This window comes from Longimicrobiales bacterium, from assembly GCA_028823235.1.
Lineage (GTDB): Bacteria > Gemmatimonadota > Gemmatimonadetes > Longimicrobiales > Gaopeijiaceae > UBA2589.
The window spans coordinates 115,344-173,014 of sequence record JAPKBW010000006.1; the positions used below are offsets into that span (position 1 = coordinate 115,344).

The window sequence follows — 57,671 nt, forward strand, 5'->3', positions numbered from 1 at the left end:
TCTCTTCGCGACCTGTCTTGCCGACCAGTTCTACGCTGAGGCCTGTGCGGACACGGTGCGGCTGCTTCGACAGCTTGGAGTCATAGTCGACTTCCCTGAAGGCCAGACGTGTTGTGGTCAGCCTTCGCACAATTCAGGGCATCGCTACGATGCCATAAGCATGGTACGGCACACCATCGACGTGTTCAAGGATGCCGAATATATAGTACTTCCATCAGGAAGTTGCACTGGGATGATCCGTAGACACTATGGTCAACTGGCCGGAGACAAGGGCCAACAGCTGTCTGAACGGACGTACGAGCTCTCCCAGTTCCTGGTGGAAGTACTCGGAGTCGAGTCCCTCGGCTCAGGCCTGCAAGGCCAGACCCTGGCGTACCACCATGGCTGCCACGCACTCCGGGAACTCGGGGTCGAGAATGAGCCCTTGAACCTGCTTCGAGGGGCGGGGGCAGAGGTCGTGGATTGGGAGGCGGACCGCGAATGCTGTGGCTTCGGCGGTCTGTTCAGCGCCAAGATGCCAGAAGTCTCAGCGGCCATGGCGGACCACAAACTCGAGACGCTCCCGGACGTCGACGCAGTTACCTCAGCCGACGGCGGCTGTCTCATGCAGATGAGCGGGCGAGCACAACACAAGCGCACCGGGCCACCGTTCGTACATCTCGCTAGTCTTCTTTGGCGAGGTGTCCAGTGACACAGTCAACTCCCAGCGACTATCGCGAGGCCTCTGCGCGTAGTCTGCGTGACACACCATCCGTACGCACGTCCGTGGGGTCGGCCACCCGGGCCTTCGACGCTCACCGAGTGAGTGCGTTCTCTGAAGTCGAGTACGATCGATGGAAGGACTGGGCGCGTGATACGAAGACACACGCGCTGACCCACCTCGATACCTACCTCGCACAGGCATCTGCACAACTCGAAGCCCGGGGCGTGCACGTCCACTGGGCAGAGACCGCGGAGGACGCCCTCTCGGTCCTGGACGAAGTCGTCGAACGTCACGGGATCAAGTCTGCGGTGAAGGGAAAGAGCATGCTCACAGAGGAGTTGGAGGTGAACGCACACCTCGAGACGCTTGGTGTACGGCCCATCGAAACCGACCTCGGCGAGTACATCATCCAACTGCTCGGCGAGCCCCCCAGTCATATCGTCGGACCTGCGATCCATAAGAGCCTCGACGACTGCCGAGCACTTTTCCACGATCGGCTTGGTACACCCCTCGACGCCGATCCGGACACCCTCGCAGCCGCCGCCCGAGACGCGCTGCGGGCCGAGTTTCTCGCAGCCGGCCTCGGCATCTCAGGAGGAAACTTCCTCGCTGCCGACACCGGCACCATCGCGCTCATCGAGAACGAGGGAAATATCCGACTGGCCACGTCCGTTCCAGACGTCCACGTGGCCTTCGTTGGTATCGAGAAGATCGTCCCGCGGTTCGAGGACCTAGCGGGATTCCTGCAGATCACCGCCCGATCAGCGACAGGCCAGGCGATCGGGCTCTTTGTCTCACTGATTCAGGGACCCCGCACACCATCTGAAATCGACGGACCAAAGGAGGTCCACGTGGTCCTCGTCGATAACGGCCGTACCCGCCTCCTCGCGGACGACACCGCCTGGGAGGCTCTCCGATGTGTCCGTTGTGGCGCGTGTCTCAACATCTGTCCCGTGTACAGGCAGACAGGTGGTCACGCATACGGATGGACCTACTCAGGTCCGCTGGGTGCGATCATCTCTCCCGGAATGCTCGGCCTCGAGAAGGCGATGCCACTCCCCCATGCGTCGAGCCTCTGTGGGGCGTGTGTCGACGTATGCCCCGTCCGAATCCCGATTCCCGACATCCTCCTTCACTGGCGGGAGAAGGCAGTCGACGCGGGGCTGGCACCTACCGGAGAGACGTTCGGTTCAAAGGCTTACGCCGGGCTGGCCGAGCGCCCCGCATCGTTTGCTGCGGCCAACGCTGCGTTGAGGTGGACTCCCTGGCGGGCAGCAGGACGGGCCCTGCCAATTCTCAAAGGATGGATGCAAGAGCGATCAGCGCCCACGCCCAGCAAGAAGAGCTTTCGGCAGATGTGGAAGGAGGGTATCGAGTGAGCACCAAAAGAGATGCGATTCTCGCCCGGATCCGCGACGCAAACTCCGGACGTACGCCAACAGATCACCCTGGTGACTTTGGCGGCTGGCGCGGCGACGCCGGTCCGGCCACCCCGCTCCAGGCCTTCGTCTCTGGTTTTGAGGGCGTCGGGGGCGAAGTCGTTTTCGTCGACAGCGAAGTGAAGGCCTCGCAGTGGTTGGCGGACTTCGCCAAGCCGTTCACATCCGTGACCATCGGTGAGGGCGTTTCCAGCGCACTTCGTCCGGATCTCCCGATCGCGCTTCCCCGTAACGCACCTCTTGCGATTTCACAGGCCCGAGGTGCGATCGCTGAAACTGGCTCCCTTGTCATGGACGCGCGTGACGGCCGACGCACTCAGCTTCTCACCCCCACGCACGTCGTAGTGCTGTCGCCAGAGAATATCTGGGAGACTGTGAGAGGAGCCCTCCTCACGCTCGCCGACGATCTGCCCGCGGCGATCGGACTCCACTCCGGACCCTCGAAGTCAGCAGACATCGGTCAGGTAATGGTCAAGGGGGTCCACGGACCGGGGCGCATCTTGGCACTCATTATCGGATGCGCGCCGGAGAAACCATGAGCTGTCTTCATTGCTTGAGCATCGCAGTCAGCGATGTCTCCGAGCGGGTATCCCACGCCCAGAGCTTCGTCGTCGGACCATGATAAGTCTGCGTACCCTGCTGGTGGGGATAGCCGCGAGCGTACTAGTCGCCTGCTCTGGGGACGAAGCGCCTTCGGGCGAAGGCTTACAACAAGCGATCCTGCTCGACCCCACCCATTCCGAGTGGTCCGCGCCGGCGCCCGACACATTCCTTGCGACGTTCCAGACAAGTCGTGGCCCCTTTGTCATCGAAGTGATCCGCGCCTGGGCGCCGATCGGTGCTGATCGCTTCTACAATCTGATCCGGCACGGGTACTACGACGACGCGCGATTTCATCGAGCCATACTTGGCTTCATCACGCAGTGGGGCGTGGCCGGTGATCCAGGCGTAACCGCTGTCTGGTACGATCGTGGTATGCCCGACGATCCTGGTATCGCTTCGAACGAGCGCGGTACGATCGCGTTCGCATTTACCGAACCCGGAACTAGGTCTACCCAGGTATACATCTCGATGGCAGACAACTCGAGGCTTGATGTGCAGGGCTTTGCCCCGTTCGGCCACGTAGTCGAGGGCATGGCATCCGTTGTGGACTCCCTCTACTCGGGGTACGGTGAGACGTCCGGTGGCGGCGTACGACAGGGTGAGCAACACCACTTGATCGCTGAAGGTAATGAGTATCTGGACAGCTCGTTTCCGCTACTAGACCGGCTTCTGCGCGTCGCTATCATCCACCGATGACCTTCGTCGAACGACGATCGAGTCCGTAAACTCGGCGCGGATCTTCTTCCCCTCACGGGGGAGAGAACGAGGTCTCCGCTACGGGGATGACAACGACCGAGACGGTGCACGGGCTACTTCTTTCGTCTAGTGATTCAGTGGCGGCGTGACGCTCCGTGCTGGTAACACGGAGAAGTATCCGTTCCCCGGAGCGTTCGAAGATATCGCGGGAGAAGAGGAGCTCTCTCTCAACCACCCGACAGAGCTCTTACTATGAGAATGGCAGTAGCGGAAGAGACGCTGCGGGGGCCCCGGACGTCCTGCCCCTGCCGAAGTCGGACGCCTAGTTCACTCGACGTTCGCGTCCCTCCCAGTACCGCTCCCTTAGTCGAAATTTTTGCAGCTTTCCGGTCGCGGTTCGAGGAAGCGCTTCGACAAATTCTATGTCGGTCGGGCACTTGAAGCCGGCGAGGTGTTCGCGGCAGAAGGCAATCAACTCAGTCGCATCCGACGTATCGCCCTCGCGACGTACTACCAAGGCAATCGGTGTCTCACCCCACTTCTCGCTGGGGACGCCGATGACCGCGCACTCGAGCACGCTCGGATGCCGGTAGAGGACGTCCTCGATCTCAGGAGAGCTGACGTTTTCGCCTCCGGAAATGATCACGTCCTTCTTTCGATCAACGATGTGCACACATCGGGTCTCGTCCCAGACACCGAGGTCTCCGGTATGAAAATAGTCATCATAGACCGCGACCGCCGTCTGATCAGGCTGCTCGTAGTATCCGCTGAAGACCACATTCGATCGGGCGCAGATTTCGCCCACAGTCTCACCGTCCTGAGGCACAGGCTTCCCTACGTCATCGAGCACTAAAAGCTCCACGCCGATGCCGGGCACGCCCGCATGGGCGCGCCTCGCGTAGTCCGCGACAGGTGTGTTGTGGTCGGGGTGTGACACGGTGAGCAATGGTGCGGTTTCCGTGAGCCCGTAGATCTGGAGAAAGCTCCACCCAAGCTCCTCTTCGAGGCGCTCGATGAACGCGGCGGGTGGAGGGGCGCCGGCGAGCACAAAGCGTGGCTTGGTCGTGATCTGATGTCGTTCTTTGTCGGGGTACTCCAGAATCCTCTGGAGCACGGTGGGCGCCATGCACGCGAAGGTCACGCCTTCCTGCTCGATGAGTGAGTAGATCGTCTCGCCATCGACGGCTCGGAGAATAACGTGCGTCCCACCCATCCCCGTGACAGCATACACGCCACCCCAGCCATTGCAGTGGAACATCGGCAACGTCCACAGTTCGACATCATCATGATGAATGCCGAGGTGCGCGATCATGTTATATGCGTTGAGGTAGCAATTCCGATGCGTGAGCATCACGCCCTTCGGCCGTGCGGTCGTCCCAGACGTGTAGTTGATGGAGACCACGTCGTTCTCATCGACCGGTGGTGACGGCTCGGCGGGTCGCGTCTCCTCAGCGGACGCGATCAGCTCATTCCAGTCGGTCCACCCGGCCGGGGGCGCCGGCTCGTCGGACGCAGAGATGAAGTGTCGCACCTTACTGAGCCCGTCCCTTACTGCGTCCACAACAGCCGTGTACTCCTGATCGACCATCATGACCTTAACGCCGGCATGATCGAGGATGTACTGATGTTCCGGACCAGTCAGGCGGTAGTTGAGCGGGACGAGAATCGCTCCGATCTGGCTTACCGCATAAAAGCTTTCGAGAAAAAAGTGCGAATTCGGGGAGAGGATGCAGACGCGGTCCTCTCTCTCGACGCCAAGCCCCAGCAACGCGTTCGAGAGCCGATTCACCCGAAGTGTGAGTTCGGCGTACGTCAGGCGGACTTCACCGTCCACCACCGCACATTTCGTGGGGTATACCTGTGTGGCGCGCCGGAGGAAGTCGTCGATCAAGAGGGGTACATGCATGGTGCTCTCCGAGCGTCGTCAGAACCGCATCCGTCCGGACCACAGTCTAGGGGCGAATTATGCACGACAGCCAGTAGCGACTCGGATGAGCGGACCTCATGTTCACAATGCGCCGCATGCTTTCCACGCCCCCTACCCTGAGAACTGTAGATGCCTGACCACAAACCCAGACAGTTAAAGCGGGTCCTCCGCGTCCGTGACGGCCTGGCAGTCACTGTGGGAATCGTCATCGGCGCGGGGATTCTGGGGACGCCCGGTCTCATCGCCGGTTATCTCGGGAACCCACTGATCATCCTTGGCATGTGGTTCTTCGGAGGTGTGGTCGCAGGCCTCAGCACGCTCGTACTCGCCGAGATGGCGGCGGCGCTCCCGGAGGCGGGGGGCAAGTACGTGTACGCGCGCCACGCCTGGGGAGACACGATGGGCTTCGTGGCCGGCTGGTCCGAGATCTTCGTGACGCGTGGTTTCAGCGGTGCGTCCAAAGCCGTCCTGATCGCGACGTACCTCTTTTTGCTCGCGCGCCCCGGATCGACGGAGGCGCCGGCCGGGCCCTGGGTCGGCCTGGTCGCTCTGGCCGTCGTGCTAGCCTACTTCTTGCTCCACACCCGCGGGCTCAAGGCGAGTACAACATTTCAGAACGTGATGACTGCACTCAAGGTGCTCATCGTTCTGGCCATCGCGGGCGTGGGCATCGCGGGTGGAGCGGCAGCCGAAACCACAGCACCGCTAATCAGCGGCGAAACGGGCGCAGGGCTACTCGGCTACGCGCTGGCCTACCAGTCGATCTCGTTCGCCTACTACGGCTGGGAAGATGCGGCGAAGATGTCCGAGGAGGTCATCGATCCAGGGACGGCGCTGCCAAAGATTCTTCTTGGTGGTGCGATGGCCGTCATGGTCATGTACCTGCTGATGAACGTCTCCTTTCTCTCCGCACTCACCCCCGGACAGATGGCGGCTTCCGAGCTGGTGGCCCGTGACGCGACCGCAGCAGTCTTCGGCGACACCGCCGGCGTCGTCGTCCTGGTCGCGAGCCTCCTCATCCTCATCAGCAGCGCCAACGTCAACTTTCTCGGGCTACCCCGCGTTGCCTTCGGCCTCGCTCGCGAAGGCCTCGCTCCCCGTGCGCTCGGTGAGGTGGACGCTCGCGGTACACCGAGGAACGCGCTTTACATGATCGCCATCTGGATTGGTCTGCTCGCGGTGACAGGAGAATTTGAACGACTGATTCGCTTCATGATGACGACCGCCATCACCGTCGATACGATGGTCCTGCTCGGCTACTTCAAGCTCCGCGCTGACCGCCCGGATTTGGAACGACCGTTCCGTATGCCCGGGCACCCGATTCTACCGGCCATCACGGTCGCTCTCTACATCGCCATCCTTGGGATCCTCATCTACACCCAGCCGGAGCTCGCTCTCGGTGCAGGAGCTATGCTGGCGGCGATGTTCGTCGCCGGGGTAATTACGACGAGGCGGAACGCCGCGAAAGAACCGACTGGATGATCCAGCCGCCAAACCCTTAGCCGACGTGAACCGTCCCACGCAGACAATCCGGACGCTGGTCAACGCGGGAGTGACTCACGTGATCGGGATTCCTGACAACACATCAGGGCCTCTCTTTCCGGAGGTGCGACGTCACCCAACGCTGACGCTGATCACGGTGACTCGGGAGGGTGAGGCATTCGCGATCGCCGCTGGCCTCTGGCTTGGCGGGGCGTCGCCTCTCGTCGTCATTCAGAACACGGGGCTCCTGGAGTCAGGGGACAGTATCCGAGGGACAGCCGTCCGGATGGCGGCGCCTGTTCCGATTCTGATTACCGGGCGCGGCTACGCCAAGATGCTCACAGCTGGAGTCACGCCGGATGACCCCAAGACTAGTGAACTGCTCACACGAGCCGACGTCGACTCAACCGCCCTCCTCACCGAACCTACGCTCGAGGCGTGGGGCATTCCGTTCGACCTCTGTGGCGGAGAGGACGATCCGACTATCGCGCTCGCTCGCACCGTAGAGCAGGCGCAAAGCGAGCAGCGCCCAGTCGCGCTCGTACTTACGCGGCCCCTGACATGACGCGGTCGTTGATAAGTCACCAATGTTGACCACAGCCCAACTCCTCCATCCACTGGCTTCACACCGAACAAACGAGGTCGTGGTCACGACCATGAGCGCGGTGCGCCCGTGGGGCCTCTTGTCAGATAGCGACCTGGACTTCGCGTCAGCTGACAGCGCGATGGGACACGCAGCGGACCTCGCGTTGGGAGTAGCGCTGGCGAGACCTGAGAGGAAAGTCATCTGTCTGAACGGCGACGGCAGTATGCTCATGTCTCTCGGCACGTTGGCCACAGCTGTGGAAGCCGGGGCACGCAACTACGTCCTGATAGTCTCGGACAACGGAGCGTATGAGATCACCGGCAATCAGGCCGTCGCGGCGGCCGGCCGGCTAGATCACGCAGCGCTCGCGGACGCTTCAGGGTTTCGCAGCGTATTCGCGTTTGACGACGCGCGCGCCTGGGCCGAGGCCGTGCCCGCCGTCCTTTCGGCGGAGGGACCGACGTTCGTACACGTAAGCCTAGAAGCGGGTACTGAAGGTCCGATTGGAAGGACATCAGTCGAGCCTGCACGGTATCTCCGGCATTCACTCGCGGACTGGTCCCGTATCCTGAGGGCCGCGCTGGTCAGCTGACCGCGCCGCGTGATCGATTTAACGAAACCCCCAGGTCCCGACTCAGACTTGCACGAAGGAGCAAGCATATCTCGTTCCGAGCACTCCGGTGCGCTGGGAGCTTCACGATGAATCGAACCACAGCCTTAGCAATAGCCTTGAGCGCACTGACACTGATCAGTGCCACAGATATCTTGGCTCAGGGTGAGACCAAGTCCGAACGAGGGCGGCGCGGCATGCGCCTGTTCGCGAACACAGAAGCCGTCATGTCCATGCGTGAGCATCTCGAGCTCACCGAGGATCAGATAGCGCAGCTGGACGTCATCCGCGCGGATGACGTCACACGGCAGAACGCGACGAGGGCGGAGCTGGGAGAAATGCGCTCTCAGCTCCAGGCAGGTCAGATCCGGCGAAGTGAGATGATGGCTTTCATAGAGAACCGCCGTGACGCAGCGATGACCCCGGCCGGTGACCTCGGAGCCCGCATTCAGGGTGTCCTGACCGAAACGCAACTGAGATCACTCGAAGAAACCCGTGCGCGTAGACAGGCGGGGGGCCAGGGCCGCGCAGGTGTGAGAGGTGGTCGCAGCAGGGCCCGCGGAGCGCGGGGTGCCAGAGGTGGTCGCAGCGGAGCACGCGGGGGGCGTGGTGCTAGGGGCGGGCGGGGAGGCGACTTCGGCGCCGCTCGGAGCCAGCGCCGTGCACCGACTCCCAGATAGAGCCGAGATGCCCCGACACAGAACGCTCCAAATCAGGGAGCACTCACGGAATCCCGCTGACGTCCGCGCACCTCGTCACGGGCCCGACGCCCCATCCGGCCAAGCTCGGGCGGAGCATTTTCCTGTTTAGTTGTTCTCCCTGAGCCACTTCCGTAGGTCGCCCAAGTCATACTGACCATTAGCGTTGCCCACTTCATCGAGATATGCGGCTTCACCTGGGGTGATACCCGCTCGATCCGACTGCAGGAACTGCTGGAACAGATCGGGGACCTTCACAGTCCATTCCCCGGTCACGCTCACCGAAATGGTGACCTCATTCGAGACGTTCCCTCCTGAGTCTCGAACCGCAAACGAATACTCGAACGACCCTGCCTCTCTAAGCGATCCGGCCAGGAAGAGCTCATCACCCTTGGCCACGAACACAAATCCATCGGGCAGATCACCTACACCCTGATACGGACCCCTGCCACCGGCGATCCGAACGCCCGCGTAGAAGGTCTTGATCTCGGTGACTTCAAAATTATCAGTGGGCTCGATCAGTCGTGGGGTCTTGCCGGTCGAGATCACGAGTCGCGCCCGATCTCCCACGACGGCCACCTCGTGCACCTGGACCGTGGACCAGCTGTTGTTGGCCAGGCGCAGGGCGGGAGCCGTCTCGGCGTTCAGTGGATTGCTGACCCCACCGACGCCCCAGGCGTCGCCAATCTCGCCTCGGCTGCCACCCTCGGTGGCCATGAGCAACAGGCTTCCGTTGTTGTCCTGTTCAAGCATCGTGAGAAAGTACGGATCGCCCGTCGAAGGGTTGGGGCGTCTCTCCGCGTTCGTGTCGTTCTTATAGAGCAAGACGCCCGTGCCCGGGAGTTGGTAATCGAATCCGATCAGGTCCCGAAACTCCGCGATCAGGAACTCATCACCCGCATCGTCGAGCTGGAAGCGAAGCACCTCGCCCGACGTCTCGATCGGAAACAGCTCGATCTCCTCGTTCCAGACCTCGCCGACCTCGATGTAGTCCGTCCATCCAAGAAACTCTTTGGAGTAGCCGAGCATATGTGTCGGTCCGAATGGCTCCCGGTCATCCGTAACTGGACCGCAGCCCCACGAGCCCGCAGCCATCAATGCCCAGCACCCCATCACCCAACGCCGCCCGTACGGTCCGGCACTGAAGTCGATCCAGTGGTACCAGTCAGGCAGCCCTAGGGCATGGCCGAACTCGTGGGTGATCACGCTGGCGTCTTGGACGCTCTCACCCTCGCAGTCCGACGCACTCTGGGTGATGTAGTCAAGCACCAGAATCAGCTCGCCGTTGATTCCCAAGTCATCTGTCTCGAATGGATCGCCGGACGACGTTCTAACACCGGACCGATGCGGCCAGATGGCCGGGCCTCCGCACGACGCGGCGATCTCGAGGAACTCGATCGTAATGACATCCACAAAACCATCGTCGTCGCCACTGTTCGCTAGGCCATCGGGGCCATCATTGTCGTAGACGGCAAAGTCGATACTTGGGTCCAACTCGGTCAGTGCCTCGACGATGTACTGACCAACCCGCGCGTCCGCCCCGAGGCTCTGCTCGGTTCCGACCACCTGAGCCATCGTGAGGGTGCTCCGGGCCCATCCATAGACATCGCCCGTCACGGTGAGCGCATCACCGGACATTTCCAGATATGACTCGGTAATCGTTCCGCGCTCCGAGGGCCCGTCGAAAAGAGACGCCTGCACCATCTCGCGTGTAATGTGCGGCTGAGCTGGCGAATCACTGAAGAGAGCAAGCACTACAGGCAGCCGGACTTCGCCGAACGATGACGTTCGGTCCGGAGTGACTCGATTGAAGAGAGCGCGCTCGAATTCATAGAGGTCAGGCGTCTGTTGAATCGACTGAAAATACGACTCTGGAAGTTGGATCCCCCTGCGTGCCGCGGCAGCCTCGATGTCCTGAGCGTCCACCAGATGCGGTGAGCCAACGAGACAGATCAGAGACAGGCCAAGGAGCACCGCACTCGAAGCACGCACCGACGGAAGCGCGCTCATCGGCTATACGCCAGGCTATAGGGGCGGACGTCTGCGCGAAGTGCGTCATCGGGCCCGGCGACCTGTGACACGACCCACGCAGGCAGGTCAGTGGTGTCCGTCACCGCTACTTGGAATGCGAGGTCGCCGCCCACTTGGTTGATCAGTACCAACTGGGTTCCTTCGACGCTCGTCTCCGCATACGCCTCGGTGTTCCCAAGGCCCGTGATCTCCCCAACACCATCGCCGAAAAGAGATACCAGGGCAGCGCCCTCGGCGCCGTTCGGGCCGACCAGTGTCGCTGTCATTGTCCCAGGGCTCGAAACCGGAGCTTGATCGGAACACCCGGCCGTAAACAAAAGGACGGCAAAGAACATGAGTCGCATCGTGCGCATCAGTGGAAATCCTGGGTGTCAGCCGATTCAAATCTTCTCTGAAAGCTACGCCGAGATGGACTGAACTGTTTCCGCTCCGGCTCCGTCAGGAGATCGGACGTTCCGTCGGCTGCATCTTCACGGCCCACATTCCAGAGTTAATGTCGGCAAAGAAAATATTGCCCTTCCACGGCATCACACCCCAGGCAGCAGCAGCGTTCGGTATGTATCCCTGGGGATCGTACGCCTTGAACACGGAAAGCTCCCGGCCCTGTGTGTAGAGATTCCCCATCAGGTCGCCGGAGATGTCCACCATCCGAATGCCGCCTTCATAGTACGCCTGGTACAGGATGTCATCCTCGACCCACATGTTGTGGGTGCCGTACTCACTCGCCTCGTATCGCGCGAGCTGAACGGGGTTCATCGGATCACTGAAGTCGACGATCTGCACGTACCCCGACGTCGATCGCGGATACCCTCCCTTGCCGGTCTCCGGATCATACTGCTGTCGGTGGTCAGGGCCCGTCCCTTCCCATGCCAGCCCCTCTCGCTGTACGCGCTCATCACCGACGATCAACAGGAGGCGGCCCGTCGACTCTTGGTAGTAGGGGAAAACCGCATGGGTCGATCCGGTCGTCAGCGGGAAGGACGTCACGAAAGTTGGATTCTCGATTGAGCCCCCGTAAGCACCATTTCCGACATCGACGACCACGACGCCCGTCTCCCATTCGGCCGAGTAGGCGAGTCCATCATGAACCCATATGTCGTGAGCGCGTGAATCGGGATGGTTGTACTCGCTCACGTAGCGTGGGTTCTCCAAGTCGGCCATGTCGAGGATGACATACTTGTCACCGCCCGCGAGCACGAAGAGATAGTCATTCGTCGCGTACATGTTGTGCACGCCACCGGTCACACCATTGCCCTCGAAGGTCGATGCGATAGTGGGATGGGCCGGGTTCGCCAGATCGAGAATCACGATCCCGTTGCGGCGGTTCGAGGCACCTTCCCGTGAGATTACGCCATATCGCCCGTCAGGGGACGCCTTCACGTCGTTCGTGGTCCGGGCGTCAACCTGAATTGAGTCGGTCTTAAAGATGTTCGATGGGTTGGTCACATCCCACACCATCGAGATTCCGTCACCGTACTTCGAGCCCGTCAGGCCGTAGTCTCTTCCGTCCACACCTTCCCAGATCCACAGGTCGGTGGTGAACACACGCGACTCGCGGCCCTGCCCCACGATCTCGAGCTTACGGACAGCCTGTCGAGATATGACCCGATAAGAGTACTCGGCCCGTGCGCCGCCAGTCGACGCGACAGCGGTGAAGACACCGGGCACATCCGCGACAATCCGACCATCCACGATTTGAGCGGGACCGGCCGGCGCCACGATCGAGTCGTCAGGTTGATATAGGTAGCTCCAGGTAATCGGTGCGTCCTCGATCGGCTCGCCGTTGTTTGAAAAAGCCATCGCAGAGAAGGACTGAACGTCACCTGTGCGAACCTGCGCCTCACCGCCAGACAGCTCGAGGTGAGCGACGGAAGATGCGACTGCTGCGTGGGCGATCGTGGCGCGAACTCCTTCAACCGAACCCGTGATCGTGACCGACCCCGCACCGACCGCGCGCACGTTCCCGAACGCATCCACGGTCGCTACCGAAGGGTCCGATGACTCCCACTGGACTGCCGGGTACGGCCGCTGAGAGCCATCGGCGTGGAAGGCAGTCGCCCGATGCGCGATGCGTGCACCCACCAGGAGACGCCCGTTGCCTGCGCTGACCTGAACCCGTTCCACTGCGGGCCAACCAACAACCACGGGCACCTGCAAAGTGACGGGATCGCTACCGTCCTCCGGAACACTCGACACAAAGATCTGATACTCGCCGGCGGCGAGCGCGGTGACGATTCCATTTGAGATCTGAACACCGCCACGGGCGCCACTCACCCTCAGGGGGGCGGGCACTGGTTGACCCATGGCGTCAAAAGCCGTGATTGTCAGCGACGCGGTAGCCCCAGCAGTCAGCTCCAAGCGCTCTGGCTCAGAACTAAGACGGGTTACGGTCTGAGCCATCGCCGGTTGGGCGACAAAAAAGGCAAATCCGAGCGCAAGCAGTCTTTTCATGGTCCCCTCAACAACAGCGAGCGGCCCGCGCGCGCGGGCCTTCAGGCTTTTGTGTTAACCGGCATCTATTCCTGCCGCAATGCGTTCCTAGCGTCAGTCCGGGTGACCCGCAGTGCCAGAACGAGGATGGCTCCCCGACAGGTCGGGCAGGCACAAGCTGAGCGCCGGCCGCATAAGACAGGAGTGGTGCGTAACGCGCCCACAGCTGTTCCTTGCTCGGTATGGATGTCTGGGTAGGTCCGCTCGAGATCAGTGGCAAGGCCATCCAACGTGACGGCGGACTGATGATGAGTGACGCTGCCGGCGCGACCAAGATGCTCGGTCGTCTGTCCCGCTCAGCGTCGTGAGGGACAGCCACAAGCCTACGGGAGCTGGTCGGCGACCGCCGTTGTAATGGGGTGGTCCTGCGCCGGTGACCGTCTTACCCCGCCGTTCACACGGTTCGTTCTGCCGAAACCGTGGGGATCCTCACTCCTGCAGTCCGCCCATATGCGATAAGTCACTACACCGACCGGGGCTCCGCTGAGATCGTCGCACTCCGCTCCGAACGAGATTTCACGCAAACGTGGCAGGCCGGAGGGGTCTACGTAAGGCGCATTATAATATTCCGTAAGTGGGAGTAAGTGGCGCCTCTCATCACAAAATAAGCCCAGCCGGAATAGAATGCGCATTCTATATCTATTGCTACACTTCCAATGCCCCCTTACAGCTGGAACAGCAGCACTTTCACGACGCTGGCTGCGGGCGAAGTCACTCCCAGGTCCTGGACGCGCATCCGAGGTCTTCTACCCATCCCCTCAACCCACCCATTAGGCCCGACTGGCGGGCGGGCCTGCCCATCGAGCGGGTCCCGCGGTTCTTTGCAACTTGCAAACCGCGAGCTCGTGGGCGATGTGCGCCCACGACTCGGGCCTGAGTCCCGGCACCCAGGCTCACGGTGCCACCGGTGACTTCATCCACGGCCTTGGCGACCTCCATTTGAGGCTGAGGTCGCTTGCCCTCGGGGCCGAGGACGGAGGCCCGCGCGCTAGCGCCCTTAGGCGGCCTAGGCATCGCTGAAAAATCCCCAAGATTCAGGCGTCTCAGCGCCCTCCTCGTCCGGTTGACCCCTCTAGTTTACATGTCTAGCTTTCGGCTCCTGAAACAAAGAATCATTCTTGATAAGCGGCGCCTCCGGGCTCCGCTTCATTTGTCTCCGAGGTACGGATGAGCGACGCACCGATACTCAGTGTAGAGGGCCTCGAGGCCCAAGTAGCCGAAGGTGAGCTCGGGATTCTCAAGGGCGTGAACCTCAAGATCGGAAAGGGTGAGATCCATGCGATCATGGGGCCCAACGGGTCTGGCAAGAGCACGCTCGCCAAAGTGATCGCGGGGCATCCCAGCTACGAGGTCACCAGCGGGAAGGTGACGTTCCGCGGAGAAGACCTGTTGGAGCTTGAAGTCGACGAACGCTCGCAGGCCGGAGTTTTCCTAGCCTTCCAGTATCCACTGGAAATCCCGGGCGTCTCGATCGCGAACTTCCTCCGTACCGCAGTGCAGGCTCATCTCCCAGAGGGTGAAGAGCTCGACATCTTCGATTATGCGGACATGCTCACCGAGCGCATGGAGATGCTGGAGATGGATCTCTCCTTTGCCGAGCGTCATGTAAACGACGGGTTCAGCGGCGGGGAGAAGAAGCGCAATGAGATCCTTCAGATGGCCATGCTAAAGCCCAAGCTCGCCGTCATGGATGAGACGGATTCCGGTCTCGACATCGATGCGCTCAAGATCGTCGCGAACGGCGTGAACAAGCTGGTCGAAGAAGATCCCGAGATGTCGGTACTGCTCATCACGCACTACCAGCGCCTTCTCGACTACATCAAGCCGGACTACGTCCACGTCATGGTGGACGGTCGGATCGTACAATCCGGTGGCCCCGAAGTCGCACTGGAACTCGAGGCCGACGGCTACAAGGAGTACGAGGACGCCGAAGCAGCAGCCAACGCCGCCGGATCTTGATCCGCGCAGCTGACCTGGACTAGAGGACCCTCCCGATGCCTAGCAACGATACGATCCAGGACCTCAATCTCGACGAATATAAGTACGACTTCGTCACAGAGAGCGAGCCCGTTTTCCGCGCCCAAAAAGGGCTGTCTGAAGAAGTCGTCCGTCAGATCTCCGCGCACAAGGATGAGCCGGCGTGGATGCTCGAATTCCGGCTCAACGCTCTGAAGGTTTATGAGTCTAAGCCGATGCCCAAGTGGGGCGGCGACCTAGACGACCTCGAGAACGTGCTCGACGAGATCTACTTCTACGTGCGCCCGCAGGATCAGATGGAGAGCTCGTGGGACGACGTACCTGACAAGATCAAGGACACATTCGAGAAGCTCGGCATCCCCGAGGCAGAGCGTGAAGTCCTCGCCGGTGTGGGCGCTCAGTACGAGTCCGAGATGGTCTACCACTCGCTGCGTGAAGAGTGGTCCAAGCAGGGCGTCATCTTCGATTCGATTGAAGACGGCCTGAAGAACCACCCAGAGCTCTTCCGGGAGCACTTCGGCACAATCATTCCGACCGGAGACAACAAGTTCTCGGCCATGAACGGAGCGGTCTGGTCCGGTGGATCCTTCGTGTACATCCCGAAGGGCGTATCACTCGACACACCGCTGCAGGCCTACTTCCGCGTGAACCAGGAGCGGATGGGCCAGTTCGAGCGTACGCTCATCATCGTCGATGAGGGCGCGCAGGCTCACTACATTGAGGGGTGCACCGCCCCGGTCTACTCGACCGAGTCGTTCCACTCCGGCGTCATCGAAATCATCGTGAAGGACAACGCCCGGTTCCGATACACCACGATCCAGAACTGGTCGAACAACATGTACAACCTGGTCACTCAGCGTGCGGTCGTAGGCGCTGGCGGCAACATGGAGTGGCTCGACGGGAACCTAGGGTCGAAGCTGACCATGAAGTATCCGTCCTGCTATCTCATGGGCGAGGGTGCCCACGGTGAGATTCTCTCTATCGCCTACTCGGGTGACGGGCAGCATCAGGATACCGGCGGTAAGGTCGTTCACGCGGCCCCGCACACAACGTCTTCCATCGTGTCGAAGTCGATTTCAAAAGGGACCGGACGCTCGACGTACCGTGGGCTCCTCAAGGTTCACAAGGGAGCGCACCACGCCCGCTCGAACGTCGAGTGCGATGCGCTACTGATCGACGACACGTCGAGGACCGACACCTACCCATACATCGAGATCGAGGAGAACGACGCGAACGTCGGTCATGAGGCCTCTGTCTCGAAGATCGGCGAGGAGCAGCTCTTCTATCTGAAGAGCCGGGGCATCGCCGAGGACGAGGCGATGGCCATGATCGTGCGCGGCTTCATTGAGCCGATCGCAAAGGAACTCCCGCTCGAGTACGCGGTTGAGCTGAACCGCCTGATCGAGCTAGAGATGGAAGGGTCGGTAGGCTGATGAGCGACGGAACGATGACGCAACAGGGTGAAGGCGTGACCGAGGCGCTGAACGCGAGTGCGGTCGATCGAATCGGAATGTCGGAGCCAGAATGGCTCAGCGCACGACGGATGCACGCGTGGGATGTGTACGAACAGACCCCGATGCCGACGACCCGGCTCGAGGAGTGGCGGTACACGGACCTGAAGAAGAAGCTGGACCTGGACGCTCTCCGTCTCCCCGAGATCGAGCCGGCCGACAACGACCCCGAGACGTGGCCCTCGCTTCTCCGTGCGACCTTGGATGAGGATCACGAAGCTTCGGGTCACATCGTATTGATCGACGGTCACGTTGTGCACTCGGACCTCAACGCAGATCTGGCGAGCCAAGGCGTGATCCTTATGTCGCTTCACGAGGCCGTCGCCCAGCACGCCGACCACGTGCAGAAGCACCTCGCCACAAATGCTGTGCCCGCCGAGGATGGGAAGTTCGCCGCCCTGAATGCAGCGCTCTGGGCAGACGGAATCTTTTTGTATGTGCCACGCGGCGTATCGCTCGATCTACCGGTGCGTGTCACTCGGTGGATCAGCGAGTCGGGTGCCGCGCTCTTCAGCCGTGTACTGATCGTTGCTGAGGCACAGAGCCAGGTGTCCTATGTCGACGAAGTCGTTTCTGACGACTTCGTCGCACAGACCTTCACCTCCACCGCAGTCGAGGTGATCGCGGAGCAGGCATCACAGGTTCAGTACGTAGCGGTGCAGCGGCTCGGTCGCGGCGCCTTCTATCATTCGGTACAGCGGACGCTCGCTCAGCGTGACGCCAAGCTGGACACACTGAACGTGGCACTTGGTGCTTCCGTGACGCGTGTCGACCTCAACGCAAAGCTACTCGGACCCGGCGCCAGTTCGGACATGCTCGGGCTCTACTTCGGCGATGGGCAGCAGCACTTCGACTTCAATACGAGCCAGGATCACATCGAGCCCCACACGGGCAGTGACCTGCTCTATAAAGGCGCGCTCGACGGAAACAGCCGCGCGGTCTTCCGTGGCATTATCCGAGTACACAAGGATGCGCAGCGAAGCGACGCCTACCAGACGAACAGAAATCTCCTGTTGTCGAACGGCGCGCGCGCAGACTCGCTTCCGAACCTCGAGATCGAGGCCGACGACGTGAAGTGCTCACACGGCGCGACCGTAGGTGAGCTCGACTCCGAGGCGAAGTTCTACCTGATGAGTCGCGGGCTCGACCTCGTGCAGGCCGAACGACTCGTCGTTCAGGGATTCCTTGGTGAAGTCCTCGCGAAGCTCCCCCTCGGCGGTGTTGTCGAGAAGGTCGGACGTGTCATCGAGGAGAAGCTTGCCCAGCACGGGTGAGTAAGCCGGCCATGACGAACTGGATCAAGGTAGCCGCCGAGGGTGACTGCCCTGCCGGTCTGCTGAAGGGCGTCATGGCAGACGGCGTGCCGGTCGTGCTCGCCAACGTTGAAGGGACAGTTTGTGCCCTAAAAGATGTCTGCTCCCACGAGGACTACCCGCTTTCTGACGGGGAACTTGAGGGCACCGACGTGGTGTGCCTGTACCACGGTGCGCGCTTCGACGCCTGCACCGGAGCACGCAAGACACTCCCGGCCATACGGCCGGTTCAATCCTTTCCGGTCGAAATCCGGGATGGCGAAATCTACGTGGATATCGGATAGGGGCTCCCGACAGCCCCGGGATGAATCGATCATGACCTTCGCCGCGTTTGACGCGATCCAGGTGCGAAAACAGTTCCCCATCCTAGATCAGACCGTCAACGGCAGCTCGCTCGTCTATTTGGACAGCGCCGCGACCTCACAGAAGCCTCAGTGCGTGCTCGACGCGATCGACACGTACTACCAGCGCGACAATGCCAACGTCCACCGTGGGATCCACGAGCTCTCTCACCGGGCGACAGTCAGCTACGAGAATGCGCGCGGAAAAGTCGCAGACTGGATCAATGCGAGCGAAGCCACAGAGATCATCTGGACCCGTGGCACGACCGAGGCAATCAATCTGGTATCGATGGCGTGGGGTCTCGACAATGTGCACGAGGGTGACGAGATCCTCCTCTCCGTTCTCGAGCACCACTCGAACATCATTCCGTGGCAGCTTCTCGCGGCGCGCCGGAAGGCAAAGCTCCGCTACATCGAGATAGACGACGAGGGTCGGCTCATCCTCGACGACCTCGACTCCTTGCTCTCCGAGAAGACGAAGATCGTAGCCATCTCGCACGTCTCGAACGCCCTTGGGACCATCAACCCAGTAAAACAGATCGCAGAGGCCGCCCACGCAGTCGGCGCGATTGTCTGTGTCGACGGCGCACAGGGCGCGGTGCACACGAAGGTCGACGTTCAGGACTTGGGCGCCGACTTCTACGCATTCAGCGGGCACAAGATTTGCGGCCCCACGGGAATAGGAGTTCTCTGGGGCAGAAAGGAGCTTCTCGAGAGCATGTCACCGTGGCAGGGTGGCGGTGAGATGATCCATATCGTCGGACGGGATGAAAGCAGCTGGGCCGCTGTGCCCCACAAATTTGAAGCTGGCACACCGAACATCGCGGGTGCGATCGGTATGGGTGCCGCTATCGACTTCCTTTCCGAGGTCGGGGCCGATGCGATTGCTGCGCACGAGCGGGACCTGATGGAGTACGCATTGGAGAGGATCGGCTCGATTCCGGGCATCACGATCTACGGACCCAAATCACTCGATGAGCGCTCCGCCGTGATCTCGTTCACGCTCGGAGACGCACACCCTCACGATATTTCGACAATTCTGGATTCTGCTGGCATCGCCGTGCGAGCCGGGCATCACTGTGCCCAACTGGTCATGAAGCACTTCGGAGTTTCGGCAACAGCCCGAGCCTCCTTCTATCTGTACAACACACGGGACGACGTTGACCGATTGATGGACGGACTCGAGCAGGTCCGGAGCATCTTCGGCTAAGGCGCGTTTCCGGAGACTTAGCGACCACTTTCAGATGCGAGAACGTCCGCCAAGCCCTATATTGTCGGCCCGCAAACCGCGAAGGCACCGATGGACAGTACCCAACTCAGTTCGTTGTACCAGCAGCTCATCCTCGAGCACTACCGCAATCCGCGGCACAAAGCCGAGCTTGAGGGGAAGAGTGTAGAGATTCACATGGCCAATCCGGTCTGTGGTGATGAGATCCGCTTGCAACTGCGCATCGAGGGCGATGAGATCGCCGAAGCCAAGTTCGTGGGCCAGGGCTGCTCAATTTCCCAGGCCGCCATCAGCATGATGACGACCAAGCTGCAGGGCGCGAAGCTGTCCGACGCGAGTGCTCTGGCCCAGCGGTTCACGGAGATGATGCACGGGGACGAGACCGCCGGGAACGACAAGTCGCTCGGCGATTTACGGGCACTCCAGGGCGTCAGCAAATTCCCGGTGCGCATCAAGTGTGCGCTACTCGGATTCGACGCTCTTCAAGAAGCCCTCAAGGATGGCGCCGGGGAGTCGACGCACTGACTTCGGTCGAAGTTCACTCGGCTCATCTGCCCGGCACGCGCGCCGGGGCCATTACCATCTGGACGTCCCCAATCGGCGTCCGCCGCATAGAATTCGGTGCACTCCCTCGGGAACGACATACTGATCCCCCAGAGGCTTGGCCTGACAATCTCCGAGACGCAGTCGCACAGCTGGAAGCGTACTTCGCCAAAGAACGAACCGTATTCGAGCTTGAGCTCGACTTTTTGGGGACGGCATCCGACTTCCAACTAGAGGTTTACGACCGGCTGCTGGCGCTCGAGTACGGACACGTCTCTTCCTATGGCCAGATTGCTCGCGACATCGGGAAGCCGGACCAGGCTCGCGCCGTCGGACAGGCGGTGGGCGCGAATCCGATCCCCATCGTGGTGCCATGCCACCGGATCATCGCGTCCGACGGGCGGCTGACCGGCTTTTCCGGCGGGCTCGCAGCCAAGGTGTCCCTCTTGAAACTCGAAGGCGTTGGAGTTGGTGGATCGAGCCCCAACAGCAAGGTGCACCCTGAGGTGATCCCGCTCGATCTTTAGTTGATCGGGTACATGTCCAGCCCCAGCCCGTTCAGATAGGCGATACGATTCGGCATGGTCTCGAGAATCGTCGCTAGCAGGGACTCCGAGATTCGATCAGCCCGGTGCTCAGCCGCGAGATAGGGCAGGAAACTCTCTGCTACATCCTCTCGGAATGGGAAGTCGCGCGCATAGTTGGAGATGAACGTTGGGTCAGCGTCCTGTGCGGCCATCCATCCCGCAGCAGTCGCGTGTGCAGCATCAAGTGATGTATGAGCCGCCTCGTGGACGAACGTCTCTTCCAGAATGCCTTCCGCTATATACAAGTCTCCCTGTCCCACGTGAATCAGGAGGTTGTTATTCCCTCCCCCGAATGGCTGGATGCCCTGATGGATCCAGACGGTCTCGACTTCCATGCGCAGCGCCGTGGGGAGCCGTCCGATTACCTCAGCGTAGAACTCAGCAACGACCTGAGACGCCGCACTGGAACCGAACTCGGGATTCACCTGCACCTCGATGGTGAGTCCGTCGTCATAGGTGGCATCGAAGAGGAACGGATCCGTGGTGATCCAGGAGACCCGACGATCGAACATCACCCGTGAATCCTGACCTGCAGGGACGAGGCCCACATAGGTGCTCGGATCCGCCGGGGTGATGATTTCAGGGTCGATAAAAATCGTCCCACCGAAGGGCGGTAGGGTGGGAGGGGTCGGAGCCGACTGTGTAGGGTTCTGTAACGGAGACCCTGCCTCACTACAGCCGAGAGCCATAAACATGAGGAGCGCTTGGGCGAGACTGACCGAAGAGCGGATCACTGTCGCTCGCCCTCGGCCACGTCGTACACGCCGGCAAGCTCTCCGGCCGTCGAGACACTTACTACAGAGTGGGGGAGGAAGTGCACCATTAGGATTCAGCATCGGATCGAGTGACGATTCAAAGATACGCCCGGCGCACTTCGTGACGATAAGCCATACGCGCTTCTCACTCTGTAATCCCACGACCGGCCACTGCTCAACGAGGATCCACGTGCCAAGAATGACTACAGTTCTGACTGACCTGCTCTCCATCCAGACCCCGATCGTGCAGGCGCCGATTTCGTCCGCCGCCACACCTGCGCTCGCCGCCGCAGTGTCGAATGCAGGGGGCCTGGGCATGATCTCCGGCACTTGGCAGGAACCCGCGGCACTACGAGTCCTCATTCGCAACGTCCGCTCCCGGACCGACCGACCCTTTGCCGTGAACCTCGGCTTGGAATGGGACCAGGAGGAGAGGATAGCGATCTGCCTTGAGGAGGGAGTCCGGATCATTTCCCTCTTCTGGGGCGACCCGGCGCAATGCACGAGGCTGGCTCAAGAAGGGGGGGCGCTGGTTCTGCACACGGTCGGAAGTGCCGACGAGGGTGCGGCCGCAGTCGACGCCGGCGTCGATGCGGTCGTTGCCCAAGGATGGGAAGCCGGCGGGCACTTGGATAGCAAGATCGGAAATCTCGCATTGATTCCTGCCGTCGTAGATGCAGTCGGCTCCGTGCCTGTCATCGCGGCCGGCGGGATCGCCGATGGCCGGGCCATGGCGGCCGCACTCACGCTTGGCGCGTCCGGTGTCTGGGTAGGAACTCGTTTTCTTCTTAGCGAAGAGGCCGATGCCCATGCGCACTACAAGCAGCGCTTGCTTGGCGCGAGCGGGGGTGACACCGTGTTCTCCACGGTCTTCGATGTAGGCTGGCCGGACGCCCCTCATCGCACTCTCCGCAACTCGACGGTCGACATGTGGGAGGCCGCCGGACGCCCACCGATGGGTGAGCGTCCGGGTGAGGGCGAGCACCTGGGTTCCTATCCTGACGGCCGACCCATCACTCGCTACGATGTTGGGTTCCCAAGGCTAGGCGCATCCGGTGACGTGGATGCGACCGCGCTCTATGCGGGGCAGGGCGTAGGTCTTCTGACAGACATTCGACCGGCAGCCAAAATCGTGGCGGACTTCACGCAAGAAGCGCACGCCGCTCTAAATCACGCCCTGGCCGCCTTCCGCTAGAGCAAGAGCAACTTCGAAGTGCTTCGCCCGGTCATCCCAGGTCAAGAGTAGCGCCTGAGCTGCCTCCGGCACGACCGCGACCTCAGGGTCAGAGCCCGTAAACGCGACGATAGACGAGAGGTCCATCCAACGACTGATCACAAGAAACTCATCGTGCAAATCGCCTGATCCCTGGAGAATGGTGATATCAAGGTTGCCGGCGACCGACTGCATTTCCGGCACCATGTGGTCCTTCAGAAAAGCGATATAGCCAAGTGCTGCACCTGGCTTTACGACTCCGGTCCATGTCCGCACGATCATATATCACCCATTGTCAGCTGAACCGCTGGGGGCTCAACGCTTCAATTCGCAGTTCGCCGGTCGAGAGCACATCGGCCGCGATCAGTTTCCCGGTCACCGGCCCGAGCGTGAGGCCTAGCATGCCATGTCCGGTCGCAACGTATACGCCCTCCACGCCAGACAACGGCCCTACAATAGGCAGACCGTCAACGGACACGGGGCGGAGCCCCGCCCACTCCGAGATCGCGTGAGCCATCCCCATCTTGGGGAAGGCGGCTCGCGCAGCATTCGTGAGCTGCTGCAGACGGTCGGGCCGAAGAGCATCATTCTCGCCCGAGAACTCCATGGTGCCCGCAAATCGAACGAATGTATCCATCGGCGTGCAGAACACCGATGACTCGGCTAGCACACACGCCTGTTGGAGCCGCGGGGCGCCATTAGGCCCGATTTTCACATCGCGATGGTATCCCTTTCCAGGCTGCACGGGGAGTCGACCGCTCCATCGTCGGAGCAGGTCCAGACTGAAGGGGCCGGTGGTTGCTACCACAGCGTCCGCCGCCACGAAGGCCAGCAAGCTTCCGTCGTCTGGCTGGCAGTCCACACCCTGTACGTACCCACCGGCCTCCGTGATGCCGACCACGTTCGTTCTTTCCTCAATGACGACCCCAAGGCTCTGGGCCGCCTTAGCCAAACGCGCGAGAAACAGGGCCGGGTTCAGCGAAGCCGACTCTTTGTAGTGGATCGCCCCCACGACGCCGGGTCCGAGTGCCGGTTCGCGGCGAACCATCTCGTCACCATCGAGCACATCCGGTTCATAACCGTAACGCTCGATGGTCGCAGCCTCATGGCGCGCGGCCACCAGACCCGCTTCCGTGTGACACACCTCGAAGTACCCGCCCGGCGAGTACTCGCACTCGATCCGTTCCTCGGTGAGAATCTCATCGAACGCCGCGAGGGCATCCCGGCCAAGGGGAGCCATTACGCTCATACAGTGCTCGACGTGCTCCTCAGTGCAGTACCGCCCGAAGCGCGCCAGCCAGGTCCAGAGCCGTGGGTCACATCGTGGCTGGATGTACAATGGGCTCGTTGGATCGAGCATCTGCCGAACTGCCTGCTTGATCCGACCCGGTCGGTTCAGCGGTGGGTGACCCGCCGCGATCGTGCCCGCGTTCCCTGACGACGCGCCCGCTCCAATGCGGTCTCTCTCTAGGAGCGTGACTTGAGCGCCGCCCTTGGCGAGGTAGTAGGCACAACTCACCCCGACAATTCCACCTCCGATGACGACTACGCGCGGAGAGGTCACCCCTCGGCGGGGTCCAACAGCACCTTCACGGCTCCGGACCTTCGTCGATTTGCCGCCGTCGATAAGGCGTTCTGATACTCGCCAAGAGGGAAAACGTGTGTCACCATGTCTTCGACGGGCGTACCCGTCTCGAGCAACAGGTCGTGTGTAATCTGGAATGTATGTTCTGTTTTACCACGCCACGATTCGTCGCCGTAACACTGATACCCCTGAACCTGTAACTCGTTGGCCCACAAAAAGGTAAGATCGAGTTTCGGAATCTCGGCCGCGCATCCCAGCAGAACGATCCGCCCGCGGACCGTCGCATATCGAAGCGCCTGCTTGATGGTTTGAGCGCTCCCCACGCAGTCGAATACCAACGGGAACCCGCCTCCGGCGTATACCTCATCTCCCACGATTGGCATGTAGGCCTGTGCTCCGGTGCCGATCATTGCATCTCGAGCCTCGTCCCCTGGGGACACGACGGAGTTCGCACCGAATCGGAGCGCCATATCGGCCTCATGCTTTCGCCGTACCTGTGCGACGATTTCTCCCTTATAGCCGGTGGCCCGAAGCGACCACACGACGCCAAGCGCGATCGGGCCACTGCCGAGCACCAGAATTGGGCCATCTCCAAGAGGGCCGGATCGCAACGCTGCGTGCATTCCGACGGCGAGTGGCTCGATCAGGGCCGCGGTCCGGTCGGACATTTGGTCATCGACCGCGAACAGCTGAGACTCGTGAGCGACCATTCGCTCACCCCATCCGCCCGGCAGACTTCCGTGATATCCGATCGTCATCCCCCGCTGAATCGGTGCGCCGGCAATTATCGTCTCGCCGTCTTCCCCTGACCGCGTACAGGTCGCGGCAAGGCCGACCTGACATGAGGGACACTGCCGTTCGCCCAAATAGCCGCGGACCACGCACGAGACCCCCGGGTCCACGGCGACGCGCTGCCCCTCCTCGACGCGACGCACTGCCGATCCAACCTCGGTGACCCGAGCCAGGATCTCGTGACCCAGGACCGCGGGAAATGACCCGAACGGCTCCATGGCCGGGCTCGACTTCAGGGTGAGGTTTCCGATATCCGAACCACAGATCCCCGCTTTCAGAATATCAAGCTTCACCCAGTCGTCACCCGGGAGCTCCGGCTCGCTGACGTCTGTGTACCTGACACCAGAGAGGCCTCCGTAGACGGCGGCTTCCGTGAGCTTGCCAAGGCTCTTGCCTACGAGGTAACTCGGGATGGTCACGTTGAATGTTACTGCGCGCATTCGCTCAATCCGTCAGGCTTTGAGTTCGTCAGTCCGTATAACAACCATGCGTCGGGTGTCACCAAGGTTAGCACTCCGGCCTTCAGGGGGCGTCGCCAGACAGCGCTCGAAGAACAGAGCTCACAAAACGGGGGGCTCTGCCCAAAACCGCGATCCCACCGAAGAACACAGTCAGCGTGACAGCGACCCGAGGGGCCATCGACCCTGCTGAGACTTCCATCAGCTGGGCACTCGCATTAGCCGCCACTCCCGCGATAAGGGCGAGGCCTCGTTCCCGCCGACGCAGCCGAGGCCAGAAGCAAAACCCCATCCAAAACATCATCACTGGGCTCTTCGTGGCATCCCGTACCACCGTGACGGGACGGGACCGCCTCTGCATTTTGCTACCCGACGATTCAGCCTTTGCCGTAAGACGGACGGACCCGCCTCCTTCGACTTCGAGAATGTCCCTCACCTTGGTCACATCGATGTCGCGTACCCACAGGGTCGCCGAACTCATGCCGATTGCCGGGTCGTCGATCTGGAGACGAAACGGAATCCCAGCGTCGTCCAGAAACCCGGCCGCGAACTCAGCTTCGTGCCTAAACCCGTAGTGCGCGACCGCGACCGTCTGGAGCCGCTCACTCACGCGCTTATTCATGTACGAAGGCCGTCACAGGTCCTTCCGGTAGCAAACCTGCCGATGGGCCTCGACGAATCCGAGTGCTTCATGAAACAAACCACCGACGTCATTGATGAGATCACGGTCACTCGCCATTTCGGAGCATCCGTGGGACCGCGCCCATTGCTCGCCAACCGCAACCATCATGCGCCCCACGCCAGACGTTCTGGCCTCCGGGTCGACATAGATGCCCTCAAGATATCCGACAGGTGAGGTCCTGCACCGCTCTGCGTAGTCACGAAGTCCGACTTCCACGATCCCGACGATCGATCCGTCCGGCCCCACAGCGACAAAACACACCCAGTGGCCGGGCGACTCGTCGAAATACTCTCGGATCTCGGATCTATGCGCGTCAGGCGTCTCCGGCCAAAAGGCTGTCCGCAATTCGGACCAGCAGTCGGCGTCACCGGGCATTACCGGACGAACCGTCACGTCGATAAATCCGTCGGTGTCCCAAGCATCCAGGGGAAGGTCAGCACGGGGGTGGGTCACCGCCCGGGTCCAAGCAAGACCGCGTTCATGAACAGCAACTGGGTCGCTTCTGTATACGCCCGATAGTTCGGCTCTTCGGCAAAGGAAATGATCTGCCCGCTGCCCCATCTTTCATGCATGAGAAAGGCCTTACTCGCCAGTTGGGGCCGAGCCTCTTCCCAAACCACGCCGCTCAATACGAGATCGTCGACGGGGCCGTACCTACCCACGTTGGTGCCATCGTCCAGTGTCATCGGCGAGAACACCCGGGACCCTACAACCAAGACTCCGATCTCACCGTCCGTACCAGCCGAGAGCCAGTGGCGCTGATCGAGGATCACCTTCAGGATGGCACCCGGCACATTCTCCGGTGGCTCGTCAGCGGGCACGATCTCGGCGAGATACTCGATCGGCTGATCCGGCGTGCCACCACTGGGCGCCTCGTCATCCGCCGCCCGCCCGCCTCTTCGCTCCACCGAGGTGGACAGGAGGCCGACCCTGGTCGCCCACGCGGTCGAGTTCGCCATCGTAATCAGCGTACCTCCGTCCGACATCCAGTTCTGTAGCTGATCGACCATACCGCTTTCGATCGATCCCGAATAGTTGGCGCTCGGCAGAATCACGACATCGAACTCCGCCAGATCAGCACGTCCGAGACTCGACGCCCGAACGGCAACGACGGGCTGCCCATATCGCTGCTCTAGGATGTATCGCGTCCACCCAGTCGAATAGGTCGACACGGGTTCGTCGTACGCCAAGAGGATTTTGGGTGAGCGCAGCGCGCGTACGCTGTTAGCCCCGAGGGACGCACCCGCCGTTACATAGGAATCGTCGATCGGCACAACTTCGACACCGTGCTTCGCGGCGATACCGGCCAACGTCGTCCGCAGGTTACCGTTGTTTTCCGCCACTCGTAGGATTGCCGTGCCGACACCGTACTCACGGCCGCCAAGGGTAAACGACTCACCAGACGCTCGAACCCGAAGGCCTTCGCGCATGGCTTCCACGACCGCCGACACAGTCGCCGTGCCCCAGGGCATCAGGTACCCGACCCTCGCTTCCGGCAGAACCGGCGCTTGCCCGCTCACCGCCGTGCCGCCCACCGACACGAGATCCCCTGCGGCTCCGGTAGCCCGCTCGGATTCGAGAACCTCGACATCCCACAGCAGGCTCTGGCTCCATGCTGTCAGATCGTAGATTTCGTCCCCCTCTCTACGCGCCCGCCGCTCAATCTGCCGTTGAATGAAGGCCTCATCCATGGGCACGTGGTCATCGAGCAGGTTACGCGCGGCCTGATGCGCCGGCTGATCCATCGGCACGATGTAGGTTCCCGCCGCCGACAGCGTGCGTCCACCAACCGATACGGGACCAGTCAAGCGACGCACCTCGACTCCATTGCGCACGAGCATGTCCGCCATGCGGTTAGCCATGCCGGGGTCGTGAGCGGAGTGAATCACGATTTCGGCAGCGCCATTCTCACCCATCGCGATGCCGTCCCTCCGGTACGCGAGATAGTCCCGGAGAATCATCTCGCGATTCCGAGCGGCAGTTTCCGCCGTAGTAATGGCAGCGGTGAAGTGATGCAGCACACCGTCCCCATAGGTGAGGATGTCACCGTCACTCTTTTCGAGAACGAGCGCCCGTGCGGACGCCTGTTCGTACGTCATCCCCAGAGCTCCCTGATTCATGGGCCACATGTCCACGTAGCCCGGATAGAAAAGGTCGTAGACGTTCCGATTGAAGTACGCGAAGCCACGCGCATCGAACGCCTGTGCGTTTGCCCGTCCGAACACGTCCATCAGTGCAATCTGTCGATCGCCGTACCAGGGATTCTCCGGGGGTGCCGTTGGCGGGAAAAAGTATGTGGAGTTCCCGCCCATCTCGTGAAGGTCAGCAACGATGTTTGGCCGGTATTCGAGAAAAATCTCGACCTTTCCGCGCGTCTCCGGCTGGCTCTGAATGAAGAGATCGCGGTTCAGGTCAAAGAGGTAGTGATTCCCTCGCCCGCCCGGCCACGGCTCGTCGTGCTCCGCTGAGTAGGTCTCTCGATTCGGCCACGCTGCCCGTGATGACGTCGTGTGCTGCACGAAACGTGCGCGCCCGTCGGGGTTCTCGGCCGGATCGATCAGCACCAGTGATTCGGCAAGAATCAGGTCGGCCACGTCGTTACCCTGTGCGGCAAGCAGGTGGTACGCCTCAGCCATCGCCGCGCCACTTGAGCTGATCTCGTTCCCGTGCACCCCATGCATGAGGGCCGTCACTACGGGTAGTGTTGCAATTAGATTCTCGACTTCGCTGTCCGAGAGGCCCTTCACGGCGGAGAACCGTGCGATCTCGGCCTTCAGGTCGTCGAGACCAGCCATTCTCTCCTCCGACCCAATGACCAAAACGAAAAGAGGCCGGCCCTCCCAGCTTTCTGCGTACTGAACGAGCTCGGTGCGGTCAGGTGCGGCTTCAGACAAGGCCTGGAAGTACCGTACGATGTCAGACGGGCTCGTGATCTCCTCACCGAAGTCGTGACCCACAACCTGCTCGAGGGTGGGGATCGCCGGATCGTAACGAGTGCCTGGGACGAGATCCTCAGTCTGAGGCGGTACCTGAAGGAGCGCAGCTAGAACGAGGGTGCTAAGCATGATCTGTTCCGGTTTTTGAGATTGCCCGCCACGCGACTCCGTTCGAGCCATCATCGCAGATGTCGAGCGGGCCAATATACAGGCGGTGCGCCAGACCGGCAGGGTCGGTACTCTGTGGCAGACCCTCGACCTGGAGACTCTCCGTGCGGCTCGCTCGTCCTGCTCTATACGCTCTCGTTCTGCCCGCCATCGTCCTGACCATGTCGGCCTGCACCGAGACACCGCCGCCGGACACAGCGGCGGAAGCCGTCGACGCAGACCCGCAACTCCTGTATTGGGACACGTTGCAGGGCCTGTGTGGGCAAGCCTTCGAAGGCCGGGTGGTGGAGAGTGTCCCGCCGGACGATGCCTTCGAGGGTCAGCGCCTGATCATGCACGTTCGCTCGTGCGACATGGCCGAGATCCGGATCCCCTTCTTCGTCGGGGACGATCGTTCTCGCACCTGGGTGATTACTCCTACCGCGGCAGGCCTCCGGTTGAAGCATGACCATCGACATGAGGACGGCACCGAGGACGCCGTCACGCAGTATGGAGGGGATACGGAGGGTCGTGGCACCGCCACCACTCAGGACTTCCACGCAGATGCGTACACAGCAGATCTCGTTCCGACCGCCGCCACCAATATCTGGACCGTCGAGGTACACCCCGGTGCGATATTCGCGTACGCACTGAGGCGAGAAGGACGTCGCTTCCGCGTAGAGTTCGACCTGACCGCGCCGATCGGCGCACCGCCAGCACCCTGGGGAGGCTGAGCGACCCGGCTACGGCAGGAAGACAGAGCCGAGTGCTGCGAGCCCCGTAAGCCCGATCAACACGACGGCACAACGCCAGAACGTATGCTGGTCGAGCCTTCCGGAGAGCCAGTCGCCAACCCAGCCCCCAACCAATGCAACGGGCACTAGAAAGGCGGTGGCTCGCCAGACGGCTCCCGATACACCCACGACTCCTGCCTGGAGCCCGAGCGAACCGACGTAAACCAGAAAAAAGAAGGTCATCATCGTTGCCCGCATCGCGTCCTTCCGAACGCACAGGGCAGCCAGATACAGCACGACCGGCGGCCCAGGCATCCCGAGTGCGACAGTCATCGCAGCGGCAATGCCACCGATCCCAGCTGCTGTCGACCCTCGCCACACGACGTCAGACTCTCCCTGCCCGGGTGTGTCGACCAAGGACGGTCGACCGGCGTACCCTCTCCGGATCAGATAGGCGGCCGACCCCAGCACGATCACCGAGACCCCGATGAGTAGTTGCGACTCGTCAGCTCGGGTAAACAGGAGCAGGCCAACAGGCCATCCAATCACAGCGCCCAGCAGCATCTGACCCACCATACGCCAAATCACCTGATCACGCATTCTCCAGGCCAGGCCGGAGCAAATCGCAAGGGTAAGGACGATGACGAGCGGAACCGAGTCTGCGGAATCCGTAATCAACATCACGGACGGAAGCGCCAGCAGCGCGAACCCAAAACCCGCGGCACCCTGCACGACCGCCCCGACAAACACGACGGCCCCGAGTTGGGCTACTGAGACGAGGGTCAGTGAATCGATGTAATACCCTAGGGGTGGCGTAACGTATGTGAGAAGCCTGAGTATATTGAAATACTTATGCAGTTCCAGATTTTCGGAGGATCGCAGATGGTTCACGCGCGACTACGCGCGTTCGCTCTGTTGAGGTTGGTGGTGGTAGTCGCGCTCGCAGCAGGAGTGGCGCTCCCGACAGCCGCGCAGACGATCGAGGGCACATTGATGGAAGTGGAGTCGGGCACGCCGATTTCTCTCGGACTCATCATTCTGATGACCGAGGCGGGTGACTCCATTGCATCAGCAGTGTCCAACGGTCGGGGTCGATTCTCCGTCGAGACACAAGGGGCCGGATCCTTCGTCCTAATCGCTTCGGCCTTCGGCTTCAAGGAGACTGCGGCAGGCGTATTTGAACTCGGCGACAGCGGCGAGATGGACGTGGAATTCAGGATCGCCGCAGCACCCATGCCAATCGACGGAATTCTTGTTTCGCTTCAGCGTCCCGCCCTCCAGCACCAGCTTGTGAAGAACGGCTTCGTCCGACGGGTCACGCGGGGACTTGGACACTTCATCACACCGATCGTCATTGAGAAATCCCCCGCAAGGACAGCCGAGGACCTCTTCATGGGAATTCCGGGCGTGCTGTTGGAATACCCCCAGGGTGGACTCAACGCCTTCGAGGGTATGACCGTCCGAATGACCGGCGTGGGTCAGTACTGTTCGCCAACGATCTACCTCGACGGCGCACGCATGTCGGTGAACATGACACAGGACATGCCCATCCAGCTCCTCGCGCCGCTTGAGATGATCGACGCGGTGGAGATCTATCGGCGACCCGCCGAGGTCCCGATCGAGTACGGCATGACCACCAGCGGCGGCGCCTCCGGTGGACCCTGTGGCGTCATCGTCATCTGGACCAAGACGCGGTAGGGGCGATCCGGTCATGACCGGACCACGCGCCCTGCGCGTTAGAGGGTTCGTCCTCGCAGGCATCGGAATTCTATGCGCCTGCACCCCCGGCGACGACGCGGCGACATCCGGTCTGGCATCGGTCGGCTCCGGAGTGCAGCGCGCTGATTCGCTCGTCGAGTCATGGGTGCGCGAGGGGCAGATCCCAGGCGCCGTCCTGCTCGTGTCAAAGAATGGCAACATCCTTCACGAGAAAGCCTACGGATGGTCGAGAGTCGAGGACTTCGGCGCCGGCCAGTATCCTGACGCGCCTCCCCCCGAAGTCACCGAGGTCGCCACTCCTACTGCGATGATGGCCGAGACAGTCTTCGACCTCGCCTCCGTGACCAAGGTCATGGCTACTACAATGGCCATCATGCTCCTCGTCGATCAGGGTCTGGTCGAGGTCGACGCCCCGGTGGTCGACTACCTGCCGGATTTCCGAGGTGGAGGGAGGGAGACGATCACTGTGCGCCACCTGCTCACACACACATCAGGACTCTTCCAGTGGCAGCCGACGTACTACCATGCCACCGATCGCGACGAAGCATACGCCTACATCAGGGACCTCCCCCTGAGATGGCCGGTTGGGGAAGGACGCCACTACTCGGATCTGGGCTTCATGCTCCTCGGACGCATCGTGGAGGAGCAAAGCGGCGAACGCTTGGACGCCTACGTTGGGGGGGCGCTGTTCGAACCGATGGGCCTCTTGAACACCGGCTTCATCGCATCTACGCGCCGCGGGGAGTCGCATTTCGCCTCAACATCACACGGGAATCCGTTCGAGCGCCGCATGGTCCACGACCCGGATTTCGGCTACGCCATCGAGGGAGACCCCGACCGCTGGGACAATTGGCGACAATACACTCTCTCCGGCGAGGTCAATGACGGAAATGCACATCACGCGTTCCAAGGTGTGGCTGGCCACGCAGGCCTGTTTTCTACCGCGCGCGAGCTCTCGACTCTCCTTCAAATGTTGATCGATGGCGGGAAGCACGACGGGCAGCGTCTGGTTGAGAAGGCCACCGTAGATCAATTCCTGACCCAGGAAGTCGATGGACAAGCCCTCGGGTGGCAGCTCCCCGACTATGCGCCTGCCGAGACGTTCGCCCATACCGGCTTCACGGGAACGTTCGTTGCGGCCCTCCCCCACTCGGACCTCACCGTCGTCCTGCTCACCAACCGTCAGAATTTCGGTGTGGACGAAAGCACCAACTACACCGACGTTGGACCCCTGCAACGTGCGGTCATCGAGGCCGTTACGACGCACCACTGACTGATCCAACTCTTCGAACACGCCGTGGTTTCTATGACCAAGCACGCACGAGTCCATTCGCTCGCCCTGATCGCGACAGCCTTCTTCGCCTCGAGTCTTGCTGGACAGAGCTCGGTCCAGATTTCGGCGCCAGTCGGCTTCACTGCGACCAGCGCTGCCCGTCAGGCCTACTGCGAGGCCAAATTTGTCGGCCTTCCGTCAGGCGACAATTTCAGGGAGCATCTACGGATCATCACGGCGACCCCGCATCCAACTGGATCCGCTGCGCAGGTCGAGGTTGGCCACTACCTGGTCCGGGCCATGAAGGCCGCAGGCATGTCCGTTCGCGAACATCCCTACGACGTCTACTTGCCGCAGCTCACGGATGACGTCGAGGCACACATTGTCTCTCCGATCACCATGCAGCTCAGCAATAGGGAAGCCGCCTTGCCAGAAGACCGGTTCTCCGGCCACCCGGACCTACTGAACGGATGGAATGCGTTTTCGGGAAGCGGTGATGCCACGGCTGAGGTCGTCTACGCCAACTATGGGACGCGCGCCGACTACCGGGCCCTGGACTCGCTGGGGATCTCGCTCGAGGGCAAGATCGTCATCGCTCGCTACGGTGGGAATTTCCGTGGCTTCAAGGTGCTGTTCGCCGAGGAGCGCGGTGCCGCGGGTGTCATCATGTTCAACGACGCGCCTGAGGTGGAAGAGGATGCGTACCCGGAGGGGCCCATGCTGAGCGGTGAAATCATTCAGCGTGGCTCGGTGCTTACGCTCGCCTGGACTGGGGATCCGCTGACGCCGTTCGTGCCGGCGCTCCCGATCGACGGGCCAGTGCAGGTCGAGCGTCTCGACCCGGACGAGGTCGGCCTTCACACGATCCCGGTGCTGCCACTCGGCTACAACGCTGCGGCTGAAATTCTCTCTCGCATGACGGGTGAAGTTGCGCAGGACGAGTGGCAGGGTGGGCTAGACATGCCATACCGACTGACCGGTGGATCAGAACTAACCGTGCGGGTCCGGGTGAATCAGCCGAAGGCGCTCACCCGTGCAACGAACGTCGTCGGCACCTTTGAGGGTAGCGAGTTCCCTGACGAGTGGATCGTCCTTGGGGCGCATTACGACCCCTGGGGCTTCGGAGCCATCGATCCGAATGGCGGCACCGCCATGCTCCTCGCTCTTGCGGATGCTCTTGGAGAGCTGGCTGACGAGGGCTGCAGTCCTCGACGCTCCATCCTGATCGCACACTGGGACGCCGAGGAGTACGGTGTAATCGGCTCCACTGAATGGGTCGAAGAGTTTCTCCCGGAATTGACGAGTGGAGCCGTCGCGTACATCAATGCGGACGGTGCGGTTTCGGGGCCGAATTTCGGCTCTTCCTCGTCACCATCTCTGAAGCAGCCGATCCTCGACGCGATCCGAGACACGCCGTACCCGAAGGAAGGGCGCAGCGTCTACGAATGGTGGGCGGCGCAGGCCGAGAACGGCACACCCGTCATGGGGAACCTCGGGGGCGGATCGGATCACATCGCCTTCTACACGCACGCGGGAATTCCGTCGGCGGGCCTCACATCGAGTGGGCGCAGCGGCGTCTACCACTCGAACTACGACAACTTCGCCTGGTTCGAGCGCTTCGGTGACCCCGACTGGGTCTATGGGCCCATGCTCGCCACGGCCGACGGCCTCCTGGCACTCCGACTCGCCAACGCCGACTTGCTCCCGTACGACGTAACGCGTTACGCCATCGACACCCGCACGCACGTGAACACCCTGTTCGAGGTCGCTGAATTTCGACGTATCGATGTGAATCTCGACCGCCTGGTGGCTTCGACCAATGCACTCGAAGAGGCCGCGACCCAGCTCGAAATGGCTCGGACAAACCGCATTGCCGCTGGCTCCGTTCCGAGTGAGGACGCGGAAGCGATCAACGCCGAGTTCATTCGTCTCGAGAAGGCCTGGCTCGACAACCGCGGTCTACAGGATCGTCCGTGGAGCCGGTCGCTCTACGTGTCCCCTGACCCCTTCAGCGGATACGCGTCCTGGATGCTGCCGGGACTCAGGTATGAGATCGAAACGGACGATCCGGACGATGTTCCCGAATGGGAGACGCGGTACGTAGAGGCCATCGATCGGCTCACCTCACAGATGAGCCACCTGGCCAACATGATCACGGCCAGCGCGCCGTGACGTCGAGAGAAGTCCTCTCCGGACAAACGCTGACAGAGGCGACCGCCGACCTCACCGGATGGACCGTCGAGCAGGGAAAACTCCACAAGGAGTACGTATTCGCCGACTTCGTCGAGGCGTTCTCGTTCATGACCGCAGCCGCGTTATGCGCCGAGCGAGTGAATCATCATCCGGAGTGGTTCAACGTGTACCGGACGGTGCGCATCGATCTCTCCACGCATGATGTGGGTGGCATCACGATGTTCGATGTGGAGCTCGCCAGGGAGTTCGATCTGGCGGCGGGTTAGTGCCCCGCAAATTCACAAAGGGAGAAGCTCTGGCAGCCGAGCGAGCGTAGCCGGTCGGCACCGCCAAGGTCTGGGAGGTCGATCACAAAGCACGCCTCCTCGACTTCGCCTCCGACGCCACGAATCAACTCGAGTGCGGCACACGCTGTCCCGCCAGTCGCGATCAGGTCGTCGATGAGCAGCACCTTGGCGCCAGGTCCGATGGCGCCCACGTGCATCTCCATTCGGTCGGTGCCGTACTCAAGCTCGTAGTCGATTCCGACTACCGCTCCCGGCAGCTTCCCGGCTTTGCGAATCGGAATGAAGCCGACCCCTAGCTCGTAGGCGACAGGCGTTCCGAAGATGAATCCACGGGCCTCGATTCCGGCAACGAGGTCCACGTGCTGATCGATGTACCGATGGACGAGTTGATCGACAGCTATGCGGAGTCCGCGCGCATCCTCGAGTAGTCCGGTGACATCCCGGAAAAGAATGCCCGGCTTCGGATAGTCGGGCACGGTCCGGATGTAGGATGCGATCGAGTTCTTCACACCTCGGCGTCCGCAAGCCGGGTCCGGTACCCTAGAGCAACGAGGTGGTCCTCGGTGGCTTCATCCAGCTGGGTCGCTCCGTCAAACGCGAAGCTAACGGCTTGGTAGAAGCTTCGAGCGCCCTCGTTCAGTTCCACGATCCAGACGCCTGCCCGAGCCCGGTCGGCGCCACGCAGCCTGAGAGAGCGGCCGGCGTCTGCCGTTGTCGCGCTGGTCGAGAATTCGGCGTTCATGGGCGCCAACATGTACTCAGAGCCGTCTCAGGATCAAGCGAAATCCTTACCGTCTAGAACTTGGGCTCAAATCAGGACGGCCAAACTTCATCAAAAAGGCGCACCCAATTTCCTCCGATCACCTTCTCTACCACCCTGTCCCCGTGGCCACGTCGGGCCAGACCGTCCGCGATCATCTCCATCCGCCGCGGCGAGTTCAGGTCCTCGACGGTGAAGAGGATGTCCGGGTCTTCGTTGGGCGCAGCGATCCCGCGCTCAATTCGGCCGGCGACGAACTGCCGATGCGCAGACCAGTAATCTTCGGAATCATCGATGGGTGTCGTCGACAGGTCACTACCGATCCCCACATGATCCTCTCCACACACATTGAGAGCATGCTCGATGTGATTCAGCACATCGTCGAGCATGGCTACGCGGCCTGGTGTGAGAAACGGCATCAGATAGATCCCGATGACGCCACCGTTGTCCCCGAGGGCGCGTAGCTCCGCGTCATGCTTCGAACGTGGATGCTCCGCCACTGCGCTACATCCGCTGTGAGTGATCGCCATAGGGACGGTCGATGCCGCGATGCCTTCCGCGGTCGTGCGCTGACCGCAGTGACTCACGTCGACGAGCATGCCGAGGTCGTTCATGCGTTCAACCACCTGATGCCCGTATCGGGTGAGGCCTCCGTTCGCGGGCTCCAGACAACCGTCACCGACCAGGTTTCGCACGTTGTAGGTCAGCTGAGTGACCTTTACTCCGAGGGCCTGGAACGTGGCGATGTGGTCGAGGCCGCCTTCGAACGGGGTCGTGTCCTGGAACCCAAAAACGATACCTAGCCGCCCGCTCGCTTTCGCCTCGTTCAGTTGTGCGCGCGTGCGCACCTGCATCAACGCCCCGGGGAAACGTTCGATCCGATCCATCCATCCAGAGATCTTGCGGACGGTTCCCTCGAAGTCACTCCCGCTAACCGTGAGGTTTACAGCCGTGATCCCCGAGCCGACCGCGTTCTGGATCATCTCTCCGTTCAATGGTGGATTGAGCGGATAGTTGAAGTAGCCGGGGCTCGCCAGAAAATCGACGACAATCGCCTCATCGTATCCGGGCCAGAAGCGCCGTGATCCCGACGCCTCGGTTCCTGACACGGGGGACACCGCACCCTCCAGATTCTCGAGGCCAGTGGCGCCAATTCCAATCGCAGCCGCACTCGCCAGAAAACGCTTCCGGTCCATCTTATTCATGCCGTTCACACCCTGTCTCCTGTCGAGCCGATCAAGGAGGTAAGCTATCCCGACAGCCGACCGACACCAGCGAGTCCTGTGCTTGCCGATCCCCTCACCGTTCGGTCGATTGCTGCGGCAACCCTCAGCAAGGCAGCAACAATGCGCACCTCTACCTGTTATACCGTCGTGGGAGCTCTTCTGGTCGCGGGGGGCTTCGCTCGTCCCGAACCGGTCCAGGCACAGCCTCTCCCGATGGCGGTGCCCGAATCCGACGGCAAGGGTGCACGAACGGCCCGGCGAGATGTATGACGAGCAGGGAAGTGGAGACCGAGCACCCCAACACCGTGAACGCTTCGCGCAGATGTGGGCCGAGTCGGGCGCCGATCTGCGATCCAGGAAAGAGCGTGTGTCATCCAGAGCAACCGAACTGAGCCGATGAGCCGAATCGATACCGCCGTCCTCGCGGGCTGCAGAACTGCCTTCTCTCGCTCCGGCTCGGTCTTTGCCGACATCTCTGCGATCGAACTGGGGAAGGTCGCGGTGCGCGATGCCTTGGCCCGCAGCGGAGTCGGCGGCGAACGAGTCGATCACCTCGTGTACGGAACGGTCGTCCACGACACGCAAGCTCCGAACATCGCCCGTGAGATCGGCCTGGGCGTTCTCCCGAAAGACATCCCGGCCGTCACAGTATCCCGTGCCTGCACATCGGCGAATCAGGCGATCACGGACGCCGTCCAGATGATCGAACTCGGTCAGGCCGACGTTGTTGTCGCCGGTGGCGCGGAATCTCTGTCCCGGATTCCGATCACCGTGAGTGAGCGGATGTCAAAGCGACTTGTCGCCGCATCAAAAGGGGAAACGCTCGGACAAAGGTTGGCCCCGTTTCGCTCTCTCCGCCCCCGTGACCTCATCCCGGTGCAGCCAGCTATCGCTGAGCCCAGCACCGGCGAAACCATGGGCGCCTCGGCCGAGCGGATGGCCAAGGAGAACGGAATCACCCGTGAGGACCAAGACGCCTGGACGCTCCGCTCCCACGAGCGTGCAGCAGTCGGAACGGAGGACGGCCGCCTCACGGCAGAGATCGCGCCGGTCTACGTGCTGCCCACCTTCGAGCAGGTAGTGCTTAGCGACAACGGTATCCGGTCCGACTCCTCGCTCGAGAAGCTCGAACGGCTGCGTCCGGTATTCGACCGCAAGCATGGCTCCGTAACAGCCGGGAATGCATCGCCGCTGACCGATGGAGCCTCAGCGGTCGTGCTCATGAACGGAGAGAAGGCGCGCAGCGAGGGATTGAGGCCCCTCGGTTACGTCCGAAGCTGGGCCTGGACGGCCCTGGACCCGGCCGCTCAGCTCCTGCAAGGCCCTGCGTACGCCGCGCCTCTCGCTCTGGATCAAGCGGGCCTCACGATGGCCGACATCGGCCTCATGGAGATGCACGAAGCGTTCGCCACTCAGGTTCTTTCGAACCTTCAGGCTCTCTCTTCGAAGACCTTCGCGCAGAAGGAGCTCGGTCGCTCCGAAGCCGTCGGCCACCCGAATGTGGACGCCATCAACGTGATGGGCGGATCACTCTCGATCGGGCATCCATTCGGGGCGACCGGCGGACGGCTTACCGTCACGATTCTGAATGAGATGGCGCGCCGGGACGTTCAATTTGGGCTGATTACGGTCTGCGCTGCGGGCGGTATGGGCTTCGCCATGGTCGTCGAGCGACGCTAAGCCGCATCCCTCAAACAATGATCATGTAAGGACGAGCAGGACTCTGGTTGTTTGCCCGTGCGGGGACTGCTTTCCAGCCTCGGTTCGTGCAACTCGTGGTCCAACTCTGCCCGCACTTCCGGCTTCCGCTTGGCGCCTGTGCCTAGGTTCGCCGACTCCACTCGGACGGCCTAGCTACATGATGTTAGGCACGCGAAACTCGGAAGAGCCGTACGCAAGCAGATTTCATGGTTACGGAAAACGTTGCTCTTTTGCAGACCATGACGGAACCTCGTTGCGGACGAATTGTGTACGTCCTTGAGAAGAAACTGCCCACACGCCTCCCTCGGGGTTTCACTTGGACCAGAAAGACCTCAGTCGTGGCATGAGTAAGGCCCGCCGCACCGGCCTGATCGGCGGCATCGTCGTCTTCGTGCTCATGTTGCTCCTTCCTGAGCCCAGTGGGCTTAGTGAAGCCGGATGGCGGACCGCATCAGTCGCCGCCCTCATGGCCGTCTGGTGGATGACCGAGGCGATACCGATCGCCGCGACCGCCCTTCTTCCTCTCGTGCTGTTCCCTTTCCTGGGCGTGCTCGACGCACCAAATGCCTCGGCCCCCTATGGAAACGAGCTAATTTTCCTTTTCATGGGCGGCTTCTTCATGGCCGTCACCATGGAGAAATGGGGACTGCATAAGCGCATCGCCCTGCGGATCATGGCTTTCGTCGGCACCAGTCCTGATCGGCTGATCCTCGGCTTCATGCTCGCCACGGCGTTCCTCTCGATGTGGATCAGCAACACCGCCACGGCGGCCATGATGCTTCCGATCGCCCTCGCCGTTGGAGAGATGTTTCGGTCTCAGGACCAAGAGGGGCCTTATCAGTTTGGTATCGCCCTGATGTTGGGCGTAGCCTACGCCGCGTCCATCGGCGGCATCGCGACGCTCATCGGCACACCACCGAACGCAGTGCTCGCCGGCGCCGCGAGTGAGATCCTCGGCTATGAGATCGGATTCGTGCAGTGGATGGGAGTGGGGCTTCCCGTCACTCTCATCATGTTGCCGATTACATGGATCGCCCTAACGCGATTCCTGTATCCGCCGGGCGAGCTGTCCGGTGATGCCGCTGCGATCATCAATGCGGAGCGAGCGGCGCTCGGAACGCCGAGCAAGGGCGAGAAAATTACGGCAGTCGTGTTTACACTCACAGCACTCGCCTGGGTGATGCGCTCTGAAAAGGTCATCGGCGGTCTGACCATACCTGGGCTGCAAAGCTTCGCGCCTGAAATTCGTGACTCGACGATCGCGATGACGGCCGCACTCGTGCTCTTCATGATCCCGGTAGATCGGAAACGCGGAGAGTTCACGCTGGACTGGAAGACCGCGATGACGATCCCGTGGGACGTCCTCGTGCTGTTCGGAGGAGGGCTGTCCCTAGCCCGCGCCATGTCGCAATCGGGTTTCGCCAACTGGATCGGGGCCATGGTTTCCTCGCTCGACACAGTCCCTGCACTCGCGATCATCGCGCTCGTTGCCACACTGGTCATTTTCCTTACCGAGATGACGTCGAACCTCGCGACGACCAGCATGGCCATGCCCATCATGGCCGGAGCCGCGCTGGGTCTCGGCATCCCACCTCTGCAGTTGATGGCCGTCGCTGCACTCGCTGCCTCCATGGCCTTCATGCTCCCCGTCGCGACACCACCCAATGCCATCGTATTCGGTTCAGGCTACATCACGATTCCTCAGATGAGCCGCGCCGGAATCTTCCTCAACCTGACCGCGATCGTGCTGATTACCATTATCGGTTCCGTCCTGGTTCCAATCTTTCTGGCCACGTAGGAGACGTAGGTAGAGAACAGGTGTGGAGTGCTGCTCACAGTACTGGGGTCCGGTGACAGTGCACCCGCAGGGCGTCGACAAATGGGTCGGCGTCATCGGCCGGATCAGATGACCGCTGGGACGAGCAGGGCCATGACCTCGACGTAAAGGTCAACCGTGAGATCTCACACTGCGGCATCAACTCGATCGAGATGCTATTCGATTCCGAGGGCGGGAAGGTCACGCAGCTGTGCGACACCCGAACCCAGGAGAACCCGACCCGACCCGCACGGTCGGTGGCCTTAGAGTTCCTCGAGGAATTCCTCGACAAGCCGGAGCGTCTCCGGCGCAGCGAGCACGTCCGTGTGCTCGCGGTCTTTGATAAGATGGTAGCTAAGCCCTGACGCCTCACTCAGGCGCTCTGCATGCCGCCGGATCACTCGTTGGTCGTTCTCGGGCTGGATGATCAGGATCGGAAGGTCGAGCTCCCGAATCCTCCGACTCGGCGTAAGCGGTCGAAAGCTCCCTCTCACCCGATGCCAAAAGAAGGGTCGCAGGACATTGACAATGAACCCGCCTGGAAGTCCCTGATCAGAGAGAAATTCTGCGGTGACATGAAGGACGTCAGCCGGCGCAGCCACGAGTATCAGTCCATCTATCGGGGCCCCGTCGGCAGCCGCAAGGACGCCCGCCGAGCCGCCGAGGGAGTGGCCCACCAGGACGAGCTGTCGATCGGGAAACCGTTTCGCAGCATACCGGGCGACCGCCATGAGGTCATCACGAAAGTGTCGGATCGTTACAAAAGGAGCGGGGCCACTGCGACCGTGACCACGTACATCGAACAAAAGCACGTCGTGCCCGAGCTCAACCAGCGGCTCGGCAATCGCCAGCACCGTCGAATAGTTGGCGCTCCAACCGTGAGCCACCAGCAGAAGCGGCTCAAAAGGCTGGGCGCGTGACGGTTGGATCAGCCAGGCCGCGAGCCCTTGGTCACCGGACTGTATCAAGAGGTCTTCGTGCTCGACCCCGAGATCGGGCACAGTCCGCTCGAACGGACGCGACTCCGGGCGCAGAATTCGAGACGCCAACCGATCGAGGCCAAAAATGAGAAGCCCGATCGACACTGCTGCGATCGCGTAGCCCACCAGAGTCAAGCCGCGCGCACCTGGGCGAGGGCCCGGCGAACAAATACGGGCACCATCGCACGTCTCCACTCCGGGTCGACGATGATGTTCTCCAGCGGGTGACACTGCTGGTGCGCCCTGGCCGCGAGATCTTCAATCAGCTCGTCATCAAGGATCCGGCCTGCGGCAACGTCGCTCCATTTTGCGAGCACGCGGGGTCGAGCGCCGAGCGCGGTCACAACACCTTCCAGGTGACGGACTGTTCCATCTCCATCCAGATCCGCCGCGATCGCGACGGTCAGTAACGGGAAGTCAATCGACTTCCGTTGCCTGAGCTTCGCGTAGGCCTGCCTTCTAGACGCCGACGACATAGGAATTCGGATCTCGGTAAGAACCTCGTCCGGCGCGCGGCGGGTGTTCACAATGCCATCCGCAACGAAGAAGTCCCTGACTGGGACCTCTCGACGACCCTCGGGGCCGATCAATACCACCACCGCATCGAGCGTCATCAGCACGGGTGGCGTATCGGCCGAGTGAGCTGCTACACACTTTTTTCCTACCTTGGTCACGTGGCAGACGTCGCCGTCTTTCTTTAGGCAGTACCCAAGGGCTTCCCGCCAGAACGCAGTCTGGTTGTAGTAGGTGCAACGCGTGTCGAGGCAGACGTTACCGCCGATCGTACCGGCGTTTCGCAACTGAGGGCCTGCGACATGCGCGGCCGCGTCGGCGAGCGCAGGGAAGTGCTCGAGCACCTGGGCGTCACGGGACACGGCGCTCAGTGTTTCCCCCGCGCCAATTCGCAGGTGCCCGTCATCTTGACCCACACCCCGCAATTCTTGAATCCTCTTGAGTGCCACGAGGTGGCCAGGTTCGAACAGGCGGTGCTTCATATTCGGCACGAGGTCCGTGCCGCCCGCGATATACATCGCGTCACCAGCATGTTCTCCCATGACCGCAATTGCATGATCGACGGTGGTCGGGCGGTGGTACTTGAAGTGCGGCAGGCGCAACATATCAGCCGCCTCGTGCGGAAGAAGACTCGATCACTCTGGGCTCCGATGGACGTGCGACCATGATTCCGTCTTGTCCACTGATTCGTTGAATGCGAGCGGCGAGTGTCACCTCGCTGATTTGCACTGCCTCACCAACAAGCGGTGCGTGCAGCAGATGCAGTTCACCGTCTACCCAGAGAGCCAAGCCGGTATGCGCTACGTCCAGACCTTCGACGGTACTGGTCGCTGCAATGATGTCACCGTTTTGAATCTGATCGGAGACCTCTGCAATGCGGCCCTCAGGAATGAAGCGGCGCTCCTGTGTAGACAAGCGACCCTCGACCTGCCGGATGGCGTCGAGCGTCTCCGCGTCGGACAGCTGAACGTATGCCCCTGCATGGGTCGACATGAAGTCGATCGGTTCGGCATCCACTTCGCCTCCAAGTTCGGGCGTCACGTCGCGGACGAGCTGCTTTCTCTCGGCGTCTGCGATCCAGTCCGAGAAGTAGTGAAGTCGGCTCGGATACCCGTCGATCACATTTCCTCGATAGCGGAGCGCCCGCAGGGCGCGCTCGTACTCACCCTCCACGGACCCGCGATTCCCTAGACGACTTGCTGCACCTGTCTTCAAGAGCACGGACAGGGCGTAGACGTTCTCCACGAGGGTCACGCAGTCCAGCCCTCGCAGGTTCACAACCACTCGCTCTGGCCCATCGACTTCGAGGGTCTGCGGCACATAGGCCGTGCCCACGAGGCCAGCACCCAACTGAGCCATCAACTCGCCCATTGGGAGCGCATCAAGTCCGGCAGAGGATGCCTGGCTGATTGTTCGTTCTACAGTCGCCCAGTCTTCGTCCAGCCAGGTCGGGCTCCCAGAGGGCGCACCCGACGGGTCGGCAGGCGCTCGATGGGGCTCGAACGGTGAGTAGCAAACCCCCACCACGAACAGCACCACCACGGCCAACGGTCCAAACACACCGCGGTATTGCCTCACCAAAATGGTCTTGGTCGACATCAGTTCGCGGAGCTCACGTCCCCGGGACGCCCATTCCGTGGCGGATCGGCGTCTGGCCCAGCCGGCTTGGCGAGATGCCCCGCTTCACGGGCAGCTTCGATTCCTCTCCACACGTTCGGAGCCGTGAACGGCAGTCGATCCATCCGCACACCGATGGCGTCATAGATCGCGTTTGCGATCGCAGGAATCGACGGATGGAGCGGACCTTCACCGGCCTCCTTGGCGCCGTACGGACCTTCCGGGTCGATGGACTCAACGATCAAGGCTTCGAGTTCAGGCGTGTCGAGGCTGGTAGGAATTCTGTAATCCAGAAGAGAAGGCGCGTTGTGCAGTCCCGCGCGGCCATGGTCCGCGTCCTTGTAGACCTGCTCCTCCATGAGCGCCTCACCGAAGCCCATGTAAGCGGAGCCCTCCATCTGACCCTCGACCAAAATTGGATTGAGCGCGCGCCCACAGTCGTGAGCGACCCAGATCTTCACTACCTCGACCACACCAGTCTCGACATCGACATCCACTTCGGCCACGTGCGCCGTGAACGAGTAGGCTGGGGACGCACCGATTGTCCCGCCCCGGTACTTCCCGTGGACATCCTTCGGTGTGTTGTACGATCCGGTCGCACCGAGCGCACCAAATTGAGCCTCCGCGATATTGAACGCTTCAGCGATCGGTATCTGCCGTGAGGTGTCTTCGGACCATACCGCCAATCCACCGGCCAGAAGAACCTCACCGGGGACGACTTCCCAATGGCCGGCAACCGCTTCCTGCACCTTGCACCGTAGCTTGGTGGCAGCATCGATGGCTGCGTTCCCAAGCATGAATGTGACTCGACTCGAATAGGCGCCCAGGTCTACCGGCGTGAAGTCGGTATCGCCCCGCATGACCCGAACCCACTCCAACGGCACCCCGAGCTCCTCGGCCGCGATATACGCGACGACCGAGTCGCAGCCCTGGCCGATCTCACTAGCCCCACTGAAGACAGCGACGCGTCCGCTTCGGTCGATCTGCATCTGGACCGCGGACTGCGGCATGTCGTTCGGATAGATCGGATAGTTCGTGCCCGAGATGTAGGTCGAACCAGCGACACCGATGCCCCGACCGAAGGGCATCTTTCGGAACTTGTCCTCCCATCCGCTCGCGCCCTCGACGGCGGACAGGCACTCGAGGAACCCGTTCGACGTGATACGCATCTCGTTCACGGTTCGCGTGTTTCGGCCGATGAAGTTGCGACGCCGAAACTCCATCGGGTCCAGGCTGGTCTGCTCGGCAAGCTTGTCGATCTGGACCTCAAAGGCGAACCGGGGCTGAACCGACCCGTGGCCGCGCTTCGGTCCGCAAGCCGGCTTGTTCGTATACACACGGGTGGAGTCGAATCGATACGCTGGCATGTCATACGGAGCGCAGAGGAGCTGACCAGAGTAGTAAGTCGTCACCAGCCCGAACGACGCGTAAGCCCCGCCGTCGAGCAGGATCTTCGCGTCGACCGAAGTGAGCATGCCATCCGCCGTCGCCCCAGTGCGGTAGTGCATGTGAAATGGGTGCCGCCCTCGGTGCGCGTAGAAGACCTCTTCGCGCGTGTACAGAATCTTCACGGGTCGACCGGTGTTCATGGCCAGTTTCGCCACACAGAACTCGAGATCGAACGGCTCGCTCTTACCACCGAAGGCACCACCGACCAACGGCTGAAGAACCCTCACGTTGGCCTGATCGACCTCAAGAACCCGTGCGAGCTCGCGATGCAGGTAGTGAGGCACCTGCGTGGCGGACCAGACGGTCAACTTGCCAACGCCGTCCCACTGACCGATCGCACAGTGCGGCTCGATCGGCGTGTGCGTGGTCCCTTCGAAGAAATAGTCGCCTTCAACAACGACATCAGCTCGCTCGATCCCTTCGTCCACTTCACCAAACTCGAGCTGGACGACCTTTGTGATATTGCCGTTCCAGCCCTCCTTCTTCGCATCGTGCACATAGGGCGTCGACCCGTCCGCGGCGGCAGAATCCCGCGGGTCGAAGAAGGCCGGTAACTCGTCGTATTCCACGTCGATGAGGTCGAGTGCCTGAAGCGCAGTGTCCTCGTCCACCGCCGCTACAGCCGCGACACCATCACCGATGTAGCGGACGCGGTCCACACACAGCGGGTATTCGTCGGGCGTCCATGGGATGATGCCATAGGTCACGGGCATGTCCTTCCCGGTGATCACCCCGTGGACACCTTCGAGCGCCTCTGCCCGAGACACGTCGATCGAAACAATGCGCGCGTGCGGCAGCGGGCTTCTGAGGATCTTCCCATGTAGCATGCCCGGGAACGTCACGTCATCAGTATAGACCGCCCGGCCGGTCGACTTCGCCAGGCCTTCGATCTTCCTCATGTTCGTGCCGATTAACTTCTGGTCCGACTTATGCTTACCGGTATTCTCAGGCATTGGACGCCTCCGAACCTGATTCATCGGGCGCTGCACCAGTTTCGATCGCAGACCTACCGTAACCGCCTGCTGGACTGCCACTTGCAGAAAGTCGCACCCCTGCCGCCTCTACGGCGTCATAAATCTTTGCATAGCCGGTACACCGGCAGAGATTTCCGGCTAGGGCATCTTGGATTTCAGACCGACTCGCCGCTGGGTTTCGATCGAGCAGAACCGCCGCCGAGCAAAGGATGCCGGGCGTGCAGAAGCCACACTGGGCAGCGCCATTCAGGTCGAATTCGTCCTGAAGTGGATGCGGGCCCTCCGGCCCGGCGAGACCCTCGACGGTCACGACCTCGCGGTCTTCAGCCTCCCATACAGGCGTAAGACACGCCAGCGTGGGCTCTCCGTCGAGAATGACGGTACAGGCACCACAGTCGCCCTTGTCGCAGCCCTGCTTAGAGCCCGTGAGACGGATGACATAGCGGAGCGACTCGAGAAGCGTGAAGTGCGATGGCACTCCAACCTCGTGAACGTCGCCGTTCACCTTCAGTCGCACGATTTCAGTAGTAGTAGGCATGGGGACACAAGGTCGCCAGACGGCCCTTCGCTCCGCAACGGGATCACTTAACGGGATTCCTTTGGACGGACTTCAATCTTGATATATCATTGAGCGACTACCTGCACTTGGGTGGTCGCATTCACAGAGTCGCAGGGAGGCATCGATGCCATATCCAGAAATGATGGTCGCCCCGATGCGCGAGGATCTCGTTCGCGTCGGGTTCACTGAACTCCGCACCCCAGATGACGTCGAGTCGACCCTGGGCAGCGAGAAGCGCTCAACCTTGGTCGTGGTGAACTCCGTATGTGGTTGCGCGGCCGCAATGATGCGGCCGGCGGTCTACATGTCGCTCCAGGGCGAGAAGAAGCCCGAAGTGCTCACCACGGTCTTCGCAGGGCAAGACATGGAAGCTACGGACAAGACGCGTGAGTACATCACGGGCTTCCCACCTTCCTCGCCGGCTGTCGCACTCTTCAAGGATGGCGAGCTCGCGTACTTCATGGAGCGCCATCAGATCGAGGGGCGAAACCCGGAAGACATCGCCGCCGACCTGCAGGCCGCCTACGAGGAGCACTGCTAGGCATCGCCGAGCGCGATTAAGCAGCGTTGCTCACGCATCACTGCAATGGCCCGGCGAGCGTCGACACGAAAGACCCGAACGGGGCCCGATGAAAAATCGGGCCCCGTTCTTCGTAGCAGGGCTGCGTGCGATGAACGATGCTATTCGCTGCAACCTTCTTGGTCCGACTCCGAGAAAGCCTCGCGTTTTCATGCTCTTGTAACCGTCGTGACCAAGCAGCCGTCCTCGGGAGAGGAGCTGCGTCCACCGCACCAGGTCACCCGCACTCGTACAGACGCGGCCCCTGCGGATGGAGCATCTCTCTATCGACATCCTGATAGCCCAGCCGTCACATGGGAAAACTGCGCAGAGACGTCGAAGACGAAGTTCCTCGACGCAAGTGCTGACCGGTGCGTCTAGGTCGATCGTGCCCTCCTCCATCGCGGGCTTAATACTGGAGGGTACTGGACGGACGGAACCGCTCGGCTCCAGCCACTCCCCACACGATGCTGGGCATGGTGGACGGATCAGACCCACTTAGGTCGGACTTCGGTTGTCATTCCGGCGCGGTGCGGATTAGGATGCCACATGATCCCAATTCAGCCTGTAACCGTGTTGCATTTCTTCATCTCCCAACGAGAGACGCGTGAGTCCCTTCGATTGCGCCGTCCGGACGGTCGTCTCGGCTGGCTAGTGGGTTTGCTAGTCGCGATCACAGCGATCTCGCTTCCCGCCGCATCAGGAGCGCAAACGCCCGCTCAGACCGCTCGGGCGGACTCTCTCTTCTCAGAGCTCACCGAGAGCACACCGGGCGCGGCGGCCGTCGTTGTTCGTGAGGGCGTCGTTGTGTTCCGGGCGGGCTACGGAATGGCCAATCTCGATCACAGCATCCGGATCACGCCTCAGACCGTCTTCGACGTCGCCTCGGTCTCGAAACAGTTCGATGGATTCGCGGTGGCCTCGCTCGTCGAATCGGGCGCCATCGACCTCGACGCCCAGGTGCGGGACTACCTGCCCGAGTTGCCGGATTTCGGGCTGTCGCTCACGGTTCGGCATCTGGTACATCATGCCAGCGGCATCAGGGACTGGCCCATCACCCTCGCGGTCGCCGGATGGCGCTTCGACGACGTGATCTCGTTCGACCAGATCCTGCGTATGACATGGAGCCAGCGCGAACTCAACTTCGAGCCTGGTAGCGAATACAGCTACTCGAACACGGGGTACAACCTGCTGGCCGAGATCGTGCAGCGGGTGACGGGCCAGACGTTCAGAGCGTGGACCGACGAGAACATCTTCGAACCCCTCGCGATGTCTAGCTCGCACTTCCAGGACAATCACCTCGAGGTCGTCCCGGGGCGGGCATACGGCTACAATCCGACGCCAGCGGGAGAATGGACTGTCTCACCCAACGGACTGACCGCACTCGGCTCGAGTTCTCTGCACAGCTCTGTCGACGACATGGCTCGTTGGTTGATCAACTACGACACCCACGTCGTTGGTGGGAGCGCCGTCATCGAACGGATGCAGACCCCCGGGGTCCTGACCTCGGGCGACACCAACGTCTACGCCTACGGGCTCAATGGTGTGGAGTGGCACGGCGCTCGGACCTATACGCACACCGGCTCCTGGGCCGGGAACCGAACCGTCATCATGCACTTCCCGGACATCCAGTCGGGGGTCATAGTCCTCGCGAATTCGGGCGCCTACAATCCAACCCCTCCCGGTCGGGGCCTCGCGGAGATCTTCCTGGACGACCTGCTCGGACCCTCAGACCCCGAGGAAGCCGGGGCCCAAGGTCAGTCGACGCAGCCGCCCCCCTCCCCTGCGCCCGAACTGTCATCCGATGAGTTGGAGGAGTACGCCGGCGACTGGGTGAGCGAGGAACTGGATACGCACTACGTCCTCTCAGTAGTCGACGGCACGCTGGTCGCACAGCACTACCGCCACGGGACCATTCGCCTGACGGCGCAGAAGCCGGACATCTTCGTCGGGAACCTCTTCTTCTTCCGGCCGGTCCGGTTCGAACGAGACACCTCTGGTGCGCTCGGTGACATGTTCGTCGGAGAGGGTCGCGCACGTAATCTGAGATTCGTGAGGGCCGCACGATGAGCGCACACGCGATGGAGTTGATCTGGACCGCGAGCTGACTCCGGTCGTCAGGTTTCTGGAGGCGCCAATAAACATACGCAGCACCACTCTCGATATTCGGTCCATCGTTCCACGAGTCAGCTCAAGAGGTGACCCCGGCTGGGCCTCTAGCGTCCGCGGATACGTTCCCGCTGTTGAGCAGCAATCTCCACCAAGCGCCGTAGCTCCCGGATCGGCTCATCAGAGTCGTCGACCTGCAGCCGCAACACTACATCGTTGTTGAGCCAAACGCCGCCGTCCTTCTTCACGATGACCATCGCGGCCGACTGCATGCCACGCTTGTCACCGCCTGCCGCCTGTCCGGCCTCCAGGGCCGCCATCAGTCGTAGCGACAGATGTCCCTCCGTCTCTTCGAACGCGGCCACCATATCATCGACGACCGCTTGCCCGGCAAGAATATTTCCCTGAGCCGACACGTGTGTCCCCACCCTGTGCCCAGCCCAGTCAGAAGCGCTTGGTCCCGTATGAGTCGCCACGCTCCCGGCGGCGTCCATTACCGAAAACTGTCGCCCCTCGATCATCCAGCGCTCTGGGCGCGGATTGGGATCATTTTCTAGAATGGTCTCAACGACCTTCTGAGGCGCCATACCCCCTCGCAGGAGTTCAATGCCCTGCGGCCCGTAGCTCACATCGACGACAGCCTGCGTCGCGACGACTCCGACGTTGGCCTCGGCCCAGAGCACTCCATTTCCGACTGAAAACACCCGAGACTGCACCGCACCACCGACCTCACCTGTCTCGGCGTCATACCCGAGCACGGAGAAGGTGGCCACCGGTGGCCAGCGCTCGACTTCCTCCAGTGGTGAGACGGCCGATTCGACCTGGGTTTCAACGTTTAGCTGGCTCCACCCGGCAACGGCAACGAGAGTGATCCCACAGGACACGAGAAGTCCTAGTCGAAATCTCATCGATACTCTTCGCGCACCGGCGAGAAGACATCAAGAATGCGGCAGTCCCTATGGGCCTGGCCGCTATGTGCCGCATCGCCAGGGATTACGAGAACCTCACCGGCATGAACCACGAACGTCTCACCGGCCACGACAAGCTCATACGTACCCTCGAGCACATTCACGATCTGTTCATGAGGATGACTGTGCTCGGGCAGGACCGCGCCCGCCTCGATCGTCCAGTATACGTGGGTTGTGTGCTCAGAATGGATGAACCGGCCGTGATGCCCGGGGACGAGTTCGCGTGCGTCCAGTGAGGTCAGTTCGTAACGCTCTGCCATCAGAAATCCTCCATCACCGGCCTCGTGGCCGCAAATCGTTCAAGGATTCGAAGTGTCATCGCGACGCCCCGCCGAATGTTCTGCTCAGTAACACGTTCATCGTTTCCGTGCACCCCTCCTGAGTCTTCCGCTGGCGTCGCCGTAGCGGAGTAGCCGTAGCTCGTGATGCCGAGGTCACGGAAGAAGTGACTGTCAGTGAACCCGCCTGAGACCTGTGGAACGAACCCAGCGTCAGGGAATTCCTCGAGAGTCACATCACGAACGGTGCGATACAGGTCGGTGTCGGTTGACGAGACCGCTGGCGTAAAGCCCATCAGTACCTCGACTTCGATCTCGTCACCGAGCACGGAACGGACCTCCGCAAGCCAGCTGTCCGGGTCCTGGTCGGGGAGCAATCGGCAGTCGATCTCCGCCGCGACCTCCGGCGAAACAACATTGATCTTAGTGCTCCCTTCGAAGCGTGTGATCGAGCAGGTGTTGCGAGTCAGGGCATGGAGACCGGGGTTGTACAACTGCAGTTCTCTGAGAACGCCCGGCTTATCCACATACGCGCCCATGTCGGCAAAGCGGCGCTTCCACGGCTCAGTATGACCATCCGCAATCCCCTTCAGGTGCGTATCGACCGCGGGAATCACCCTCGGGGCAAACTGGTGGAGCCGGAAGCGCTCCAACGCCTCGATCATCTTTACAGAGGCGTAGGTCACAAGCGGCCTCGAGCCGTGGCCGGGCTCTCCCGTCGCCGTGAGACGGAGCCAGTAGGGCACTTTCTGTGTCACTTCCAGCCCGAAGTTCACGGTGCCGTCAACATCAGACCCGCCGCCACCCTCATTTAGAAGGAAGCCGATTCCTTCGAAGATCTCCGCGCGATTCTCAACGAGCCATCCCGCGCCGAAGAAGCCACCGGCTTCTTCGTCTGCGGTCGCCATGAACAGAACGTCCCGGTTCAGTGGGGTCTCGGTACGGTGCAACGCCAGGAAGGTGGCCAGGTGGAGAATGCCACTCGTCTTCGTATCGAGCGCCCCTCGACCGTACACGTACCCGTCCCGCAATTCTCCGGAAAGTGGGTCCGAGGTCCAGAAACGCTCATCGGCGGGAACCACGTCCATGTGGTGGATCAGGAGAATGCCAGGCTCATCCCCACCCTCGAGGCGGGCCCAGATATTTCCTCGTCCAGGAGCCGACTCCACCATTTCGTACTCGATGCCCTCCGCCTCGAAGATCTGAGCGAAGAACTCCGCACCCCGGGTCTCATTGCCCGGCGGGTTCACGGTGTTGATCTGGATGTAGTCCTGAACCCATTGGACGGCCTCGTCCTGAAGGGCCTCAAGGTCGATCTGAGCCTCTGTCGCAGCGGGCGCGAGCAGGGCTAGCAACACGCCCACCGTGACGCAGGTGAGCCTCATGGCGAAATGGGACGTCGATCGTCGGATCATGGAGAGCCTCGCACCAGCGTTTCGGAGAAAGTACCCGGGTGTAGAACGGTTTTCCGGGGGGCGCCAAGATGCATCGCACCTCGACCGCCTGCAACGCGTAACGCCGGGTCTCGCGGGCCTACTGTCCGCCAACTACAGGCCCGGGCATCCCGGTCAAGATAGTCGCAGCTTCTCGTCAACGTCCCTGACGGCCGAAGTCAGCCTCGAACAACGTCCACGAATTCGGGTCGAGCCTCACGTCTGTCGGCTCCGCGTCCACCGGAATGACAAAACGATGGAACCCGCCGTCCAGGTCCACGCGCTCGATCGTCGTCGGCAAGACCTGACCGTCCTGGTAGATGCCGATCTCCAGTGGTATCTCGAACATCGGACCCACGGTCTGGGTCTGATTCAGCTCGATCCGTACGGCCCGGGCACTGGCATCGTAGTCCCACCACCCCTGGAGCTTTGGATTCCCGCCGTCCCGAAGCCATTGATCGAAGAAAGTCTGGAGATCGAGGCCCGATGCCTGTTCCATTGCTGCCTGGAAGTCGGATGTGGTCGCATTTTGGTTCATGTAGCGGGCGTAGTAGGCCCGGATGCCCGCCCAGAAGGCTTCGTCACCCATCCGCCCGCGGAGCATGTGAAGAACCCACGATCCCTTCTGGTAGGTCGCACCGCTCGACACGCGGCTCATGTCGTCGAGATCGTCATGGACGATCCGGTAACCTGGGTCACTCTCGTACTGAGTAAACACTCTCTCCGCTGAGCTCTCTAGGCCGTCCACGAACTCGTCCCGCCCGTATGCGTGCTCAATGAATAGCAGCGTGAAATAGGTAGCAAAGCCTTCGCTCAGCCAGACATCGTCCCAATCCGACTCCGTCACAGCGTTGCCGAACCACTGATGAGCGATCTCGTGGATAATCACGTTTCGCCACCGAACGGTGCGATCACCCGTGACGGAATTCTCGTGGTACATGATGGCAGTCGCGGCCTCCATACCTCCGCCTGTGACCGGCGAAGTGATGTTCGCGAGCCTCTCATAGGCATACGGCCCGACGTGGTCCGCATAGAACTCCATGACCTGCTTTGTCGGGACCGCGAAATCGTAGAAGCCCGCATCGCGATCCTGCCGATAGACCCACGTCTGAATCGGCAGTCCCCGAAAATCGTCGACGTGCTGAACGGCGAACTCTGCCACCCCGAGCACATAAAGCCACGTCGCGATCGGCACCGACTGCTTCCAATGCGTGACCCGGGTCCCCGCGGCACCGTCGGTCTCCTCTACCAACAAGCCATTCGACACGACCTGATAGTGCGCCGGAGCCGTGACGACCATCTCGCTCATCGCCTTGTCGTAAGGATGATCGATCGTCGGTAACCAGTTCCGGGCCCTGTTCGGCCAGTTGTCACTGAAGAAGGTGCGATCCCCGTGCTTGTTCGGCCCCGCATGGAGACCGGACGCCGGCACCCCGTTGTAAGACACGGTCACATCGAGCGTCGCCCCTGCAGGTCCCGCCTCCGACAACGAAATCCGCAAGAGATCCGACTCGTGTGTGAAGTCGAGCGGGCGCCCCGCCACTTCTACCGATGTCACAGTCATGCCCTGGCCCTCGCCGTTCGCCCCAATGAGGTCGAGCGAAAGCTCGGTTACGCCGACGTTCGTGAAGCGGACCGAAACCGTCGCGCGCCCTTCGATCACATCGCTGTCATCCCGCAGGGTGAGCTCGAACCGATAGTTCTCAATGTCGATGCCAATCCGCCGGGGATACTCGTCGATCGCGGCGACGACATCGTGAACGGGACCAACCCACGGGAGTGAGCCAGTAACACCGAGCGTGACCGCCACGAGACCTGCGATGAAAAGGGTGTGCATGTATTCTCCCGGGGAGCAGGCATTGGGGGACGACTGGCACCTTGGGGTGCCTTGAAGAGAAATAATGCGGAGTGGCCGGCCTTTGGGCTACATTTGCCTCCGGATGTAGAGAGCGACACGCCTGCCCGGAGGGGCGGAGTCAACACGGCCCCCGGGTTCTTAAGTACCGGAACCCGTGGCCAGCCGTCTGAAGACAAAGACACTCTAACTGCTTTTATATGAGCGACGAAAAGATCGAGCCGCCTGCAGAGGCTAGGCGCAGTTTTCTGACAAGTATGAGCGCGATTGTCCTCGGAGCGGTCGCTTCGATCGTTCCCGTGGCGGCGGGCGTGACTGCCCTGCTCGATCCACTGCGCAAAAAGGAGACTGCTTCGGCCCAGGTGTTCGTCACGCGCCTTTCCGCCGTGCCCGAGGATGGGTCGCCCAAAAAGTTCACCGTCGAGATGGATCGGGTCGACGCCTGGGCGACTTATAGCAACACGCCCGTCGGCGCCGTCTACCTGAGACGGACCGAATCCGGAGATGTGGCAGCTCTAAACGTCGTCTGTCCCCACGCCGGCTGCTTCGTCGGACTCGCCGAGGACAAAGCACGATTTGGTTGCCCTTGTCACAATAGCAGCTTCGACCTCGACGGAGTGGTGAACGATCCGTCGAGCCCAAGTCCACGCGACATGGACTCACTGGCAGTCGACGTTAGGAACGGGGATGAAATCTGGGTGGCTTTCCGGAATTTCCTCCCTGGCCGGCACGATAAGACTCCGGTCTGAGGCCAACTACCAATGGAGAACCTGCTCAACTGGCTTGATGACCGCACGGGATACAGATCTCTCGTGAAGAACGCTCTTTACGAGCGTATTCCTGGCGGCGCCCGTTGGCGATACGTCTGGGGTAGTACCCTCATGTTCGCGATGTTCGTTCAGTTCGTGACCGGACTCGTCCTCTGGGCTGCTTATAGCGCGAACGCGCAGGGCGCATGGGAGAGCGTTCACTACATCCAGAACGTGATGTACGGAGGATGGATGCTGCGGGGCATTCATCACTACATGGCGCAGGTCACGATCGTCCTGCTCGTGTTGCACCTGATGCAGGTTTTGATCGACGGTGCGTACCGTGCACCTCGCGAGGTCAACTTCTGGTTTGGCCTTGGGCTTCTGGGCCTCGTGCTCGGGCTCTCACTGACCGGATATCTGCTTCCCTGGGACCAGAAAGGCTACTGGGCGACAAAGGTGGCGACGAGTATCGCCTCCATGACCCCGGTCGTCGGGCCCGCGATGCAGCAGTTGATGGTCGGAGGAGCCGAGTACGGCCATCATACGCTCACGCGCTTCTTCGCACTCCACGCCGGCGCCCTGCCTGCGGGGATCGTCCTGCTGATCGTTGGGCACGTTTACCTGTTCCGACGGCACGGCATCACCGTGCCCAAGAAGGCCGCAGAGAAGCCGGACGGATGGTTTTGGCCGGAGCAGGTCCTCAAAGACTCTGTCGCATCGCTGATCGTAATGGCGACGGTTCTGGCTCTGGTGCTCTGGAACGGCGGCGCTCATCTCGGGGCTCCCGCTGACCCGACGGAGCCCTACGCTGCCGCTCGGCCCGAGTGGTACTTCATGTTCCTCTTCCAGTGGCTGAAGTACTTCCCCGCAGGCTGGGAGGTGGTCGGGGCGCAGATCATTCCGGGAATCGCAGTCGGTATGATTGCCGCGATGCCTATCATTGGGAAGTGGCGGCTCGGGCACCGCTTCAATCTCGGTGTCGCCGCATCCTTGTTGCTTGGTATCACAATGCTGACATGGACGGCATATGCTGCGGACCAAGCTGATCCTGCCTTCGTCCAGGCTCGCGCTCAAGCAGAATCGATTGCGGAGCGGGTCAGTGAACTAGCCGGGTCTCCAGATGGAATACCCGCAGCCGGGGGCCTCGCGATGCTTCGAGGGGACCCTGCGACCCAAGGGCCGATCATCTTCGAGGCCAATTGTTCGATCTGCCATCAGTACAACGGACACGACGGACTGGGCGGGACCCCGGACGACGAGCCGTCGGCGTCTGACCTTGGTGGCTATGGCAGCCGCGAATGGTTGACCGGCCTTCTCGACCCGGACCGAATCAATACGCCCGAGTACTTCGGGAATACGGAGCACACCAACGGCAGGATGGCTCGCTTCGTCCAGAGGGGCATCGCAGGGTTCGATGACGATCAACGCGCGGCGCTTCGCAATGTGATCCTTGCCGTTTCGGCGGAGGCAGAGTTGCCGTCACAAGCTACCGCGGACGAGGCCGACCAGGACGCAATCCGAGAGGGACGCATCGCCATCAGCAGCGAGGCAATCGACTGCACCCGATGCCATACCTATGCCGACGTAGCCGAGGGTGACGTGGCACCAGTCCTTACCGGATGGGCCTCCCGCCAGTGGATCATGGGCATGCTCCGAAACCCGTCTCACCCGCTCTACTACGCAGACAACAACGATCGCATGCCCGCGTTCGGTGACGAGGGCATCCTCTCAGAGGCGGAAATTGGCCTGGTCGCTGACTGGCTCCGCGGCGATTGGTTCGTGCCTGACGGGAACTAGGTCTGTCGGGCGAAGTGACAGAGCGCCCCCACATGCGATGACCCGTTGGTCTGGCGCGGGAAGAAGGACGCTAGTTGTTCTTCGCACCCTCGTTGATCCAGTTCATGATGACCTCGAGATCCGTAGGCGGAACCGGATCTCCGTCTTCCGGCATGTCCCCAGACTGGATCATATCGACGAGGAGGCTGCCGTCAGCGTCACCGGGGTCAATGATGGTTCCGTAGTCCGAACCGGCCATCACGCCTTCGTACGTATTGAGCTTGAGACCGAGTTCCGCATTGTCCTCGCTGTGGCACTCCCAGCAATGCTTCTCCAACAGCGGCAGAACCTCCGCAGAAAAACTGACCTCTTGATGACTATCGGCGACCGACGCAGCGGCCCTCGGGTTGTCGGTATCCGACTGAATCGCGAGACCGATCGCGGCGGTCACGGCGAGTGCAGTGAGTACGTCAGAACGAAGCAGCATTGGTATCTATCCTCAAGAAACTTTCGGGCGGAACTGAAAATGGTCTGCGGCCGACTCGTCGGTCGACCTGCGCTATTACTGGCAGCAAGGCCACGCGGTTCCCGTGCAAGCGTGAACCCTCACCGCCCTGCCTGCTCCGGATCAGGCATTATCTGATCCGAAAAGATCCGTGGATATGTACCGCTCTGCGAAGCTTGGCAAGACCGCGACAATGGTCTTGCCTACCATCTCATCTCGCTTCGCCACCTGGATAGCCGCCCAGATCGCAGCTCCTCCGCTGATTCCGCACGGCAATCCCTCCGTTTTCGCGGAGTCACGTG

53 protein-coding genes (2 of these 53 cut by a window edge) are annotated in these 57,671 nt (G+C 61.5%); 27 read left to right on the forward strand and 26 right to left on the reverse strand.

What is annotated here, in order from left to right; genetic code table 11:
• From OSA81_05190 to OSA81_05205, 4 genes are all read left to right on the forward strand, one after another.
• A protein-coding gene (locus OSA81_05190) for a (Fe-S)-binding protein (GenBank protein MDE0898392.1) crosses the window boundary here: on the forward strand, nucleotides 1-691 show its 3' portion. Its footprint begins 20 nt before the window's first position; only the last 691 of its 711 coding nucleotides appear in the window; its start codon lies off the left edge, out of view; its stop codon occupies nucleotides 689-691.
• The gene (locus OSA81_05195; GenBank protein ID MDE0898393.1) at nucleotides 688-2,082 is read left to right on the forward strand and encodes a lactate utilization protein B; all 1,395 of its coding nucleotides are present in this window, start codon (nucleotides 688-690) and stop codon (nucleotides 2,080-2,082) included. Before OSA81_05190 ends, OSA81_05195 begins: the two co-directional genes overlap by 4 nt.
• Nucleotides 2,079-2,681: an LUD domain-containing protein gene (locus OSA81_05200; protein MDE0898394.1), complete on the forward strand. Its 603-nt coding sequence runs from the start codon at nucleotides 2,079-2,081 to the stop codon at nucleotides 2,679-2,681. The genes OSA81_05195 and OSA81_05200 overlap by 4 nt, the downstream gene beginning before the upstream one ends.
• Nucleotides 2,682-2,760: 79 nt before the next feature.
• A complete protein-coding gene (locus tag OSA81_05205; protein MDE0898395.1) occupies nucleotides 2,761-3,441 on the forward strand; it encodes a peptidylprolyl isomerase in 681 nt (226 codons plus the stop codon).
• Nucleotides 3,442-3,763: 322 nt separating this feature from the next.
• Here the strand turns inward: OSA81_05205 and OSA81_05210 are convergent, their stop codons facing one another.
• Nucleotides 3,764-5,347, reverse strand: a complete 1,584-nt coding sequence (locus OSA81_05210; GenBank protein ID MDE0898396.1) for a long-chain-fatty-acid--CoA ligase — start codon at nucleotides 5,345-5,347, stop codon at nucleotides 3,764-3,766.
• A gap of 150 nt (nucleotides 5,348-5,497) precedes the next feature.
• Here OSA81_05210 and OSA81_05215 point away from each other — a divergent pair, with 150 nt between their 5' ends.
• The 4 genes from OSA81_05215 to OSA81_05230 all read left to right on the forward strand — a co-directional run bounded on the left by OSA81_05215 (nucleotide 5,498) and on the right by OSA81_05230 (nucleotide 8,726).
• The gene (locus tag OSA81_05215; GenBank protein MDE0898397.1) at nucleotides 5,498-6,850 is read left to right on the forward strand and encodes an APC family permease; all 1,353 of its coding nucleotides are present in this window, start codon (nucleotides 5,498-5,500) and stop codon (nucleotides 6,848-6,850) included.
• A 25-nt stretch (nucleotides 6,851-6,875) separates the two neighbouring features.
• Nucleotides 6,876-7,415: a thiamine pyrophosphate-binding protein gene (locus tag OSA81_05220; protein ID MDE0898398.1), complete on the forward strand. Its 540-nt coding sequence runs from the start codon at nucleotides 6,876-6,878 to the stop codon at nucleotides 7,413-7,415.
• Between the two features lie 22 nt (nucleotides 7,416-7,437).
• Entirely contained in the window at nucleotides 7,438-8,028 is a 591-nt protein-coding gene (locus OSA81_05225) for a thiamine pyrophosphate-dependent enzyme (protein MDE0898399.1), read from the forward strand.
• Nucleotides 8,029-8,135: 107 nt separating this feature from the next.
• The gene (locus OSA81_05230; GenBank protein ID MDE0898400.1) at nucleotides 8,136-8,726 is read left to right on the forward strand and encodes a hypothetical protein; all 591 of its coding nucleotides are present in this window, start codon (nucleotides 8,136-8,138) and stop codon (nucleotides 8,724-8,726) included.
• A 126-nt stretch (nucleotides 8,727-8,852) separates the two neighbouring features.
• On the opposite strand, the gene OSA81_05235 is transcribed toward OSA81_05230, so the two are convergent.
• From OSA81_05235 to OSA81_05245, 3 genes are all read right to left on the reverse strand, one after another.
• Complete coding sequence (locus OSA81_05235) at nucleotides 8,853-10,754, reverse strand: immune inhibitor A (GenBank protein ID MDE0898401.1); 1,902 nt, start codon at nucleotides 10,752-10,754, stop codon at nucleotides 8,853-8,855.
• Entirely contained in the window at nucleotides 10,751-11,041 is a 291-nt protein-coding gene (locus OSA81_05240) for a hypothetical protein (GenBank protein MDE0898402.1), read from the reverse strand. Before OSA81_05240 ends, OSA81_05235 begins: the two co-directional genes overlap by 4 nt.
• A 172-nt stretch (nucleotides 11,042-11,213) precedes the next feature.
• The gene (locus OSA81_05245) at nucleotides 11,214-13,226 is read right to left on the reverse strand and encodes an Ig-like domain-containing protein (GenBank protein ID MDE0898403.1); all 2,013 of its coding nucleotides are present in this window, start codon (nucleotides 13,224-13,226) and stop codon (nucleotides 11,214-11,216) included.
• A gap of 1,206 nt (nucleotides 13,227-14,432) precedes the next feature.
• On the opposite strand from OSA81_05245, the gene sufC reads away from it, so the two are divergent.
• The 7 genes from sufC (at nucleotide 14,433) to OSA81_05280 (ending at nucleotide 20,705) form a co-directional block, all read left to right on the forward strand.
• Nucleotides 14,433-15,224: a Fe-S cluster assembly ATPase SufC gene (sufC, locus tag OSA81_05250; protein ID MDE0898404.1), complete on the forward strand. Its 792-nt coding sequence runs from the start codon at nucleotides 14,433-14,435 to the stop codon at nucleotides 15,222-15,224.
• 35 nt (nucleotides 15,225-15,259) lie between these two features.
• Nucleotides 15,260-16,675: a Fe-S cluster assembly protein SufB gene (gene sufB / locus OSA81_05255; protein MDE0898405.1), complete on the forward strand. Its 1,416-nt coding sequence runs from the start codon at nucleotides 15,260-15,262 to the stop codon at nucleotides 16,673-16,675.
• Nucleotides 16,675-18,027: a Fe-S cluster assembly protein SufD gene (sufD, locus tag OSA81_05260; GenBank protein MDE0898406.1), complete on the forward strand. Its 1,353-nt coding sequence runs from the start codon at nucleotides 16,675-16,677 to the stop codon at nucleotides 18,025-18,027. The genes sufB and sufD overlap by 1 nt, the downstream gene beginning before the upstream one ends.
• Nucleotides 18,028-18,038: 11 nt before the next feature.
• Nucleotides 18,039-18,350 (forward strand): non-heme iron oxygenase ferredoxin subunit, encoded by a 312-nt coding sequence (locus OSA81_05265; GenBank protein MDE0898407.1) that lies wholly within the window; start codon nucleotides 18,039-18,041, stop codon nucleotides 18,348-18,350.
• A gap of 31 nt (nucleotides 18,351-18,381) precedes the next feature.
• Complete coding sequence (locus tag OSA81_05270; protein ID MDE0898408.1) at nucleotides 18,382-19,617, forward strand: cysteine desulfurase; 1,236 nt, start codon at nucleotides 18,382-18,384, stop codon at nucleotides 19,615-19,617.
• A gap of 90 nt (nucleotides 19,618-19,707) precedes the next feature.
• Entirely contained in the window at nucleotides 19,708-20,160 is a 453-nt protein-coding gene (locus OSA81_05275) for an SUF system NifU family Fe-S cluster assembly protein (GenBank protein ID MDE0898409.1), read from the forward strand.
• A gap of 224 nt (nucleotides 20,161-20,384) precedes the next feature.
• On the forward strand, nucleotides 20,385-20,705 hold the full coding sequence (locus OSA81_05280) for an MGMT family protein (protein ID MDE0898410.1): 321 nt from the start codon (nucleotides 20,385-20,387) through the stop codon (nucleotides 20,703-20,705).
• On the opposite strand, the gene OSA81_05285 is transcribed toward OSA81_05280, so the two are convergent.
• The gene (locus OSA81_05285; protein MDE0898411.1) at nucleotides 20,702-21,499 is read right to left on the reverse strand and encodes a hypothetical protein; all 798 of its coding nucleotides are present in this window, start codon (nucleotides 21,497-21,499) and stop codon (nucleotides 20,702-20,704) included. The two genes, OSA81_05280 and OSA81_05285, sit on opposite strands and share 4 nt — an antisense overlap.
• A 220-nt stretch (nucleotides 21,500-21,719) precedes the next feature.
• Here OSA81_05285 and OSA81_05290 point away from each other — a divergent pair, with 220 nt between their 5' ends.
• Complete coding sequence (locus OSA81_05290; GenBank protein MDE0898412.1) at nucleotides 21,720-22,715, forward strand: nitronate monooxygenase; 996 nt, start codon at nucleotides 21,720-21,722, stop codon at nucleotides 22,713-22,715.
• Here OSA81_05290 and OSA81_05295 read toward each other — a convergent pair.
• The 6 genes from OSA81_05295 to OSA81_05320 all read right to left on the reverse strand — a co-directional run bounded on the left by OSA81_05295 (nucleotide 22,686) and on the right by OSA81_05320 (nucleotide 29,315).
• Nucleotides 22,686-23,015, reverse strand: a complete 330-nt coding sequence (locus tag OSA81_05295; GenBank protein MDE0898413.1) for a hypothetical protein — start codon at nucleotides 23,013-23,015, stop codon at nucleotides 22,686-22,688. The two genes, OSA81_05290 and OSA81_05295, sit on opposite strands and share 30 nt — an antisense overlap.
• Before the next feature lie 13 nt (nucleotides 23,016-23,028).
• Nucleotides 23,029-24,297 carry an FAD-dependent oxidoreductase gene (locus OSA81_05300; GenBank protein MDE0898414.1) on the reverse strand — a complete coding sequence of 423 codons (1,269 nt, stop codon included), beginning with the start codon at nucleotides 24,295-24,297 and terminating at the stop codon, nucleotides 23,029-23,031.
• Complete coding sequence (locus OSA81_05305) at nucleotides 24,294-25,550, reverse strand: alcohol dehydrogenase catalytic domain-containing protein (GenBank protein ID MDE0898415.1); 1,257 nt, start codon at nucleotides 25,548-25,550, stop codon at nucleotides 24,294-24,296. Before OSA81_05305 ends, OSA81_05300 begins: the two co-directional genes overlap by 4 nt.
• 82 nt (nucleotides 25,551-25,632) lie before the next feature.
• On the reverse strand, nucleotides 25,633-26,190 hold the full coding sequence (locus tag OSA81_05310) for a hypothetical protein (protein MDE0898416.1): 558 nt from the start codon (nucleotides 26,188-26,190) through the stop codon (nucleotides 25,633-25,635).
• A 12-nt stretch (nucleotides 26,191-26,202) separates the two neighbouring features.
• Nucleotides 26,203-26,703 (reverse strand): GNAT family N-acetyltransferase, encoded by a 501-nt coding sequence (locus OSA81_05315; protein MDE0898417.1) that lies wholly within the window; start codon nucleotides 26,701-26,703, stop codon nucleotides 26,203-26,205.
• Nucleotides 26,700-29,315, reverse strand: coding sequence for a M14 family zinc carboxypeptidase (locus tag OSA81_05320; GenBank protein MDE0898418.1), 2,616 nt, complete (start codon nucleotides 29,313-29,315; stop codon nucleotides 26,700-26,702). The genes OSA81_05315 and OSA81_05320 overlap by 4 nt, the downstream gene beginning before the upstream one ends.
• A gap of 143 nt (nucleotides 29,316-29,458) precedes the next feature.
• On the opposite strand from OSA81_05320, the gene OSA81_05325 reads away from it, so the two are divergent.
• The gene (locus OSA81_05325) at nucleotides 29,459-30,067 is read left to right on the forward strand and encodes a hypothetical protein (GenBank protein ID MDE0898419.1); all 609 of its coding nucleotides are present in this window, start codon (nucleotides 29,459-29,461) and stop codon (nucleotides 30,065-30,067) included.
• A 9-nt stretch (nucleotides 30,068-30,076) separates the two neighbouring features.
• Here OSA81_05325 and OSA81_05330 read toward each other — a convergent pair whose 3' ends face one another.
• Nucleotides 30,077-30,958, reverse strand: coding sequence for a sulfite exporter TauE/SafE family protein (locus OSA81_05330; protein ID MDE0898420.1), 882 nt, complete (start codon nucleotides 30,956-30,958; stop codon nucleotides 30,077-30,079).
• Here OSA81_05330 and OSA81_05335 point away from each other — a divergent pair.
• The 4 genes from OSA81_05335 to OSA81_05350 are packed head-to-tail and all read left to right on the forward strand — an operon-like array spanning nucleotide 30,950 to nucleotide 35,518.
• Nucleotides 30,950-31,765 carry a TonB-dependent receptor plug domain-containing protein gene (locus tag OSA81_05335; protein MDE0898421.1) on the forward strand — a complete coding sequence of 272 codons (816 nt, stop codon included), beginning with the start codon at nucleotides 30,950-30,952 and terminating at the stop codon, nucleotides 31,763-31,765. The genes OSA81_05330 and OSA81_05335 overlap by 9 nt on opposite strands.
• 13 nt (nucleotides 31,766-31,778) lie before the next feature.
• Nucleotides 31,779-33,059, forward strand: a complete 1,281-nt coding sequence (locus OSA81_05340) for a serine hydrolase (protein ID MDE0898422.1) — start codon at nucleotides 31,779-31,781, stop codon at nucleotides 33,057-33,059.
• A 33-nt stretch (nucleotides 33,060-33,092) separates the two neighbouring features.
• The gene (locus OSA81_05345; GenBank protein MDE0898423.1) at nucleotides 33,093-35,231 is read left to right on the forward strand and encodes a M28 family peptidase; all 2,139 of its coding nucleotides are present in this window, start codon (nucleotides 33,093-33,095) and stop codon (nucleotides 35,229-35,231) included.
• The gene (locus tag OSA81_05350) at nucleotides 35,228-35,518 is read left to right on the forward strand and encodes a 4a-hydroxytetrahydrobiopterin dehydratase (protein MDE0898424.1); all 291 of its coding nucleotides are present in this window, start codon (nucleotides 35,228-35,230) and stop codon (nucleotides 35,516-35,518) included. The genes OSA81_05345 and OSA81_05350 overlap by 4 nt, the downstream gene beginning before the upstream one ends.
• Here OSA81_05350 and OSA81_05355 read toward each other — a convergent pair.
• The 3 genes from OSA81_05355 to OSA81_05365 all read right to left on the reverse strand — a co-directional run bounded on the left by OSA81_05355 (nucleotide 35,515) and on the right by OSA81_05365 (nucleotide 37,504).
• On the reverse strand, nucleotides 35,515-36,048 hold the full coding sequence (locus tag OSA81_05355) for an adenine phosphoribosyltransferase (protein ID MDE0898425.1): 534 nt from the start codon (nucleotides 36,046-36,048) through the stop codon (nucleotides 35,515-35,517). The two genes, OSA81_05350 and OSA81_05355, sit on opposite strands and share 4 nt — an antisense overlap.
• A complete protein-coding gene (locus tag OSA81_05360) occupies nucleotides 36,045-36,281 on the reverse strand; it encodes a hypothetical protein (GenBank protein MDE0898426.1) in 237 nt (78 codons plus the stop codon). Before OSA81_05360 ends, OSA81_05355 begins: the two co-directional genes overlap by 4 nt.
• A 71-nt stretch (nucleotides 36,282-36,352) precedes the next feature.
• Nucleotides 36,353-37,504: a membrane dipeptidase gene (locus OSA81_05365; GenBank protein ID MDE0898427.1), complete on the reverse strand. Its 1,152-nt coding sequence runs from the start codon at nucleotides 37,502-37,504 to the stop codon at nucleotides 36,353-36,355.
• 417 nt (nucleotides 37,505-37,921) lie between these two features.
• Here OSA81_05365 and OSA81_05370 point away from each other — a divergent pair, with 417 nt between their 5' ends.
• Nucleotides 37,922-39,205 carry an acetyl-CoA C-acyltransferase gene (locus tag OSA81_05370; protein ID MDE0898428.1) on the forward strand — a complete coding sequence of 428 codons (1,284 nt, stop codon included), beginning with the start codon at nucleotides 37,922-37,924 and terminating at the stop codon, nucleotides 39,203-39,205.
• A 364-nt stretch (nucleotides 39,206-39,569) separates the two neighbouring features.
• Nucleotides 39,570-41,024, forward strand: coding sequence for a DASS family sodium-coupled anion symporter (locus OSA81_05375; GenBank protein MDE0898429.1), 1,455 nt, complete (start codon nucleotides 39,570-39,572; stop codon nucleotides 41,022-41,024).
• 281 nt (nucleotides 41,025-41,305) lie between these two features.
• On the opposite strand, the gene OSA81_05380 is transcribed toward OSA81_05375, so the two are convergent.
• The 5 genes from OSA81_05380 to OSA81_05400 are packed head-to-tail and all read right to left on the reverse strand — an operon-like array spanning nucleotide 41,306 to nucleotide 47,113.
• Nucleotides 41,306-42,148 (reverse strand): alpha/beta fold hydrolase, encoded by an 843-nt coding sequence (locus OSA81_05380; GenBank protein MDE0898430.1) that lies wholly within the window; start codon nucleotides 42,146-42,148, stop codon nucleotides 41,306-41,308.
• Between the two features lie 5 nt (nucleotides 42,149-42,153).
• Nucleotides 42,154-43,140 carry an FAD binding domain-containing protein gene (locus OSA81_05385; GenBank protein MDE0898431.1) on the reverse strand — a complete coding sequence of 329 codons (987 nt, stop codon included), beginning with the start codon at nucleotides 43,138-43,140 and terminating at the stop codon, nucleotides 42,154-42,156.
• Nucleotide 43,141: 1 nt separating this feature from the next.
• Nucleotides 43,142-44,134, reverse strand: coding sequence for a DUF1460 domain-containing protein (locus tag OSA81_05390; GenBank protein MDE0898432.1), 993 nt, complete (start codon nucleotides 44,132-44,134; stop codon nucleotides 43,142-43,144).
• Nucleotides 44,134-46,554, reverse strand: a complete 2,421-nt coding sequence (locus tag OSA81_05395) for a xanthine dehydrogenase family protein molybdopterin-binding subunit (protein ID MDE0898433.1) — start codon at nucleotides 46,552-46,554, stop codon at nucleotides 44,134-44,136. The genes OSA81_05390 and OSA81_05395 overlap by 1 nt, the downstream gene beginning before the upstream one ends.
• Entirely contained in the window at nucleotides 46,547-47,113 is a 567-nt protein-coding gene (locus OSA81_05400) for a (2Fe-2S)-binding protein (protein MDE0898434.1), read from the reverse strand. The genes OSA81_05395 and OSA81_05400 overlap by 8 nt, the downstream gene beginning before the upstream one ends.
• A 145-nt stretch (nucleotides 47,114-47,258) precedes the next feature.
• Between OSA81_05400 and OSA81_05405 the strand changes: the two genes are divergently transcribed.
• Nucleotides 47,259-47,675 (forward strand): BrxA/BrxB family bacilliredoxin, encoded by a 417-nt coding sequence (locus OSA81_05405; GenBank protein MDE0898435.1) that lies wholly within the window; start codon nucleotides 47,259-47,261, stop codon nucleotides 47,673-47,675.
• Nucleotides 47,676-48,242: 567 nt separating this feature from the next.
• Nucleotides 48,243-49,763, forward strand: a complete 1,521-nt coding sequence (locus OSA81_05410; protein ID MDE0898436.1) for a serine hydrolase — start codon at nucleotides 48,243-48,245, stop codon at nucleotides 49,761-49,763.
• A 146-nt stretch (nucleotides 49,764-49,909) separates the two neighbouring features.
• On the opposite strand, the gene OSA81_05415 is transcribed toward OSA81_05410, so the two are convergent.
• The 4 genes from OSA81_05415 to OSA81_05430 form a co-directional block, all read right to left on the reverse strand.
• Entirely contained in the window at nucleotides 49,910-50,710 is an 801-nt protein-coding gene (locus tag OSA81_05415; protein MDE0898437.1) for a DUF1028 domain-containing protein, read from the reverse strand.
• Nucleotides 50,707-51,030, reverse strand: coding sequence for a cupin domain-containing protein (locus tag OSA81_05420; GenBank protein MDE0898438.1), 324 nt, complete (start codon nucleotides 51,028-51,030; stop codon nucleotides 50,707-50,709). Before OSA81_05420 ends, OSA81_05415 begins: the two co-directional genes overlap by 4 nt.
• A complete protein-coding gene (locus OSA81_05425; GenBank protein MDE0898439.1) occupies nucleotides 51,030-52,463 on the reverse strand; it encodes a M20/M25/M40 family metallo-hydrolase in 1,434 nt (477 codons plus the stop codon). Before OSA81_05425 ends, OSA81_05420 begins: the two co-directional genes overlap by 1 nt.
• Before the next feature lie 175 nt (nucleotides 52,464-52,638).
• The gene (locus OSA81_05430; GenBank protein MDE0898440.1) at nucleotides 52,639-54,318 is read right to left on the reverse strand and encodes a M1 family aminopeptidase; all 1,680 of its coding nucleotides are present in this window, start codon (nucleotides 54,316-54,318) and stop codon (nucleotides 52,639-52,641) included.
• Nucleotides 54,319-54,593: 275 nt separating this feature from the next.
• Here OSA81_05430 and OSA81_05435 point away from each other — a divergent pair, with 275 nt between their 5' ends.
• Entirely contained in the window at nucleotides 54,594-55,085 is a 492-nt protein-coding gene (locus tag OSA81_05435) for a Rieske (2Fe-2S) protein (protein MDE0898441.1), read from the forward strand.
• A 12-nt stretch (nucleotides 55,086-55,097) separates the two neighbouring features.
• Nucleotides 55,098-56,885, forward strand: a complete 1,788-nt coding sequence (locus tag OSA81_05440; GenBank protein MDE0898442.1) for a cytochrome b N-terminal domain-containing protein — start codon at nucleotides 55,098-55,100, stop codon at nucleotides 56,883-56,885.
• Between the two features lie 70 nt (nucleotides 56,886-56,955).
• Here OSA81_05440 and OSA81_05445 read toward each other — a convergent pair whose 3' ends face one another.
• Together OSA81_05445 and cysK are read right to left on the reverse strand one after the other, a co-directional pair.
• Nucleotides 56,956-57,351, reverse strand: coding sequence for a hypothetical protein (locus OSA81_05445; GenBank protein ID MDE0898443.1), 396 nt, complete (start codon nucleotides 57,349-57,351; stop codon nucleotides 56,956-56,958).
• A gap of 141 nt (nucleotides 57,352-57,492) precedes the next feature.
• Nucleotides 57,493-57,671: the final stretch of a cysteine synthase A gene (cysK, locus tag OSA81_05450; GenBank protein MDE0898444.1), read on the reverse strand. The gene runs 787 nt beyond the window's last position; 179 of the gene's 966 nt are visible here — the last part of the coding sequence; its start codon lies off the right edge, out of view; its stop codon occupies nucleotides 57,493-57,495.

Excerpts from the sequence above, each read along its gene's own strand:
- OSA81_05345 (MDE0898423.1), top strand. The coding sequence starts at position 33,093 with ATGACCAAGCACGCACGAGTCCATTCGCTCGCCCTGATCGCGACAGCC.
- OSA81_05385 (MDE0898431.1), bottom strand. The coding sequence starts at position 43,140 with ATGTTGCGCCTGCCGCACTTCAAGTACCACCGCCCGACCACCGTCGAT.
- OSA81_05390 (MDE0898432.1), bottom strand. The coding sequence starts at position 44,134 with ATGTCGACCAAGACCATTTTGGTGAGGCAATACCGCGGTGTGTTTGGA.
- OSA81_05340 (MDE0898422.1), top strand. The coding sequence starts at position 31,779 with ATGACCGGACCACGCGCCCTGCGCGTTAGAGGGTTCGTCCTCGCAGGC.
- OSA81_05370 (MDE0898428.1), top strand. The coding sequence starts at position 37,922 with ATGAGCCGAATCGATACCGCCGTCCTCGCGGGCTGCAGAACTGCCTTC.
- OSA81_05270 (MDE0898408.1), top strand. The coding sequence starts at position 18,382 with ATGACCTTCGCCGCGTTTGACGCGATCCAGGTGCGAAAACAGTTCCCC.
- OSA81_05245 (MDE0898403.1), bottom strand. The coding sequence starts at position 13,226 with ATGAAAAGACTGCTTGCGCTCGGATTTGCCTTTTTTGTCGCCCAACCG.
- OSA81_05440 (MDE0898442.1), top strand. The coding sequence starts at position 55,098 with ATGGAGAACCTGCTCAACTGGCTTGATGACCGCACGGGATACAGATCT.
- OSA81_05410 (MDE0898436.1), top strand. The coding sequence starts at position 48,243 with ATGATCCCAATTCAGCCTGTAACCGTGTTGCATTTCTTCATCTCCCAA.
- OSA81_05275 (MDE0898409.1), top strand. The coding sequence starts at position 19,708 with ATGGACAGTACCCAACTCAGTTCGTTGTACCAGCAGCTCATCCTCGAG.
- OSA81_05445 (MDE0898443.1), bottom strand. The coding sequence starts at position 57,351 with ATGCTGCTTCGTTCTGACGTACTCACTGCACTCGCCGTGACCGCCGCG.
- OSA81_05400 (MDE0898434.1), bottom strand. The coding sequence starts at position 47,113 with ATGCCTACTACTACTGAAATCGTGCGACTGAAGGTGAACGGCGACGTT.
- OSA81_05405 (MDE0898435.1), top strand. The coding sequence starts at position 47,259 with ATGCCATATCCAGAAATGATGGTCGCCCCGATGCGCGAGGATCTCGTT.
- sufD (MDE0898406.1), top strand. The coding sequence starts at position 16,675 with ATGAGCGACGGAACGATGACGCAACAGGGTGAAGGCGTGACCGAGGCG.
- OSA81_05240 (MDE0898402.1), bottom strand. The coding sequence starts at position 11,041 with ATGACAGCGACACTGGTCGGCCCGAACGGCGCCGAGGGCGCTGCCCTG.
- OSA81_05430 (MDE0898440.1), bottom strand. The coding sequence starts at position 54,318 with ATGCACACCCTTTTCATCGCAGGTCTCGTGGCGGTCACGCTCGGTGTT.
- OSA81_05320 (MDE0898418.1), bottom strand. The coding sequence starts at position 29,315 with ATGCTTAGCACCCTCGTTCTAGCTGCGCTCCTTCAGGTACCGCCTCAG.
- OSA81_05215 (MDE0898397.1), top strand. The coding sequence starts at position 5,498 with ATGCCTGACCACAAACCCAGACAGTTAAAGCGGGTCCTCCGCGTCCGT.
- OSA81_05310 (MDE0898416.1), bottom strand. The coding sequence starts at position 26,190 with ATGAATAAGCGCGTGAGTGAGCGGCTCCAGACGGTCGCGGTCGCGCAC.
- OSA81_05290 (MDE0898412.1), top strand. The coding sequence starts at position 21,720 with ATGACTACAGTTCTGACTGACCTGCTCTCCATCCAGACCCCGATCGTG.
- OSA81_05360 (MDE0898426.1), bottom strand. The coding sequence starts at position 36,281 with ATGAACGCCGAATTCTCGACCAGCGCGACAACGGCAGACGCCGGCCGC.
- sufC (MDE0898404.1), top strand. The coding sequence starts at position 14,433 with ATGAGCGACGCACCGATACTCAGTGTAGAGGGCCTCGAGGCCCAAGTA.
- OSA81_05295 (MDE0898413.1), bottom strand. The coding sequence starts at position 23,015 with ATGATCGTGCGGACATGGACCGGAGTCGTAAAGCCAGGTGCAGCACTT.
- OSA81_05365 (MDE0898427.1), bottom strand. The coding sequence starts at position 37,504 with ATGAATAAGATGGACCGGAAGCGTTTTCTGGCGAGTGCGGCTGCGATT.
- sufB (MDE0898405.1), top strand. The coding sequence starts at position 15,260 with ATGCCTAGCAACGATACGATCCAGGACCTCAATCTCGACGAATATAAG.
- OSA81_05425 (MDE0898439.1), bottom strand. The coding sequence starts at position 52,463 with ATGATCCGACGATCGACGTCCCATTTCGCCATGAGGCTCACCTGCGTC.
- OSA81_05230 (MDE0898400.1), top strand. The coding sequence starts at position 8,136 with ATGAATCGAACCACAGCCTTAGCAATAGCCTTGAGCGCACTGACACTG.
- OSA81_05305 (MDE0898415.1), bottom strand. The coding sequence starts at position 25,550 with ATGCGCGCAGTAACATTCAACGTGACCATCCCGAGTTACCTCGTAGGC.
- OSA81_05265 (MDE0898407.1), top strand. The coding sequence starts at position 18,039 with ATGACGAACTGGATCAAGGTAGCCGCCGAGGGTGACTGCCCTGCCGGT.
- OSA81_05420 (MDE0898438.1), bottom strand. The coding sequence starts at position 51,030 with ATGGCAGAGCGTTACGAACTGACCTCACTGGACGCACGCGAACTCGTC.
- OSA81_05225 (MDE0898399.1), top strand. The coding sequence starts at position 7,438 with ATGTTGACCACAGCCCAACTCCTCCATCCACTGGCTTCACACCGAACA.
- OSA81_05335 (MDE0898421.1), top strand. The coding sequence starts at position 30,950 with ATGGTTCACGCGCGACTACGCGCGTTCGCTCTGTTGAGGTTGGTGGTG.
- OSA81_05395 (MDE0898433.1), bottom strand. The coding sequence starts at position 46,554 with ATGCCTGAGAATACCGGTAAGCATAAGTCGGACCAGAAGTTAATCGGC.
- OSA81_05205 (MDE0898395.1), top strand. The coding sequence starts at position 2,761 with ATGATAAGTCTGCGTACCCTGCTGGTGGGGATAGCCGCGAGCGTACTA.
- OSA81_05415 (MDE0898437.1), bottom strand. The coding sequence starts at position 50,710 with ATGAGATTTCGACTAGGACTTCTCGTGTCCTGTGGGATCACTCTCGTT.
- OSA81_05235 (MDE0898401.1), bottom strand. The coding sequence starts at position 10,754 with ATGAGCGCGCTTCCGTCGGTGCGTGCTTCGAGTGCGGTGCTCCTTGGC.
- OSA81_05210 (MDE0898396.1), bottom strand. The coding sequence starts at position 5,347 with ATGCATGTACCCCTCTTGATCGACGACTTCCTCCGGCGCGCCACACAG.
- OSA81_05435 (MDE0898441.1), top strand. The coding sequence starts at position 54,594 with ATGAGCGCGATTGTCCTCGGAGCGGTCGCTTCGATCGTTCCCGTGGCG.
- OSA81_05375 (MDE0898429.1), top strand. The coding sequence starts at position 39,570 with ATGAGTAAGGCCCGCCGCACCGGCCTGATCGGCGGCATCGTCGTCTTC.